The sequence below is a fragment of the Aliirhizobium wenxiniae genome (assembly GCF_019511445.1).
Lineage (GTDB): Bacteria > Pseudomonadota > Alphaproteobacteria > Rhizobiales > Rhizobiaceae > Neorhizobium > Neorhizobium wenxiniae_A.
This window is the reverse complement of the sequence record NZ_JAEUAN010000007.1, coordinates 169,394-225,004: the sequence shown is the minus strand read 5'-3', so window position 1 is coordinate 225,004 and position 55,611 is coordinate 169,394. Positions and strand designations below refer to the sequence as shown.

General features: G+C 60.7%; 56 protein-coding genes and 1 tRNA gene (2 of these 57 only partly in view). 31 read left to right on the top strand and 26 right to left on the bottom strand.

The window, feature by feature from the left end:
- The 6 genes from JNB91_RS11495 to JNB91_RS11470 all read right to left on the bottom strand — a co-directional run.
- Nucleotides 1–227, bottom strand: the start of a protein-coding gene (locus tag JNB91_RS11495) for a methyl-accepting chemotaxis protein (protein ID WP_220325636.1). Its footprint begins 1,579 nt before the window's first position; 227 of the gene's 1,806 nt are visible here — the first part of the coding sequence; its start codon is at nt 225–227; its stop codon lies off the left edge, out of view.
- A 185-nt stretch (nt 228–412) separates the two neighbouring features.
- A complete protein-coding gene (locus tag JNB91_RS11490) occupies nt 413–2,095 on the bottom strand; it encodes a methyl-accepting chemotaxis protein (protein WP_220325635.1) in 1,683 nt (560 codons plus the stop codon).
- A gap of 24 nt (nt 2,096–2,119) precedes the next feature.
- Entirely contained in the window at nt 2,120–2,635 is a 516-nt protein-coding gene (locus JNB91_RS11485; protein WP_220325634.1) for a chemotaxis protein CheW, read from the bottom strand.
- The gene (locus JNB91_RS11480; protein WP_220325633.1) at nt 2,632–4,623 is read right to left on the bottom strand and encodes a chemotaxis protein CheA; all 1,992 of its coding nucleotides are present in this window, start codon (nt 4,621–4,623) and stop codon (nt 2,632–2,634) included. Before JNB91_RS11480 ends, JNB91_RS11485 begins: the two co-directional genes overlap by 4 nt.
- Nucleotides 4,620–4,988 (bottom strand): response regulator, encoded by a 369-nt coding sequence (locus JNB91_RS11475; RefSeq protein WP_220325632.1) that lies wholly within the window; start codon nt 4,986–4,988, stop codon nt 4,620–4,622. The genes JNB91_RS11480 and JNB91_RS11475 overlap by 4 nt, the downstream gene beginning before the upstream one ends.
- Entirely contained in the window at nt 4,985–5,425 is a 441-nt protein-coding gene (locus tag JNB91_RS11470; protein WP_220325631.1) for an STAS domain-containing protein, read from the bottom strand. The genes JNB91_RS11475 and JNB91_RS11470 overlap by 4 nt, the downstream gene beginning before the upstream one ends.
- A 223-nt stretch (nt 5,426–5,648) precedes the next feature.
- Here JNB91_RS11470 and JNB91_RS11465 point away from each other — a divergent pair, with 223 nt between their 5' ends.
- The 7 genes from JNB91_RS11465 (at nt 5,649) to JNB91_RS11435 (ending at nt 13,856) form a co-directional block, all read left to right on the top strand.
- Nucleotides 5,649–7,379 carry a chemotaxis protein gene (locus JNB91_RS11465; protein ID WP_220325630.1) on the top strand — a complete coding sequence of 577 codons (1,731 nt, stop codon included), beginning with the start codon at nt 5,649–5,651 and terminating at the stop codon, nt 7,377–7,379.
- Between the two features lie 188 nt (nt 7,380–7,567).
- Entirely contained in the window at nt 7,568–7,975 is a 408-nt protein-coding gene (gene rbfA / locus JNB91_RS11460) for a 30S ribosome-binding factor RbfA (RefSeq protein WP_220325629.1), read from the top strand.
- A gap of 22 nt (nt 7,976–7,997) precedes the next feature.
- A complete protein-coding gene (truB, locus tag JNB91_RS11455; RefSeq protein ID WP_220325628.1) occupies nt 7,998–8,927 on the top strand; it encodes a tRNA pseudouridine(55) synthase TruB in 930 nt (309 codons plus the stop codon).
- Nucleotides 8,928–9,314: 387 nt separating this feature from the next.
- The gene (gene rpsO / locus JNB91_RS11450) at nt 9,315–9,584 is read left to right on the top strand and encodes a 30S ribosomal protein S15 (protein WP_112459048.1); all 270 of its coding nucleotides are present in this window, start codon (nt 9,315–9,317) and stop codon (nt 9,582–9,584) included.
- Between the two features lie 291 nt (nt 9,585–9,875).
- Entirely contained in the window at nt 9,876–12,011 is a 2,136-nt protein-coding gene (pnp, locus tag JNB91_RS11445) for a polyribonucleotide nucleotidyltransferase (RefSeq protein ID WP_220325627.1), read from the top strand.
- A gap of 97 nt (nt 12,012–12,108) precedes the next feature.
- Complete coding sequence (locus JNB91_RS11440; protein WP_220325626.1) at nt 12,109–13,116, top strand: class I SAM-dependent methyltransferase; 1,008 nt, start codon at nt 12,109–12,111, stop codon at nt 13,114–13,116.
- A 95-nt stretch (nt 13,117–13,211) separates the two neighbouring features.
- Nucleotides 13,212–13,856, top strand: coding sequence for a tetratricopeptide repeat protein (locus JNB91_RS11435; protein ID WP_220325625.1), 645 nt, complete (start codon nt 13,212–13,214; stop codon nt 13,854–13,856).
- Between the two features lie 112 nt (nt 13,857–13,968).
- On the opposite strand, the gene fabB is transcribed toward JNB91_RS11435, so the two are convergent.
- Complete coding sequence (fabB, locus tag JNB91_RS11430; protein ID WP_220325624.1) at nt 13,969–15,192, bottom strand: beta-ketoacyl-ACP synthase I; 1,224 nt, start codon at nt 15,190–15,192, stop codon at nt 13,969–13,971.
- A 45-nt stretch (nt 15,193–15,237) separates the two neighbouring features.
- Entirely contained in the window at nt 15,238–15,753 is a 516-nt protein-coding gene (fabA, locus tag JNB91_RS11425) for a 3-hydroxyacyl-[acyl-carrier-protein] dehydratase FabA (RefSeq protein ID WP_220325623.1), read from the bottom strand.
- 292 nt (nt 15,754–16,045) lie between these two features.
- On the opposite strand from fabA, the gene irrA reads away from it, so the two are divergent.
- Nucleotides 16,046–16,462: an iron response transcriptional regulator IrrA gene (irrA, locus tag JNB91_RS11420; protein WP_112506937.1), complete on the top strand. Its 417-nt coding sequence runs from the start codon at nt 16,046–16,048 to the stop codon at nt 16,460–16,462.
- Here irrA and JNB91_RS11415 read toward each other — a convergent pair.
- A complete protein-coding gene (locus tag JNB91_RS11415) occupies nt 16,459–17,118 on the bottom strand; it encodes a trimeric intracellular cation channel family protein (RefSeq protein ID WP_220325622.1) in 660 nt (219 codons plus the stop codon). The genes irrA and JNB91_RS11415 overlap by 4 nt on opposite strands.
- A 168-nt stretch (nt 17,119–17,286) precedes the next feature.
- Here JNB91_RS11415 and JNB91_RS11410 point away from each other — a divergent pair, with 168 nt between their 5' ends.
- The gene (locus JNB91_RS11410) at nt 17,287–17,715 is read left to right on the top strand and encodes a hypothetical protein (RefSeq protein WP_206825103.1); all 429 of its coding nucleotides are present in this window, start codon (nt 17,287–17,289) and stop codon (nt 17,713–17,715) included.
- Here the strand turns inward: JNB91_RS11410 and JNB91_RS11405 are convergent, their stop codons facing one another.
- The 4 genes from JNB91_RS11405 to JNB91_RS11390 all read right to left on the bottom strand — a co-directional run bounded on the left by JNB91_RS11405 (nt 17,716) and on the right by JNB91_RS11390 (nt 21,439).
- Nucleotides 17,716–18,504 carry a YdcF family protein gene (locus tag JNB91_RS11405; protein ID WP_220325621.1) on the bottom strand — a complete coding sequence of 263 codons (789 nt, stop codon included), beginning with the start codon at nt 18,502–18,504 and terminating at the stop codon, nt 17,716–17,718.
- A 30-nt stretch (nt 18,505–18,534) separates the two neighbouring features.
- Nucleotides 18,535–19,251: a YoaK family protein gene (locus JNB91_RS11400; RefSeq protein WP_220325620.1), complete on the bottom strand. Its 717-nt coding sequence runs from the start codon at nt 19,249–19,251 to the stop codon at nt 18,535–18,537.
- Nucleotides 19,252–19,356: 105 nt separating this feature from the next.
- The gene (locus JNB91_RS11395; RefSeq protein ID WP_220325619.1) at nt 19,357–20,565 is read right to left on the bottom strand and encodes a TIGR03862 family flavoprotein; all 1,209 of its coding nucleotides are present in this window, start codon (nt 20,563–20,565) and stop codon (nt 19,357–19,359) included.
- Nucleotides 20,566–20,614: 49 nt separating this feature from the next.
- On the bottom strand, nt 20,615–21,439 hold the full coding sequence (locus tag JNB91_RS11390; protein ID WP_220325618.1) for an alpha/beta hydrolase: 825 nt from the start codon (nt 21,437–21,439) through the stop codon (nt 20,615–20,617).
- A 207-nt stretch (nt 21,440–21,646) separates the two neighbouring features.
- On the opposite strand from JNB91_RS11390, the gene JNB91_RS11385 reads away from it, so the two are divergent.
- The 8 genes from JNB91_RS11385 to JNB91_RS11350 all read left to right on the top strand — a co-directional run bounded on the left by JNB91_RS11385 (nt 21,647) and on the right by JNB91_RS11350 (nt 29,395).
- A complete protein-coding gene (locus tag JNB91_RS11385; RefSeq protein WP_220325617.1) occupies nt 21,647–23,272 on the top strand; it encodes an AMP-binding protein in 1,626 nt (541 codons plus the stop codon).
- A 140-nt stretch (nt 23,273–23,412) separates the two neighbouring features.
- Nucleotides 23,413–24,549 carry an ABC transporter substrate-binding protein gene (locus JNB91_RS11380; RefSeq protein WP_220325616.1) on the top strand — a complete coding sequence of 379 codons (1,137 nt, stop codon included), beginning with the start codon at nt 23,413–23,415 and terminating at the stop codon, nt 24,547–24,549.
- 9 nt (nt 24,550–24,558) lie between these two features.
- A complete protein-coding gene (locus tag JNB91_RS11375; RefSeq protein ID WP_220325615.1) occupies nt 24,559–25,482 on the top strand; it encodes a branched-chain amino acid ABC transporter permease in 924 nt (307 codons plus the stop codon).
- A gap of 9 nt (nt 25,483–25,491) precedes the next feature.
- Nucleotides 25,492–26,466 (top strand): branched-chain amino acid ABC transporter permease, encoded by a 975-nt coding sequence (locus JNB91_RS11370; RefSeq protein ID WP_220325614.1) that lies wholly within the window; start codon nt 25,492–25,494, stop codon nt 26,464–26,466.
- Nucleotides 26,459–27,208, top strand: a complete 750-nt coding sequence (locus tag JNB91_RS11365; protein ID WP_220325613.1) for an ABC transporter ATP-binding protein — start codon at nt 26,459–26,461, stop codon at nt 27,206–27,208. Before JNB91_RS11370 ends, JNB91_RS11365 begins: the two co-directional genes overlap by 8 nt.
- On the top strand, nt 27,205–27,891 hold the full coding sequence (locus tag JNB91_RS11360) for an ABC transporter ATP-binding protein (RefSeq protein WP_220325676.1): 687 nt from the start codon (nt 27,205–27,207) through the stop codon (nt 27,889–27,891). Before JNB91_RS11365 ends, JNB91_RS11360 begins: the two co-directional genes overlap by 4 nt.
- Nucleotides 27,888–28,400: a MarR family winged helix-turn-helix transcriptional regulator gene (locus tag JNB91_RS11355; RefSeq protein WP_220325612.1), complete on the top strand. Its 513-nt coding sequence runs from the start codon at nt 27,888–27,890 to the stop codon at nt 28,398–28,400. The genes JNB91_RS11360 and JNB91_RS11355 overlap by 4 nt, the downstream gene beginning before the upstream one ends.
- A gap of 62 nt (nt 28,401–28,462) precedes the next feature.
- Entirely contained in the window at nt 28,463–29,395 is a 933-nt protein-coding gene (locus JNB91_RS11350; RefSeq protein ID WP_220325611.1) for a glutaminase, read from the top strand.
- A 173-nt stretch (nt 29,396–29,568) separates the two neighbouring features.
- Here the strand turns inward: JNB91_RS11350 and JNB91_RS11345 are convergent, their stop codons facing one another.
- From JNB91_RS11345 to JNB91_RS11330, 4 genes are all read right to left on the bottom strand, one after another.
- A complete protein-coding gene (locus tag JNB91_RS11345) occupies nt 29,569–31,086 on the bottom strand; it encodes a tripartite tricarboxylate transporter permease (RefSeq protein WP_220325610.1) in 1,518 nt (505 codons plus the stop codon).
- 21 nt (nt 31,087–31,107) lie between these two features.
- Nucleotides 31,108–31,602, bottom strand: a complete 495-nt coding sequence (locus JNB91_RS11340; protein WP_220325609.1) for a tripartite tricarboxylate transporter TctB family protein — start codon at nt 31,600–31,602, stop codon at nt 31,108–31,110.
- On the bottom strand, nt 31,599–32,543 hold the full coding sequence (locus tag JNB91_RS11335) for a Bug family tripartite tricarboxylate transporter substrate binding protein (protein WP_220325608.1): 945 nt from the start codon (nt 32,541–32,543) through the stop codon (nt 31,599–31,601). Before JNB91_RS11335 ends, JNB91_RS11340 begins: the two co-directional genes overlap by 4 nt.
- 225 nt (nt 32,544–32,768) lie before the next feature.
- Complete coding sequence (locus JNB91_RS11330) at nt 32,769–33,854, bottom strand: ABC transporter substrate-binding protein (RefSeq protein ID WP_220325607.1); 1,086 nt, start codon at nt 33,852–33,854, stop codon at nt 32,769–32,771.
- Nucleotides 33,855–34,007: 153 nt separating this feature from the next.
- Here JNB91_RS11330 and JNB91_RS11325 point away from each other — a divergent pair, with 153 nt between their 5' ends.
- The 3 genes from JNB91_RS11325 to JNB91_RS11315 all read left to right on the top strand — a co-directional run bounded on the left by JNB91_RS11325 (nt 34,008) and on the right by JNB91_RS11315 (nt 36,661).
- Complete coding sequence (locus JNB91_RS11325; protein ID WP_220325606.1) at nt 34,008–34,514, top strand: DUF1993 domain-containing protein; 507 nt, start codon at nt 34,008–34,010, stop codon at nt 34,512–34,514.
- 72 nt (nt 34,515–34,586) lie between these two features.
- On the top strand, nt 34,587–35,264 hold the full coding sequence (locus JNB91_RS11320) for a response regulator (protein WP_220325605.1): 678 nt from the start codon (nt 34,587–34,589) through the stop codon (nt 35,262–35,264).
- Nucleotides 35,261–36,661: a sensor histidine kinase gene (locus JNB91_RS11315; protein WP_220325604.1), complete on the top strand. Its 1,401-nt coding sequence runs from the start codon at nt 35,261–35,263 to the stop codon at nt 36,659–36,661. The genes JNB91_RS11320 and JNB91_RS11315 overlap by 4 nt, the downstream gene beginning before the upstream one ends.
- Before the next feature lie 84 nt (nt 36,662–36,745).
- Here JNB91_RS11315 and nagA read toward each other — a convergent pair whose 3' ends face one another.
- From nagA to JNB91_RS11295, 4 genes are read right to left on the bottom strand one after another with little or no spacing between them, the layout of a single operon-like run.
- Nucleotides 36,746–37,903: an N-acetylglucosamine-6-phosphate deacetylase gene (nagA, locus tag JNB91_RS11310; protein WP_220325603.1), complete on the bottom strand. Its 1,158-nt coding sequence runs from the start codon at nt 37,901–37,903 to the stop codon at nt 36,746–36,748.
- Nucleotides 37,900–38,922 carry an SIS domain-containing protein gene (locus tag JNB91_RS11305; RefSeq protein ID WP_220325602.1) on the bottom strand — a complete coding sequence of 341 codons (1,023 nt, stop codon included), beginning with the start codon at nt 38,920–38,922 and terminating at the stop codon, nt 37,900–37,902. The genes nagA and JNB91_RS11305 overlap by 4 nt, the downstream gene beginning before the upstream one ends.
- Nucleotides 38,923–38,938: 16 nt before the next feature.
- Entirely contained in the window at nt 38,939–39,703 is a 765-nt protein-coding gene (locus JNB91_RS11300; RefSeq protein ID WP_220325601.1) for a GntR family transcriptional regulator, read from the bottom strand.
- Nucleotides 39,700–40,584 carry a glucosamine kinase nucleotide-binding domain-containing protein gene (locus tag JNB91_RS11295; protein ID WP_220325600.1) on the bottom strand — a complete coding sequence of 295 codons (885 nt, stop codon included), beginning with the start codon at nt 40,582–40,584 and terminating at the stop codon, nt 39,700–39,702. Before JNB91_RS11295 ends, JNB91_RS11300 begins: the two co-directional genes overlap by 4 nt.
- Before the next feature lie 205 nt (nt 40,585–40,789).
- Between JNB91_RS11295 and JNB91_RS11290 the strand changes: the two genes are divergently transcribed.
- From JNB91_RS11290 to JNB91_RS11260, 7 genes are all read left to right on the top strand, one after another.
- Nucleotides 40,790–41,713 carry an N-acetylmuramic acid 6-phosphate etherase gene (locus JNB91_RS11290; protein ID WP_220325599.1) on the top strand — a complete coding sequence of 308 codons (924 nt, stop codon included), beginning with the start codon at nt 40,790–40,792 and terminating at the stop codon, nt 41,711–41,713.
- Nucleotides 41,714–41,731: 18 nt separating this feature from the next.
- The gene (locus tag JNB91_RS11285; RefSeq protein WP_220325598.1) at nt 41,732–42,988 is read left to right on the top strand and encodes an ABC transporter substrate-binding protein; all 1,257 of its coding nucleotides are present in this window, start codon (nt 41,732–41,734) and stop codon (nt 42,986–42,988) included.
- Between the two features lie 235 nt (nt 42,989–43,223).
- Nucleotides 43,224–44,171 carry a carbohydrate ABC transporter permease gene (locus JNB91_RS11280; protein ID WP_220325597.1) on the top strand — a complete coding sequence of 316 codons (948 nt, stop codon included), beginning with the start codon at nt 43,224–43,226 and terminating at the stop codon, nt 44,169–44,171.
- Between the two features lie 11 nt (nt 44,172–44,182).
- Nucleotides 44,183–45,022 carry a carbohydrate ABC transporter permease gene (locus JNB91_RS11275; RefSeq protein WP_220325596.1) on the top strand — a complete coding sequence of 280 codons (840 nt, stop codon included), beginning with the start codon at nt 44,183–44,185 and terminating at the stop codon, nt 45,020–45,022.
- Nucleotides 45,019–46,080: a Gfo/Idh/MocA family protein gene (locus tag JNB91_RS11270; RefSeq protein WP_220325595.1), complete on the top strand. Its 1,062-nt coding sequence runs from the start codon at nt 45,019–45,021 to the stop codon at nt 46,078–46,080. Before JNB91_RS11275 ends, JNB91_RS11270 begins: the two co-directional genes overlap by 4 nt.
- A 33-nt stretch (nt 46,081–46,113) precedes the next feature.
- On the top strand, nt 46,114–47,115 hold the full coding sequence (locus JNB91_RS11265; RefSeq protein WP_220325594.1) for an ABC transporter ATP-binding protein: 1,002 nt from the start codon (nt 46,114–46,116) through the stop codon (nt 47,113–47,115).
- 121 nt (nt 47,116–47,236) lie between these two features.
- Entirely contained in the window at nt 47,237–47,488 is a 252-nt protein-coding gene (locus JNB91_RS11260) for a hypothetical protein (protein ID WP_220325593.1), read from the top strand.
- Nucleotides 47,489–47,508: 20 nt separating this feature from the next.
- Here the strand turns inward: JNB91_RS11260 and JNB91_RS11255 are convergent.
- Together JNB91_RS11255 and JNB91_RS11250 are read right to left on the bottom strand one after the other, a co-directional pair.
- A tRNA-Ala gene (locus JNB91_RS11255) sits at nt 47,509–47,584 on the bottom strand.
- A gap of 151 nt (nt 47,585–47,735) precedes the next feature.
- Nucleotides 47,736–48,128: a TIGR02300 family protein gene (locus JNB91_RS11250; protein ID WP_220325592.1), complete on the bottom strand. Its 393-nt coding sequence runs from the start codon at nt 48,126–48,128 to the stop codon at nt 47,736–47,738.
- Between the two features lie 59 nt (nt 48,129–48,187).
- On the opposite strand from JNB91_RS11250, the gene JNB91_RS11245 reads away from it, so the two are divergent.
- The 4 genes from JNB91_RS11245 (at nt 48,188) to rpsA (ending at nt 52,239) form a co-directional block, all read left to right on the top strand.
- On the top strand, nt 48,188–48,340 hold the full coding sequence (locus tag JNB91_RS11245; protein ID WP_220325591.1) for a hypothetical protein: 153 nt from the start codon (nt 48,188–48,190) through the stop codon (nt 48,338–48,340).
- 16 nt (nt 48,341–48,356) lie between these two features.
- Nucleotides 48,357–49,721, top strand: coding sequence for a 3-phosphoshikimate 1-carboxyvinyltransferase (gene aroA / locus JNB91_RS11240; RefSeq protein ID WP_220325590.1), 1,365 nt, complete (start codon nt 48,357–48,359; stop codon nt 49,719–49,721).
- The gene (gene cmk, locus JNB91_RS11235) at nt 49,721–50,356 is read left to right on the top strand and encodes a (d)CMP kinase (RefSeq protein ID WP_220325589.1); all 636 of its coding nucleotides are present in this window, start codon (nt 49,721–49,723) and stop codon (nt 50,354–50,356) included. The genes aroA and cmk overlap by 1 nt, the downstream gene beginning before the upstream one ends.
- A 176-nt stretch (nt 50,357–50,532) precedes the next feature.
- Nucleotides 50,533–52,239, top strand: a complete 1,707-nt coding sequence (rpsA, locus tag JNB91_RS11230; protein ID WP_220325588.1) for a 30S ribosomal protein S1 — start codon at nt 50,533–50,535, stop codon at nt 52,237–52,239.
- 100 nt (nt 52,240–52,339) lie between these two features.
- Here rpsA and JNB91_RS11225 read toward each other — a convergent pair whose 3' ends face one another.
- The 3 genes from JNB91_RS11225 to JNB91_RS11215 form a co-directional block, all read right to left on the bottom strand.
- On the bottom strand, nt 52,340–54,079 hold the full coding sequence (locus JNB91_RS11225; protein ID WP_220325587.1) for a hypothetical protein: 1,740 nt from the start codon (nt 54,077–54,079) through the stop codon (nt 52,340–52,342).
- Nucleotides 54,080–54,319: 240 nt separating this feature from the next.
- Nucleotides 54,320–54,943 (bottom strand): ribonuclease D, encoded by a 624-nt coding sequence (locus JNB91_RS11220; protein ID WP_220325586.1) that lies wholly within the window; start codon nt 54,941–54,943, stop codon nt 54,320–54,322.
- Nucleotides 54,944–55,402: 459 nt separating this feature from the next.
- Nucleotides 55,403–55,611 carry the end of an Ldh family oxidoreductase gene (locus tag JNB91_RS11215; protein ID WP_220325585.1) on the bottom strand. It continues 784 nt past the right edge of the window, so only the last 209 of its 993 coding nucleotides appear in the window; the start codon falls outside the window, past its right edge; its stop codon occupies nt 55,403–55,405.

Sequence of the window (55,611 nt, the reverse complement as noted above, 5' to 3'; positions counted from 1 at the left end):
GAAGGGCTCGTCGCCGTTGCCATGTTCATCTGCGAGCGCACTATGCGCAACTGGATGGCGCTTATATTCTGGGAGTGCTCAAGCCGCTTCGCCGGACCGGAAATCAGGTCGGAAATGGCCGTGTTGAGATTGGACAGGCTGTAGATGCCGTAACCGGCGGTCAGCATCAAAAGAATGATCATCAGCCCGAAAGCAATGCCGAGCTTAAGTTTAATCGTAAGGCGCAAGATCGTATCCCCGATATGCATGAATTGCGACGCGGGCTTTCATCGAAATATGGGAAAGCCGGATGGACAGGTATTCGGGCAAGACATTCGCCCCCGGAACCTCAAGGAAAACCGGTCTTACGTCGTCGCATACACACGGCGGCGGTGGCCCGGGCCACCAAGGCAGCCCGGGCCAGCTATTTGTATCAAGCGCTTTCGCGGAAATGCTGGTCGTCCGCGTCCGGGCCGCCCATCGACATGTCGAGGGCGAAACCCTTGGCCTTGGCCTGCTGCGCATGAACCGAATGGCCAGACTGGACCGGGGCTCTGTAGGCAGGCTTTGCCGCAGCGCGCGGAGCAGGGGCGGCAGACCGCTTGGCTGCAACTTTCTGACCGGCCTGATCGACCCGGAAGAAGGCGATCGATGCCTGCAGCTCTTCCGCCTGGGAAGCCAGTTCCTCGGAAGTTGCCGACATCTCTTCCGATGCGCCGGCATTCTGCTGGGTCACCTTGTCGAGCTGCTGGATGGCTTCGTTGATCTGGGACGCGCCGATATCCTGTTCGCGGCAGGCGGCCGAAATTTCAGAGACCAGTTCGGCGGTCTTCTGAATATCCGGCACGAGGCGGTTCAGCATTTCGCCGGCTTCGGTTGCGACCTGAACGGTATCACCCGAAAGCGCGCTGATTTCCGCAGCCGCTGCCTGGGAGCGCTCGGCGAGCTTGCGTACTTCCGAAGCGACGACGGCAAAGCCCTTGCCGTGCTCGCCGGCACGAGCGGCTTCGACGGCGGCGTTGAGGGCCAGAAGGTCTGTCTGGCGGGCGATCTCCTGCACGATCGAGATCTTTTCGGCAATCGTGCGCATCGCACCGACGGCGCGGTTGACGGCCTGGCCGGACAGCTCCGCATCCTTGGAGGATTGGCGGGCGATCTTTTCCGTCTGGGCGGCGTTATCGGCATTCTGCTTGATATTGGCGGCCATCTCTTCCATCGAGGCGGATGCCTCTTCGGCAGACGACGCCTGTTCGGTTGCGCCCTGGGAGAGCTGTTCGGAGCTTGCCGACAGTTCCTGGCTGCCGGAAGATACGTTGTCGGAAGCCGACAGCGCATCGCCGACCACGCCGCGCAGGCGCTCGATCATCGTGTTGACGTAGGTCAGCAGGTCGCCGATCTCGTCCTTGCTGGAAATCGTCGCGAAACGGGTGAGGTCACCTTCGGCCACATTCTGCACGGCGCTGACCGCGTTGCGCAGGCCCTTGTTGATGCTCATTGCGATCCAGAGGGCTGCGAGAGTAGCGATCAGCAAGGCGGCGCTGGCGACCGAGATCATGATCATCCGGGTCTGCGCGTAATCGACGTCGGCCTGTTCATCGGCGGCCTGAAGACGGCTCTCTTCGAGCTTGATGACTTCGTTCAGCAGCGGGTCGATCTGGTTGATGACGGCGCGTGCCTCGTTGCTGGAAACCTGGTTGGCGCCAACCGTATCGCCGGCAAGCATGAGTGCGCGGATGCGGTCGTCCTGTCTGCGGAACTCGGTGGTCAGGTCTGCGAGCTTGTTCCAATAGACCTTGCCCTGCTCGGTTGCGCGCGCCTGCACCAACTGGAAACTCTCGTCATAGGCTTTGCGCGCTGCATCATTGCTTTCGATATAGCGACGCATATCGGCCTGACTGGATGCCAGAAGCAGGTTCTTCTGCTGGCGCAGCTGCTGCAGCTGTTCGGCATTGAGCGTCTGGGTCAGCTTGAGGCGCGTCGCCGGGCCCTGGATGACCTGCTCCAGACTGTTGTTGAGATTGCCGAGGCTGAAGATGCCGTAACCGGCGGTGACCATCAGCATCAGAATGATGAAGCCGAAGGCCGAAGCAAGCTTGAGCTTGATCGAGGCACGCATGTGTTTATCTCCGTCGCAATGGGATCAGCCGTGGGGTGTCGCGGCTGAGGCATGCTCATGTTTGGCTGAAAAGATGACCTGCAGGTTGGGAAGGATGATGAACTCACTTCCGCGTTTGACCAGGCAGTTGATGAAATCGGGACGCCAGCGCATGCCGACACTTGGCGGCGGTTCGCTGGCGGATTGCAGCAGCGTCGTGACTTCATTCACCTTGTCGGTGCGGATCCCGGCAAGCACCGGCTCCCCGTCGATTTCGATCTCGATGACGATGATCCGGCTGTCGATAGTCGGCTTCGTCGCTTCCATGCCGAAGGCGAGCCTGATATCTGCAAGCGGAATGACCTTGCCGCGGAAATTGATGACCGCGCCGACAAAGGCCTTGGCGCCCGGAACACTGGTTTCCGGCAGAAGATCGAGGATTTCCTGAACGATGAAGGCTTCGAGCGCGAAGGTTTCACCGGCGATCTCGAAGGTCAGGACCTCCAGTTCGTCGCGGCCTTGCCACTGGTCTTCAGAAAGTTTCTTGAGCGTCTGGTTCATCCGGCTGCGCGCAGATGCGCCTCCTGCTGCTGGCCCTCGGCGACGAGGTGGCCGACATCGAGAATAAGGGCGACATCGCCGTCGCCTAGAATGGTGGCGCCGGAGAAGGTAGCCACGTCATGGTGAAGCTTCGACATGCCCTTGATGACCGTCTGGTGGTCGCCGATGATCTGGTCGACGACGAGGCCGACGCGCTCCGAGCCGGTCGAGATGACGACCACTTTCTGGAACTGGTCGGGTTTGGTGCCGGTGCGGAAGAGATCCCGCAGGCGAAGGAAAGGAACGAGGCTGTCGCGCAGCGAAATGAAGCTGCGACCGCGCGAACGCATGTCCTCCTCGACCGAAAGCTCGAGGCATTCCTCGACCGCCGAAAGCGGGATGACGTAGCGGCCGTTGCCGACCCGCACGAGCAGGCCATCGATGATGGCAAGTGTCAGCGGGATGGCGAGCGAGATTTCAGACCCTTCGCCCGGACGGCTCACGACGTTGATCGTGCCGCGTAGCGCATCGATGGTGCGCTTGACCACATCCATGCCGACGCCGCGGCCGGACAGATTGGTGACTTCGCTTGCGGTGGAAAAGCCCGGCTGGAAGATCAGCTGGTAGAGTTCCTGGTCGGTGAGGCTGGCATTTGCCGCGATGAGGCCGGAAGCCTCGGCCTTGGCGCGCACGCGATCCTTGTTGATGCCGCGGCCGTCATCCTTGATCGTGATGATCACCTCGCCGGCCTGCTGGCGGGCGGACAGGTGGATATGGCCGGCTTCCGTCTTGCCGGAAGCCAAGCGTTCATCGGCGGTTTCCAGACCGTGATCGCAGGAATTGCGCACCAGATGCACGAGCGGATCGGCAAGGCGTTCGATGACGCTCTTGTCGACTTCCGTCGTTTCGCCCTCGGTGACGAGTTCGATCCTCTTGCCGGTCTCGTTCGCGAGATCATGGACGAGGCGGCGGAAGCGGCTGAAGAGATGCGTGACCGGCACCATGCGCAGCACCATCATCGTGTCGCGCAGCTCGCCGGAAAGGCGTTCGACATCTTCGGACACGGCGCGCAGCGTGAGATCGCCGCTGCCGCCGGCAAGCTGCGAGAGCCGGGACTGGGCAATGACGAGTTCGCCGACCCGGTCCATCAACTCGTCGAGACGTTCGGCGGGAACGCGGACATTTTCATTCGCCTTGGCGGATTTGCCGTCGCCGGAAGCCGGTGCGGCGGCGGCCGTCACTGGCGCAGAAGCTATTGTTTCGACCGCGACGGCTGGTGTGGCCGGGCGTGCCGGTGCCGCAACGACGGGTGCCTGCGCTGCAACCGCGATTTCTTCGACAGACAATTCCATATCGTCCATCACGAAGATGAACACGTCGTCGATCGCCGAGCGCGGTTCGCTCGTCAGAAGCTCGACATCCCAGGCGATGTGGAGGTCGGTTGGAACCAGCTCGTCGAGTGCGGGAATGCTTGAGCGATCGGCGACGATGCGGCAGGTGCCGAGATCGCGCAATTCATCGAGCAGCGGCAGCGGGTTCGTGCCGTTGGCCATGGCATTTTGCGGCAGGCTGAAGCGGAGCTTGAACAGTGTCTGGGACGGACCCGCAAAAGCAGGTGCGGCGGCCGGATCGCCGCTGCCGTCGACGGCGCGGCGCAGATTGGCGAGCAGTGCCTCGCTCATCGCCTCATGGTCGCCGGCAGGTGTTTCCACCAGCGCGCGCATATGATCCTTGGCTTCGAGAACGGCGGTAACCAGGGCATGGGTCGCCGGAACCTCGCCCTTTCGCACCCGGTCGAAGGCCGTTTCGCAATGATGGGTAAAGGCCGCAAGCGCCTCGAAGCCGAACATGGCGCCGGAGCCCTTGAGCGTATGGAGGCCGCGGAAGACCGCGTCGACCTGATCCTTGTCGCCGAGATTCACATTGAGATCGAGAAGCCCTGCTTCGATCTGTTCCAGAAGTTCGGCCGCTTCTGTCCTGAAAACCGCGATAGGATCAGGGAAGCTCATTTGCCGAGAACCTTCTTGGCGATCTTGACCAGGCTTTCCGGATCGAAGGGTTTTGTCAGCCAGCCGGTAGCACCGGCGGCCTTGGCCTGCTGCTTGATCTCACCGTCGGATTCGGTGGTGAGGAAGATCACCGGAACGCCCATATGCGCGGGCAGCTTGCGCAGCTCGCGGATCATTGTCAGGCCGTCCATATTGGGCATGTTGAGATCGGTGATGACCAGATCGAACTGGCCTGTATTGAGCTTGGCGAGACCATCGACGCCATCGACGGCTTCGGTGACCTGGTAGCCTGCATTGGTGAGCGCGACCCGCGTCGTCAGGCGAATGCTCGCCGAGTCGTCGACGGTCAGGATATTGGCAGTCATTGAATTTTCCCTTGGTGAAGCCAGAATTTCGCGTCGTCGTCCGACATGCCTTCCAGAAAACCGCTTCTGCGAAGCGTTTCGAGCAGCGCGCCGCTTGCCGGTTGCGCAAGCGTGATGTGTTTGCCGGCCGTTCCGGCGTAAGCGCGGGCGGCCTCGATGATCTGGATGAAGCTGATGTCGACCTGCACATCATCCGAAAGCTCGATCGTGGCGGCCTCGTGTGCGTCGATGAATTTCAGCATGTCCTCGCGTACGGGGACGATTGCCCGGACCGTCAGATTTTCGGGCAAGCGAAGGCATGCTTCGTTTTGTTGATTTGCAATATTCATACCTTCTCCAAAAGTCTTAGAATATGCTGAAATGGTCTGCCAAATTTGGGCCATCATGCTTAATGAGGCGTTAATTGGCGCCAGTGAGTTTTCATCTGAAATAGTCACAATTCGCGTTTAGCTAATGTTCATATCTGCCGAAAATTAACCACGCGCCGCGAAAGCAACGCGCCGTTTCGACCCGGTTAACTGTCGTCGGGACAGATTGTCCGCATGTGAGGACGACCCGTGCCCGGCATGCGCTGCCGGCGGAGAGTTGTCCCAGAATGAACAGGGCAAATCGTTGCCGAAAAGGGTGAGAAACCCCGGCAGAGCATGAAGGGTGGCCGACGTGGCAGTTACGGCAGTATTGGTGAGCGGGACCGAGCTTTTTGCAGCCGCGGCCCCGGTCTCGGGCCTCGTGGAGCGCATGGAGACGGCGCGGTCCCGTATCGAGGAGCGTTTCCTTGAGGGTGGTGCGGCCCTTCTTTCGGTTCTCGACGTTCTCAACAAGCTGATCGGCTCGCTCGATCAGATCACCGGCTCGCTGGATGAGGAAACCGCGGCCAGCACCATGGCCGAATTGCAGCAGACTGTCGGCCGGCTTTCCGAGCTCAGCAGGATCGAAACGGCGCGTCAGGCCGGTTTCATCGATATTTCCGGGGCAGAACGCAACCTCCGGCCGCATGTAGCCGATATGCAGGAAACCATGCGTTACCTGCGCACCTTTGCGGTGACCGCCAAGATCACCGGCGCGGGAATTGACGACTTTGCCGGCTTTGCCGAAGAGATCCTCGAACGCATCCAGGCCGGGACCCGGCAGGTGAACGAGTTCGGCGACAAGCTGAAATCTCTCGGTTCGGGCCTGGGTTCGGTCATGCAGCGCGGCACCGCCACGATCGAGCGTTATGAAGCGACCATCCCGGGCGTCGTGACAGGCCTTTCGACAGGTGGCGCCGAGATCAGCAGCCAGCAGAAGGTTCTGGTCGAGCGCGCGGCGCGGGTTCGCCAGATCGCGGCCGGCATCCAGGGCAAGCTCGCTTCCGTCCTGTCCGCCATGCAGATCGGCGACATTACCCGCCAGCGTATCGAACATTGCCAGAGCACGCTGACGCTTCTCGAAACCTATGTGGAAACCGAGGCTGGGATGCTGACGACAGATGACCGGGCGAACCTGTCGTCGATCATCACCAATCTCGTTGCCCTGCAGCTCAGCCAGTCGATCGACGATTTCGATCGCGATACGGCAAAGATCGTGGAAACCGTCGCAAGCTTCCGTTCGGACCTCGCCGAGATCGACGGCCTGCGCCGGATGATGACCGAAGGCGGCGGCGACAACGCCATGCGCCGGCTCGAAGGCAATGTCGGCGTGGCGCGCGAGGCCGTCCAGGAAATCGAGGCCGTGGCGCTGGAAGCAGGAGAGCTGAGCCGTGCGACCGGCACGACCGTCCGCGAACTCATCGACGGTGTCGGCCTGCTGCAGCTGGTGCGCACCGACATTCATTACATGGCGCTGAATACCAACCTGCGCTGCGGCAAGATCGGCGAGCATGGCAAGGCGCTCAACGTCGTCACCGCGGAATTGCGGAACTTCGCAGCACGGCTGGATGAAACGGCGGAGAAGGTTCTGGTCGAACTGAAGACGCTGGAAACCGCGTCCGACAAACTCGATACCGGTCATGATGACAAAAGCGAGGAATTGCTGGACGATCGTTTGGCCAGAGCAATGCAGAGCATCCGAGACGTCGGCGACCGGATGGATCGCGAAATGGATGCCCTGAGCGAACAGAGCGGCGTCGCCATCGGCCAGATGGAGCACTCCCTGTCGCGGCTCGATTTCAAGGCGGAACTCGGCGAAGTCCTGCGCAACTGCGCTGACGAGATCGCCATGGTCGAGGCGCCGCAACCATCCGCCGGTATGGAGCCGGCTCTGGCCGATCTAGGTGCCCGGATCGGAAAGCTTTACACCATGGTCTCGGAGCGCGAGCTGCATGCCGCGGTTCTCGGCACCACAGCGCCGGTCGAAACGGCCGTCGTTGCAACTGTCGTGAGCGATGACGACATTGACGACGCGCTGTTCTGATCAGGCGTAACGCGGTCATGTCTTGAGCTCAAAGCCTGCGTCCTGCGGTGGCAGGACGCGATTTATCGGTGCTCGCGCCTTGACCTTTGGCCGGCTCTTTGTCATTTGACGCCCCTTGAATGAAAAGGCGCCCAAGGGTTTCACCCTGGCGGGACGAACCCCGGCGGCGTTAGCAAAGAGAACAAGACATGGCAAAGGCTACATCTTCGGCGCCGTCCCAGCGCATGCTTCGCGTTGGCGAACAGGTTCGCGCCGCCATCACCCAGGTTCTGCAGCGCGGCGAAGTGCGCGACGACCTGATCGAAAAGACCGTCATCTCCGTGTCGGAAGTGCGCATGTCGCCCGACCTGAAGATCGCGACCGCCTATGTGACGCCGCTGGGCGTGCCCGATCATGAAGCGGTGATCGAAGCGCTCAACCGTCATGCGAAATACATTCGTGGCCGTCTCGGCGGTCAGCTTCGGCAGATGAAATACATGCCGGAGGTTCGCTTCCGCGACGACACGAGCTTCGACAATTACAAGAAGATCGACGAACTGCTCCGTTCGCCCGAGGTCCAGCGGGATCTCAGCGAGACGAAGAGCGGCGACGAATAACACACAGTCTTAAAGAGAACGCATGTCCAAACCACGCAAACCCAAGGGCCGGGCTGTTTCCGGCTGGCTGATCCTCGACAAGCCGGTGGATTTCGGCTCGACCGAAGCCGTGTCCAAGATCAAGTGGCTGCTCAACGCCCAGAAGGCCGGCCATGCCGGCACGCTCGATCCGCTGGCATCCGGCATGCTGCCGATCGCGCTGGGTGATGCGACGAAGACCGTCCCTTACGTCATGGACGGCCGCAAGATCTACGAATTCACCGTGAGCTGGGGCGAGGAACGCTCGACCGACGACCTCGAGGGCGAGGTCACTGCGTCATCCGAGACACGCCCTGCCGAGCAGGCGATCCGCGATCTCCTGCCGAACTATACCGGCACCATCCAGCAGATTCCGCCGCAGTTTTCCGCAATCAAGATCGCTGGTGAACGCGCCTATGATCTGGCCCGCGACGGCGAGACGGTCGAAATCCCCTCGCGCGAAGTTGAGATCTTTCGCCTGACGCTGCTCGGTGTCGGCGAAAACGAGGCGCATTTCGAGGTCGAATGCGGCAAGGGCACCTATGTCCGTTCGCTCGCCCGTGATTTCGGCCGCGATCTCGGCTGCTACGGCCACATCTCCAATCTGCGCCGCACCTTCGTCGCCCCCTTCGGCGAAGACAAGATGGTGCCGCTTGCCGATCTCGTAGCGCTGGAAGAGATCGAGGACCGCGACGAACGCCTCGCAGCGCTCGATGCCTATCTGATCGATACGGCCGAAGCCTTGTCCTCGCTGCCGCATCTGCCGGTGACGGAAGAGCAGGCGCATCGCATCAAGATGGGCAATCCGATCATCCTGCGCGGCAACTCGGCCCCGGTCGAAGAACCGGAAGCCTATGCCACCGTGCGCGGCAAGCTGGTCGCCATCGGCGAGATCGGCCAGGGCGAGTTCCGCCCGAAGCGGGTGTTTGGGTAAAATCAACGCCAAAGACAAATCCCCTCACTTGCGATTTCTAACACTTAGCTGCGCTAAGATGTTGAAATCGCTTTCTCTCCCACAAGGGGAGAGATACTGGTGCTGCGCTCTCGGCGTTTTTACCTCTCCCCTTGTGGGAGAGGTTACAAAATCAAGATCTTAGCGAAGCTAAGTCTTAGATTTTGTTGGTGAGGGGATCCTTCACGTCGGATTACTCCTTCGCAGGAGGCTTCCAAGCTCGCCACCCGCGTCCACCTCTTTCCTTTTCTCCAAAATTCGTCTATAGGCCCCGCAAGCTCTCGGTCTCCGAGGCTTTTCATGGCCAAGGCTGGACGACATCCCGGCCTTTGGCGACCCTATTTCCTCTCCATTATAAAGGATCAGACGATGTCGATCACTGCAGAACGTAAGGCCGAACTCATCAAGGAATACGCAACCGTCGAAGGCGACACCGGTTCGCCGGAAGTCCAGGTTGCTATCCTCACCGAGCGGATCAACAATCTGACCGAACACTTCAAGGGCCACAAGAAGGACAACCACTCCCGTCGTGGCCTTCTGACCATGGTTTCGAGCCGTCGTTCGCTTCTTGACTACCTCAAGAAGAAGGACGAAGCCCGTTACACCAAGCTGATCACCAGCCTGGGCGTGCGCCGCTAACAAGGTCTCGGCGGGCTCTTCCTCGGAAGGGGCCGCCGGATCTCCATTTCGGCATCTTCGGGTGCCAGACTGAAGCGGACCCGGGTGGGCCGGTTTCGCTACCAAAACCAGACCTGTCATGGGGCAGGATTGCCGGACGCTTTTGGCCGGAGCCGTTAGGCGGCTTCGGTCAGTTTGAAAAGCTTCTCGTTGTCTTGCCCGTGATGTGTCGCAATGACTGCGGTGAAGCGTGTTGCCGCCTTAGCTTAAAGGCTGGGGCGAGACGCCGTTTCCCGCGTTGAAGGACAATAGATGTTCAATACCCACTCCGTCGAAATCGAATGGGCCGGCCGTACACTGAAGCTGGAAACGGGCAAGATCGCTCGCCAGGCTGACGGCGCCGTTCTCGCCACCTACGGCGAAACCGTCGTTCTCGCCACCGTCGTTTCGGCCAAGGCGCCGAAGCCGGGCCAGGACTTCTTCCCGCTGACCGTCAACTACCAGGAAAAGACCTATGCCGCCGGCAAGATCCCGGGTGGCTATTTCAAGCGCGAAGGTCGCCCGTCGGAAAACGAAACGCTCGTTTCGCGCCTGATCGACCGCCCGATCCGCCCGCTCTTCCCGGAAGGCTACAAGAACGACACCCAGGTCGTCGTTACCGTCGTCCAGCATGACCTTGAGAACAACCCGGACATCCTGTCCATGGTTGCCACGTCTGCAGCTCTGACGCTCTCGGGCGTTCCCTTCATGGGCCCGGTCGGCGGCGCACGCGTCGGCTACATCAACGGCGAATACGTTCTGAACCCGCATCTCGACGAGATGGACGAGTCGGTTCTGGATCTGGTCGTTGCCGGCACCCAGGACGCCGTCCTGATGGTTGAATCGGAAGCCAAGGAACTGAACGAAGACGTCATGCTCGGCGCCGTCATGTTCGGTCACAAGGGCTTCCAGCCGGTCATCGACGCGATCATCAAGCTTGCCGAAGTGGCTGCCAAGGAACCGCGCGATTTCCAGCCGGAAGACCATTCCGAACTCGAAGCCGACATGCTGAAGCATTTCGAAGCCGAGCTGCGTGAAGGCTACAAGATCACCCAGAAGGCTGATCGTTACGCCGCCATCGACGCCGTCAAGGCCAAGGTCAAGGCGCATTACTTCCCTGAAGGCGAAGAGCCGAAATACTCCGCCGAAGTCATCGGCGCGATCTTCAAGCACCTGCAGGCCAAGATCGTTCGCTGGAACATTCTCGACACCAAGAGCCGTATCGATGGCCGCGACCTCGAGACCGTTCGTGCGATCGTTTCTGAAGTCGGCCTCCTGCCGCGTACCCACGGTTCGGCTCTCTTCACCCGCGGTGAAACGCAGGCTGTTGTCGTCGCCACGCTCGGCACCGGCGAAGACGAACAGTATGTCGATAGCCTCACGGGCATGTACAAGGAGCGCTTCCTGCTCCATTACAACTTCCCGCCCTACTCCGTTGGCGAAACCGGTCGCATGGGTTCGCCGGGCCGTCGCGAAATCGGTCACGGCAAGCTCGCATGGCGCGCTATTCGTCCGATGCTGCCGTCGGCTGAACAGTTCCCCTACACGCTGCGCGTTGTCTCCGAGATCACCGAGTCCAACGGCTCGTCCTCGATGGCAACCGTTTGCGGCACCTCGCTTGCCCTGATGGACGCAGGCGTTCCGCTGGCAAAGCCGGTTGCCGGTATCGCCATGGGCCTGATCCTCGAAGGTGACCGTTATGCGGTTCTCTCCGACATCCTCGGCGACGAAGACCACCTCGGCGACATGGACTTCAAGGTTGCGGGTACTGCCGACGGCATCACCTCGCTGCAGATGGACATCAAGATCGCCGGTATCACCGAAGAGATCATGAAGGTCGCGCTTGCCCAGGCACAGGGCGGTCGCAAGCACATCCTCGGCGAAATGGCCAACGCCATCTCCGAAGGCCGTTCGCAGCTCGGCGAATTCGCTCCGCGCATCGAAGTGATGAACATCCCGGTCGACAAGATCCGTGAAGTCATCGGTTCGGGTGGCAAGGTCATCCGCGAAATCGTTGAAAAGACCGGCGCCAAGATCAACATCGAAGACGACGGCACCGTCAAGATCGCCTCGTCCTCCGGCAAGGAAATCGAAGCCGCCCGCAAGTGGATCCACTCGATCGTTGCCGAGCCGGAAGTCGGCGTGATCTACGAAGGTACCGTTGTGAAGACCGCCGATTTCGGCGCCTTCGTCAACTTCTTCGGTGCCCGCGACGGTCTGGTCCACATCTCGCAGCTCGCTTCCGAGCGCGTTGCCAAGACCTCTGACGTCGTCAAGGAAGGCGACAAGGTCTGGGTCAAGCTGATGGGCTTCGACGAGCGCGGCAAGGTTCGCCTGTCGATGAAGGTCGTTGACCAGGCCACCGGCCAGGAAATCAAGAAGGCCGACGGCGACGCAGCTGCCGAATAAGCTTTCGACCGATTGAAATGAAGGGCGCGGAAGTTTCTTCTTCCGCGCCTTTTCTTTATTCATAGACAAGAAACACGATCCGCTAAGGTCCGAACCCATGAGCCGCGACGCGCTGAAAACCCTCTTCCATCCTTTTGTCACCGACGCCGTGCCCATGCCCGGTGAAGGCGAGCGGGTGATCTTTCTCGGCGCCGAGGCCGGCAATGCGCGGCCGGAAGGTTTCGACGCGGATATTACCTCTGTGCAGCCGTTCCGCCCGCTTTTCCGCGCCCTGCGCAACAATGCCTTTCCCGAAGCCGAGGGCGAGGATTACGACGGCGCGCTGGTTCTGTGCGGCAAGCATCGCGGTGACAACGAGAACCGCATCGCGGAAGCTCTGGCGCGCGTAAAGGTCGGCGGCCTGATCGTCGTCGCCGGCGGCAAGGAAGACGGCATCCAGCCAATCCGCACCATGCTCCTGAAGCTCGGCATCATCCTCGACTACGCGCCGAAATATCATGGCGTCGCCATCTGGTTCGCACGGCCGGAAGATGCCGGTGACGCGATCAAGGCATTGAAGAAGACCGCTGTAACGGTCGAGGGCCGCTTCCAGGCGGCTCCGGGCATGTTCAGCCATGATCGCATCGATGCGGGCTCAGAGCTTCTCGCAGGCCGCTTCCCGACCGATTTCGACGGCAATGTCGCCGATTTCGGCGCAGGCTGGGGTTATCTCTCGGTGATGCTTGCGGAAAAGTCGCCGCGGGTGAACCGCATCGACCTGTTCGAGGCCGATTACCGGGCGTTGGAATTCGCCAAGCAGAACCTTGCGCATAATTGCCCGGATCTGCAGGCACGTTTCTTCTGGCAGGATCTTGGAGCCGAGCCGCCGAAGGAAAAATACGATCTCGTCATCATGAACCCGCCCTTCCATGAGGCGCAGGCCGCCGATCCGGAACTGGGCAAGACGATGATCCGCACCGCGGCCGCAGCGCTGAAGCAGGGCGGCCGGCTGATGATGGTCGCCAACCGCGGCCTTCCCTACGAGCCGGTTCTGGCCGAAGCCTTCCGCGAATACGGCGAGACCTGCCGCAACTCGAAGTTCAAGGTCATGTGGGGCAAGAAGTAACGCTTCGCAGCGATTAGCCGCCCGGTTCATATTCAACACTTGCCTAGTTCACCGAATGCAAATTAAGGTTGCATTCGGTGGTTTGGGGCGCGTGAATGAAACGGTTGATCGCGGTTCTTGTTACATGGTTTGCCGCCACGAGCGCGGCCTTCTCCGATTCCGCCCGTATCACATGGGAATGGTATAACGCCGCCGAGGTCCATCAGGGACGCAAGGCGGCAGGCCCGGCCGACCAGAGGCTTGCGGCCCATTATTTCCGGCTTGCCGCCGATAAGGGCAATATCGCTGCCGCCTACAAGCTTGGTGAGATCTACGAAAACGGCCAGGGCCTTGCTCAGGATCCGGTCCAGGCATTTCGCTGGTACATGAAGGCTGCGGCCAGGAACGACAAGCATGGCCAGCTCAAGGTCGGCTGGTGTTACCAGAAGGGGATCGCCGTAACAGCCGATGCCGCAATCGCCGCCATCTGGTATCGCACGGCGGCCGAAAACGACAATATCTGGGGCTATCACATGCTGGCTTTCATGCTTGCCGATGGCGAAGGCATGAAACAGGATGTCGCATTGGCGCGACGCTATCTCGAGCTCAGCCTGCCGAAGACAAAGGATCACTGGGCGAAATGGAAGCTCGCCCATCTGATTGAGGCGGAAGATCCGAAGAGGGCAAAAACGTTGCTGAAGGAAGCAGCTGCGGCCGGAAATCTTCAAGCGGCTGAAGACCTTAAACGGAAGCGAGACTAGGCGGCGTCGGTCTTCCAGGTGGCGCTAGATGGCATCCCCTGAAACGCAAGACGGGTGCGCATCATGATGCGCACCCGTCTTGGATCAGCCGGTAGAGGCAAGCCGTTTGGGCTTATCCGTTGTAGCGCTGGAATACGAGCGTGGCGTTGGTGCCGCCGAAACCGAAGGAGTTCGACAGAACTGTATCGATCTTGGCATTGTCGATGCGCTTGCGCACGATCGGCACGCCGTAGAATTCCGGGTCGAGGTTCTGGATATGCGCGCTTTCGCCGATGAAGCCGGCCTGCATCATCAGAAGGCCGTAGATCGATTCCTGCACGCCGGCAGCGCCCAGCGAGTGGCCGGTCAGCGACTTGGTCGACTGGATATGCGGGATTTTGTCCTTGAAGACTTCGCGGATCGCGCCGATTTCCTTCGAATCGCCCACCGGCGTCGAGGTGCCATGGGTGTTGATGTAATCGACTTCGCCCTTCACGGTGGAAAGTGCCTGGCGCATGCAGCGGATCGCGCCTTCGCCCGACGGGGCAACCATGTCGTAACCGTCGGAAGTTGCGCCGTAACCGGTGATTTCAGCGTAGATCTTGGCGCCGCGAGCCTTGGCGTGTTCCAGTTCCTCGAGAACCAGAACGCCTGCACCGCCGGCGATGACGAAACCGTCGCGATCGGCGTCATAGGCGCGCGAGGCGGAAGCGGCATTGGCGTTATATTTCGACGACATGGCGCCCATGGCGTCGAACAGGTTCGACATGGTCCAGTCGAGATCCTCGTGGCCGCCGGCGAACATGATGTCCTGCTTGCCCCACTGGATCATCTCGGCGGCATTGCCGATGCAATGCGCAGAGGTCGAGCAGGCCGACGAGATCGAGTAGTTGACGCCGTGGATCTTGAACCAGGTGGCGAGTGTGGCCGATGCGGTCGAGGACATCGCCTTCGGCACGGCGAACGGGCCGATGCGCTTCGGGCTGTTGTTCTTGATCGTGATATCGGCGGCTTCGATCAGCGTGCGGGTGGAAGGACCGCCCGAACCCATGATGATGCCGACACGCTCGTTTTCGGCGTAGTCCTTCTCTTCCAGACCGCTGTCGGCAAGAGCCTGCTTCATCGCCACATGGTTCCAGGCGCCGCCTTGGCTTAGGAAGCGCATGGCGCGGCGATCGACGAGGTCCGTCGTGTCGATATTCGGCTTACCCCAGACCTGGCACTTGAAGCCGTGCTCTGCGAAATCGTCAGAGAAGGAGATGCCGGATTTCGCAGCCCGCAAGGAATCGGTGACTTCGCCTGCGTCGTTACCGATCGAGGACACGATACCGAGGCCCGTGACAACTACCCGTCTCATTTGCTGTAACCCTTGTTGTTTCCGTCAGTTGGCCTTGAGTTCAACTCAGGCCGTCTTGTCCTTGGACAGGCCGACGCGAAGGTCGGTTGCCTGATAGATAGTTTCTCCGTCGGCCTTCAGCCAGCCGTCTGCGGTGCCGAGCACGAGCCGGCCCTTCATGACGCGCTTAAAGTCGATGCCGAATTCGAGAAGCTTGGTGGTCGGGCGGATCATGCCCTTGAACTTAACTTCGCCGGTCGAAAGCGCCATGCCGCGGCCTTCTTCACCCAGCCAGCCGAGAAAGAAGCCGGTCAGCTGCCACATGCCGTCAAGGCCGAGGCAGCCCGGCATGATCGGGTTGCCTTCGAAATGGCAGGGAAAATACCAGTCATCCGGCTTCACGTCGTATTCGGCACGGATATAGCCCTTGTCGAAAGCGCCGCCGGTTTCGGAAATGTCGGTAATGCGGTGGACCATCAGCATCGGCGGCAACGGCAATTGCGCGTTACCCGGTCCGAAGAGTTCACCATGTGCGCAGGCGATAATTTCTTCGTAGCTGAAGCTGGACTGTCTGGTGGTCATCGAATTCCGCGTCCCCCTATGATCGCTAGGTCAGGCGGGCAGAGCCTGAATTCAGGCACGGCCAAAATTGAAGTCTTGAACATTCCGGCTCCTCGCTAAGGGGCCTTGGAACGTCGTTTTGTCACGTCCGCATATAGGAACCGAAGCGTGCAAACCAGAGGGACGGGCATAAAATCCGAATATTTGAGGCGTCGCGCGCGCATCCGACGCGGGAAACTGTTGAAACTCAAGCCGCCAAAAGTTATATCCGGGACTTGAGAAGTATCGCGAGTTGCAGGAGCTCCAGGATAGAATGGCAGAAGCCATGCCCGAAATCGAAGTGAAGTTGCGCCATTATGGCTTGCGGCCGACACGCCAGCGTGTTGCGCTGGGCGATCTTCTTTTTGCCAAGGGTGACCGCCACCTGACGGTCGAGGAGCTGCACGAGGAAGCGATCATTGCCGGCGTGCCGGTCTCGCTCGCCACCGTCTACAATACGCTTCATCAGTTTACCGAAGCCGGCCTGATCCGCGTTCTCGCCGTCGAAGGCGCCAAGACCTATTTCGACACCAACACCTCGGATCATCATCACTTCTTCGTCGAAGGCCGCAATGAAGTCCTGGACGTTCCTGTCGGCAATCTGGAGATCGGCAATCTGCCGGAACCTCCCGAAGGCATGGAAATCGCCCATGTCGACGTCGTCATCCGCCTGCGCGAAAAACGCTCCTAACGCTTTTTCTTTCGTTTACTCGCTTTCAGAGCTTCTTCGGGAGGCCGGCCCGGCCGCGACATGTAGCGCGGCAGGGTCCAGCCGTAATGAATTGCGCCGCCGCGCAGGGCAAATGAGATGATCACGCCGAAGCCGGCGCTGACGATCAGCGGCTGTCCCATCATATGGGCGGCGGTAAAGGCTGCAGCGCCCGCCAATGCCGAGGTGATGTAGATCTCCGGCCGCAGCAGAACCGAAGGTTCGCTTGCCAACACATCGCGCAATACGCCCCCGAGTGTGGCGGTCATCACGCCCGTGACGATCGCGATCGTTGGCGAACCTGTTGCAGCCATGCCCTTGGCGGCACCGAGCACGCAATAGGCGGCAAGACCGATCGCATCGAGCCACAAAAGCAGCTTGTAGCGGGATTCCACGTAATAGGCGGTGAAATAGACGAAGGCACCGGTCACGACGCAGATCAGGATATAGGTCGGATCCATGACCCAGAAGACCGGGCGGCCGAGAATGAGGTCGCGAACCGTGCCGCCGCCCGATCCGGTCACGGCTGCGAAGAACAGGAAGCCGATCAGGTCGAGCTCCTTGCGCGAGGCGGCCAGCGCGCCGGTTGCGGCAAACACCGCAACGCCCGCATAATCGAGTATCATGAGCAGGGACATGTGGTTCTCCAGCGTCGCGCAAGTGCCTGAGGCTAAGGGGTGAGGATATAGTCCGCGCCGTATCTACACGTCATCCGTGCCACGGCATCATGAACAGATCAATTTTTCCGTGGTGAAGCCGTGAAAAAGCATTTTGTCGCGATAATCCAAGCCATTGCCCTTCTGGTGATGATGCCCGTCATGGCATCGGCCCAGCAGCAACTGCTGCAAGATCCGGAAATGTTCGAAAAGGGCTTCTTCAGGAAAAGCTGCAAGACCGTCGATTTCGGGCCGAATTTCGTCAAGCGCTTCGATATCAACAACGACAATATCACCGATGTCGTCATCGATCACAGCGACCTGACCTGTGACGGCGTTCGCGGACCAAGATGCAACCAGGATGGCTGCCCGCAGAATTTCTACGTTCAGGCGAAGGAAGGCGGTTACATCATGATCGCCACAGCGCAGGTCTACGGCTACGATTTCGTCCAGTATTTCGGCAACATGGTCTTCATGTTCCAGATGCATCCGCGCTTCTGCGAACGAACCGATGCGGTGCCGTGCGAAATGCGCGTCCGCGTTCGCGGAACGAAATTCGTGACCATCTCGAAGAAATAGCTATTTCGGGAAGAATGAGCCGATCCGGCCCGTCAGATAATAGGCGGCAAGGCTCATCCACTCTCGCACGGCGGTCGTGGTGATCTGGGCGTTGAGCGCCGGCTGGGTAAAATCCAGGCCAGGCTTCACCACGCCGCTGGTGCGATAATCGACCGGCCAGGGCGTGACGGTGATACCGGCCTTGGCGAACAGGCCGACCGAGCGCGGCATGTGAAACGCCGAGGTGATCAGCAGGCAGTTTTCCAGCCCTTGCGCCTTCAGAAGTTCGGCCGTGTTGAGGCTGTTCTCGTAGGTCGTGCGCGAGGTGTTTTCCTTGATCAGCCGGTCGGAGGAGATGCCGAAGGCCGAAAAGAAACGCTCCGCCGTCTGCGCCTCGCCCTCGAAAGTGCCGCTGATCGACCCGTCACCGCCCGAAACCAGGATGCGCGCTTGGCTGTAGTTACGGGCAAGCCGCAAGGCTTCGACAAAGCGGTCGGCCGACTGGTTGAGCTCCATGCCACCCCGCGCCGTATTGATCTCGTTGTCGAAGGCACCGCCGAGGATGATCATGCACGAGACGTCGGCAGGATCGGCTGCCGGTCTTTCAAACCGGGCTTCGAGAACCTGCAAAGCCACCGTGCCCGTCGTCGTGAACAGCGTGACGAACAGCGTCAGCGCCGCAAGACATGCCGAAAGGCCGGAAAGCCGTCGCCAGCCGACGAAGGCGAGCACTGCCGCAAGCGTGGCAAGCAGGAAGGCGATGGAGAGCGGCTGGGCGAAAACCCAGAACAACTTGGAGAGAAGAAACATGGACGCTCGCGAATTCGATTCGCGGGCAGTTTACAGCGCGTCGCGGCGGCGGTGAACGATCGGCTGCTGGAAATGCAGGTGGAGCGGACGCGGCAGCGCACGGGTGGCCAGCGCGACGATGATCGTCAGCATGGCGACGACGGACAGTGCATCCTTGCCCATGGAATGGGTGATGAAGGCTCCCGTCACGGCACCTGCCGCCATGCCGGTCCATGGCACGGTCTGGATCAGCCAGCCGCGCGGATTGCGATCACCGATCATCCATCGCCCGATGCCGCGGCCGAAGCGAGAGAGCGCCCCGGTAATATAGGTGAGCCCGATCGGCAGGCCTTCGATCTGTTCGACAGTCGCGTTGATAAGCCCCATCGACAGCACAACCAGATAGAATTGCACCCGCAGATAATCCGCCGGCAGCACGGAGGCGCCTGCAAGCAGGATTGCCACGGTCGATAGCACGACGAAGGCGCGCCGCGCCGAGACACGGTGAGCAAGCACGATGCCGAGTGCATTGCCGAGAATGAACACCCATATCGCGCCGAACAGGGTCAGCGCATGGCTATAATCACCATCGGCGACGGATATCGCTGCACGTGTCGTGTTGCCGCTCATGAAGGAGACGAAATCGCCGGAAAGAATGAGGCCGATCGCATCCGTCATGCCGGCAATGAAGGAGACCGCGGCGACAAGCGCCAAACCGGTTGTGGTCCGCCGTTTGCGGATGATGTGTCGACGTCTCTGGCGTGTCATTGGACGAGCGTGGTTGGGGTGTATTCCCGTGCAATCTGCCGCAAAACCGCTTCACGGCATTGATCCATGACAATAGCGGCAGAAAGGGCCGCAGTCCTGTCCAAACTAACTGTCAGAGAGCCAGTTCCGAATGCCGCGTGCGGCCGCGCGCCCGGTCGCAAAGCATGCGGTCAGAAGATATCCGCCGGTCGGCGCTTCCCAGTCGATCATTTCTCCGGCCGCGAACAATCCGGGACGGGATTTCAGCATGTAGCGCTCGTCGATATCGCTCCACGCGATGCCGCCGGAAGATGAAATTGCCTCGGCAATCGGGCGAGGGCGCAGAACCGGGATCGGTAGTGCTTTGATCAACTCGGCGAGTTGCTCCGGCATCAGGCGATTGGCATCCGCGGATAGTTCGCGCAGCAATGCGGCCTTGACGCCATCGAGCCCCGCTCCCTTGCGCAGCCGGTTGGAAAAGCTTGCCTTGGCATCCTGCCTTGCGAGATCGCGGGCGAGGCGATCCTGCGTGCGGCCCGGCATCAGATCGACGTTAAGCGCGGCCTTCCCGTCACGTAAAAGACGGTCGCGCAGCGCGGCGGAATGGGCGTAGACGAGACTCCCCTCGATCCCATGTTTCGAGATGACGAATTCGCCCGGATATGTTCCGGCATCGGATGTTGTCGTGACGGATTTCAGCGGGGCACCGGCAAAGCGTTCGACGAAGATCCCGCTCCAGTCGACATCGAAACCGCAATTGGCCGGCTGCAGGTCGTGAACCTTTATGCCCTGATCCTTCAGCCATGGCACCCACGCAGCGTCAGAGCCAAGCCGTGGCCAGCTTGCGCCGCCGAGCGCAAGAAGTGCTGCGTCGGGCTGGATGGTGATTTCACCATCGGGCGTCGTGAAGCGGTAGCCATTACCGTCAAAGCCCGTCCAGCGATGCCGGGTCTTGAGCGTGACCCCCTGCGCTTCCAGTCGCTTCAGCCATGCGCGCAGCAGCGGAGAGGCTTTCATCACCGTCGGGAAAACCCGGCCGGATGTGCCGATGAATGTTTCGGTGCCGAGTTCCGCCGCCCATCGGCGCACATCATCCGGTGTAAACGCATCGAGCGCCGGGCGCAGGTGAGGGGTGGCTTGACCGAAACGCTCGGCAAAACGGGCGAAATCCTCCGAATGGGTGATGTTCAGCCCCGACTTGCCGGCCAGCAGGAATTTGCGCGCGAAAGTCGGCATTGCATCATAGACGGTGACGGAGAGGCCGGCTGCGGAAAGCACCTCCGCTGCCATCAGTCCTGCCGGCCCGCCGCCGATGATTGCTACCTGTTTCGTCATGGTCTCCGGTTACGGCAGTTCGTGCCGCTTTTAAAGAGGCCTCACGCCATCACGTCAGCAGCGCTTCCGTCAGCGGGTGATGCGGATCGGCAAGCCCGTCGAGAATGTTGAAATGGTGCCGGTCCGGCTCCTCGACGCAATCCGTCTCTGTCCCCAGCCCCTTCCAGATATTGGCGAGAAGCGCGTTCTGGCGCAGAAACTCCGAGCGCTCTGCGCCGCCGACCCAGCAGGTGAGACGGGTACGGGGCAGCGGTTCGAGCAGAGCGGGGCTTTCGAGATAGGCTTCCTCGATATCGATCTGCTGCATCCTGTTCATCTGTGTGCCGATCAGCGGCCGCAGGTCATGGACGCCCGAGATCGATACGACATTGACGATCCGCTTGCGGATATCTTCCGGCAGCGGCGAGGACGCGCTGACCATGCGGGTGACGAGATGCCCGCCGGCGGAATGCCCGGTGAGCCTGATCGGGCCGGAGACGATTTCCGCAGCGGCCTCGATGGCCTTGCCGATCTCCTTGGTGATGCCCGAAATCCGGTTTTCGGGCGCCAGCGTGTAGCTCGGCATCGCCACGGCATAGCCGGTTTCCACCGCGCCATGGGCCAGATGCGAGAAATAGCTGTTGTCGAGCCGGAGCCAGAAGCCGCCATGGACGAAGACGACAAGGCCGATCGGATCGCCGGCCGGCAGGAACAGGTCGAAACGGTTTCGCGGCTTGTCGCCGTAGCTCAGGGAAAGCTTCGCCTGTCCGGTCTCGGCCATCCGCTCGCGATAGGTCTTCGCCGGTTCCGCCCATGCATCCGGCCAGCGATCGCCCTGCGGAATGTTGATACCGTTGGCATAGGCGTCGTCCCAGTCGGTGATCTTGTGGCGCATGCGGCTCTCCTGACCTGCTTCTTTCTCTCAAGACATACCGCATCGACGGCCTCTGACCAGCCCTTTCATCGGAAAGAATGACGCGAAAACAGGCGCTTCCGAAAAATATTACAAACTTAAAATTTCTCTCTTGCCAGTGTCGGAACTCGGTGCAATTCTGAACAAAAGGCAAAAAGCCACATCGATAAGAATAATGGGAACGTGATTATGCTGGGACCGTCAGGCCATCAGGATACCTATGCCCGCGATAACCTTCCGCCCTTCGAAGAATGGCCGGAAATAAGGCTCGATGGCTTCGAATACCCCGAATGGATGAATGCCGGCGTCGAGCTGACCGACCGTATGGTCGAGCGCGGTTTCGGCGACCATACGGCGCTGATCGGCAACGGCCGACAGCGCACCTACAAGGAACTGACCGACTGGACGAACCGCATCGCCCGGGCTTTGACCGAGGATTACGGGGTCAGGCCGGGTAACCGCATTTTGATCCGCTCGGCCAACAATCCGGCCATGGTCGCCTGCTGGCTGGCCGCGACCAAGGCCGGTGCCGTCGTCGTCAACACGATGCCGATGCTGCGCGCAGGCGAACTCGCAAAAATCATCGACAAGGCTGAAGTGACGCTGGCGCTATGCGACACGCGACTGATGGACGAACTGGTTGCCGCCGCCAAGGAAAGCGATTTCCTGACCCAGGTCATCGGTTTCGACGGCACCGCCAATCACGATGCCGAACTGGATCGTGCGGCGCTTAACAAGCCGGTGAAGTTCGAGGCGGTGAAAACCGGTCGCGACGACGTGGCGCTGCTCGGCTTTACCTCCGGCTCGACCGGCGTGCCCAAGGCGACGATGCATTTCCATCGCGATATCCTGATCATCGCCGATGCCTATGCGCGTGAAGTCTTGAACGTTCGTCCGGACGATATTTTCGTCGGCTCGCCGCCGCTTGCCTTCACCTTCGGGCTTGGCGGCCTGGCCGTTTTCCCACTGCGTTTTGGCGCGAGTGCTGCGCTTCTCGAAAATGCCTCCCCGCCGAAGCTGATCGAAATCATCGAGACGCATAAGGCGACCATCTGTTTCACCGCGCCGACTGCCTATCGCGCCATGCTTTCGGCAATGGATGGCGGTGCGGATTTGTCTTCGCTCCGGATCGCGGTCTCTGCCGGCGAAACGCTGCCCGGACCGGTTTTCGACGAGTGGATGCGAAAGACCGGAACGCCGATCCTCGACGGTATCGGCGGCACCGAAATGCTGCATATCTTCATCTCCAACCGGCTGAACGACTTTCGGGCATCCAGCACCGGCAAGCCGCTGATGGGCTATCAGGCGATGGTGGTGGATGACGAGTTGAACGAAGTGCCGCGCGGCACGCCCGGTCATCTCGTTGTTCGCGGCCCGATCGGCTGCCGTTATCTCGCCGACGACCGGCAGAAAAACTTTGTCCGCGGCGGCTGGAATGTCACCGGCGACACGTTCGTGGAGGATGCGGACGGCTATTTCCACTTCGCCGCTCGCTCCGACGACATGATTGTTTCCGGCGGCTACAACATTGCCGGCCCGGAAGTGGAAGCGGCGCTGTTGAAGCATGAGGCGGTGCAGGAATGCGCGGTGATCGGCGTGCCGGACGAGGATCGCGGCATGATCGTCGAGGCGCATGTGGTTCTTGTGCCCGGTTCAGACCCTTGCGACGCCATGGCGAAGCTTCTGCAGGAACATGTGAAGGCGGTGATCGCGCCCTACAAATATCCGCGCTCGGTCATCTTCACCGACACGCTGCCGAAGACCGAATCCGGCAAGATCCAGCGTTTTCGACTGAAGCAGGCGCTTTCGGCGTAAATTGCGCTGCCACCGGCGAAATCACCGTGCCGGAGGTGGACGTTTTTTTGGGAATGTGGAAGGTAACGGTTCCGTCGTGACGACAGGCAAAGATGCAGGTCACGCGGGACAGGGGAACGACAAAAAAGGGGAGTACCGCAATGAAGAAAATGCTGGCAGCCGCCACGATGGCGCTCAGCCTCGGTGCATCGGGTCTGGCAATGGCCGAGCCGCTCAAGATCGGCATGATCACCACGCTTTCGGGCGGCGGTGCAGGCCTCGGCGTCGATACCCGCGACGGCTTCATGCTGGCGATCAAGGAAGCAGGCAACAAGGACATCACCGTCGTCACCGAAGACGACGCGCAGAAGCCGGAACTTGCCGTGCAGATCGCCGACAAGATGATCCAGAGCGATCAGGTGGACGTGCTGACCGGCATCGTCTGGTCGAACCTGCTGATGGCGGTCGTTCCGGGCGCGGTGGCGCAGGGCAAGTTCTACGTGTCCACCAATGCAGCGCCTGCAGCGCTCGCCGGCCAGGGCTGCAACAAGCTCTATTTCAACGCCGCCTACCAGAATGACAATCTTCATGAAGCAATGGGCGAATACGCCAACAAGACCTACAAGAAGATGTTCATCCTCGCGCCGAACTATCCGGCCGGCAAGGATTCGCTGACCGGCTTCAAGCGTTACTACAAGGGCGAGCTTGCCGGCGAAGTCTATACCAAGGTCGGCCAGACGGATTACGCCGCCGAAATCGCCCAGATGCGCGCATCCGGTGCCGATGGCATCTTCGTCTTCCTGCCCGGCGGTATGGGTATCGCCTTCATGAAGCAATTCGCCCAGTCGGGCGTAAAGATCCCGGTCATGGGCCCGGGCTTCTCCTTCAGCCAGGACGTTCTGCCGGCCATAGGTGATGCGGCGCTCGGCGCCAAGGCCTCCGGCCAGTGGGCGCCCGATTTCGACACCGATGTCAGCAAGAAGTTCACGGCCGATTTCCAGAAGGAATATAACCGCCTTCCGTCGATCTACGCCGTTCAGGCCTATGATGCGGCACAGCTGATCCTGTCGGCTGCGGCCAAGGCCAGCGTCAAGGATGCCGATGCATTCCGCAACGAACTGTTGAAGGCCGACATCAAGTCGCCGCGCGGAAACTTCAAGTTCAACACCAACCAGCATCCGATCCAGGACATCTACCTGACGGAAGTGGTGAAGAAGGACGGCGTTCTGACTAACAAGACGGTCGAAAAGATCTTCACCGATCACGGTGATGCCTATGCCAAAGACTGCAAGATCTAAGGATCTGTTGTGACACTTGCACTTGCTCTCGAGCAGTTGCTGAACGGCATCCAGCTCGGCGTCATGTTGTTTCTCATGGCAGCCGGGCTGACGCTGATTTTTGGCGTCATGGGCCTCATCAACCTTGCTCACGGTTCGCTCTACATGGTCGGCGCTTTCGCCTGCGCCGCTGTCGCTGCCTGGACCGGTTCGTTCTGGCTCGGCCTGATCGCCAGCCTTGCCTGTGCGGCCGCTGCCGGCGCCATCGTCGAGCTTGCCGTCATCCGCAGGCTTTATGACCGCGATCATCTCGATCAGGTTCTGGCCACCTTTGCGCTGATCCTGATCTTTTCCGAAGGCACCCGCTGGCTCTTCGGTGATTTCCCGCTCTATCTCGATATTCCGGCCCTGCTGCAGGGCGTCGTCACCCTGCCGGGAGACGCGACTTATCCGGTTTACCGCCTGGCGATCATCGCTGTCGGCGCGCTGATCGCGCTCGGCCTCTATCTGCTGATCGGCAAGACCCGTCTCGGCATGCGCATCCGCGCCGGGGAAAGCGATCGTGAGATGATCGGCGCGCTCGGTGTCGACATCCGCACGCTCTACACGCTGGTTTTCGCGCTGGGTTCGGCGCTCGCGGGTCTTGCCGGCGCACTTGTCGGCGCGCTGCAATCGGTGCAGGTCGGCATGGGCGAACCGGTGCTGATTTTAGCCTTCGTCGTCATCGTCATCGGCGGCATCGGCTCGATCAAGGGAGCGCTCTATGGCGCGCTATTGGTCGGCGTGACGGATACGCTCGGGCGTTTTCTTCTGCCGCAGCTTCTGGCGCTATTCGTCGATCCGTCCCAGGCGGGCATGATCGGCGGGGCCATGGCCTCGATGCTGATCTATGTCGTCATGGCCGTCATTCTGGCCGTCAAGCCGCGCGGGCTTTTCCCGCCGGCGCATGCGTGAGGGCAAGACATGCTGACACGCGAAAATACCGTCAATCTTGTGCTTGCCCTTCTGCTGCTGGCCGCTCCGCTGGCGGCCAATGCGCTCGGCCAGCCTTTCTATGTCACGCTCGCCACTCGCATCGCCATTCTGGCGCTGGCGGCACTTGGCCTCAATCTGGCACTCGGTCTCGGCGGCCTCGTCTCTTTCGGCCACGCGGCCTTCTTCGGCATCGGCGGTTATGCGGCGGGCATCCTGTCCAGCCATGCGCTATCTTATGAACCGATGATATTCGGTCTGCCCGGCACGGTGCAGATGCCGGTCATCTGGATTGTCGCGGTGATCGCTGCCGGTCTCGTGGCACTGGCGATCGGGGCGATCAGCCTTCGCACCTCGGGCGTCTACTTCATCATGATCACGCTCGCCTTTGCCCAGATGGTCTATTATTTCGCCATCTCCTGGCCGGCCTATGGCGGCGAGGACGGGCTGTCGATCCTGGTGCGCAACCAGTTTCCTGGGCTCAATACGATGAAGCCGCTGAGCTTCTTCCTTGTCTGTTATGTCGTGCTCTTGGCCGGTATCGGGCTTTTCGCCCTCATCCGCGCCTCGCGTTTCGGTGCGGCGCTGCAGGCGGCAAGGCAGAACGAGACACGCGTCGCGACCGTCGGCATCCATCCCTATCGCATCCGGCTGACCGGCTTCGTCATCTCGGCGATGATCACCGCTCTTGCCGGTGCGCTCTATGCCGATCTCAACCGCTTCGTCAGCCCGTCCATGCTCTCCTGGCACATGTCGGGCGAACTGATTGTGCTGATCATTCTCGGCGGTACCGGACGGCTGTTCGGGCCTTTGGCGGGGGCAGCGCTTTATGTTGCCTTCGAGTTTGCGCTCGGCGGACTGACGGAACGCTGGCAGTTCTTCCTCGGCCTCATCCTTCTCGGCGTCGTGCTGTTTGCCCGCGGTGGATTGCTTGGTCTTCTGGCTGGAAAGGCGAAACATGGTTGAGCCGGTTCTCCAGATAGACAATCTCGTCAAGGCATTCGGCGCCTTGCGCGCGACGGACGGTGTTTCGCTCGACCTCCGACCGGGCGAAATCCACGCGCTGATCGGCCCGAATGGGGCCGGCAAATCGACGCTGATCCACCAGATCTGCGGTACGGTGAGGCAGGACAGCGGCACGATCCGGTTTGCCGGCGAAGATATCGGCGCGCTGAGCACGGCTGAGCGGGCGCAGAAAGGCCTCGGTCGGACCTTTCAGGTCTCGTCGCTGGCGCCGGAATTTTCGGCGCTGAGAAACGTCATGCTGGCTGTGCAGGCAAAGCAGGGTTCGAGCTTCGGTTTCTTCAAACCGGTGATGCAGGATAGTTCACTGGTCGACCCGGCAATGGCGATCCTTGAACGGGTGGGGCTTGCCGACCGCGCACGCTTGCCGGCAGCCGAGCTTTCCCATGGTGAACGCCGCCAGCTGGAAATCGCCATGGCGCTTGCGCTGCAATCCAAGGCCTTTCTGCTGGATGAGCCGATGGCCGGCATGGGGCCGGAAGGATCGAAGAAGCTGACCGGGTTTCTCGATGCGCTGCGCCGCGAGGCGCCGATCCTGCTGGTCGAACACGATATGGACGCGGTCTTTGCACTCGCCGACCGGATTTCGGTTCTCGTCTACGGCAAGGTGATTGCCACGGGCACGGTGGACGAAATCCGCAGCAATCCGACGGTGCGCACCGCCTATCTGGGGGATCACGCCTGATGCTTTTGGATGTTCAGGACATCACCACCTATTACGGCGCAAGCCAGGCGCTTTTTGGCGTCGAGTTCCGCGTGGATGAAGGCGAGGTCGTGGCACTGATGGGCCGCAACGGCATGGGTAAGTCAACGACGATCAAGTCGATCTGCAATCTGATGCCGCCGAAGACCGGTCGTATCTTTTTCGGCGGCAAGGGCACCGAGCGGCTGGCGCCCTATAAGGTGGCGCGGCTCGGCGTCGGCCTTGTGCCGGAAGGGCGGCGCTGCTTTCCCAATCTTTCCGTCCATGAAAACCTCGTGGCGGCCGCGAGACCGGGCGAGTGGACGCTCGAAAAGGTCAATGCGCTTTTCCCGCGGCTGGAAGAACGGCACGCGCAGATGTCGAAATCGCTCTCGGGCGGCGAGCAGCAGATGCTGGCGATCGGCCGTGCACTGATGACCAATCCGCGCCTGCTGATACTCGATGAGGCGACGGAAGGTCTCGCCCCGGTCATCCGGCAGGATATCTGGCGGGCGATCCGGCAGCTGAAGTCGGAGGGGCTCTCCATTCTCGTGGTGGACAAGACGCTTTCCGAGCTTTTGCCGGTTGCGGACCGTTGCGTCATCCTCGAAAACGGGCGAAGCGTCTGGCAGGGATCAAGCGGCGACGTGTCCGCCGAGGTCCAGGATCGCTATCTCGGAGTATGACAATGGAAGCGGCAAGCGCGGATCTCGAGCTTATCGTTCACGATGCCCACGGCAACAACAAGCCGGAGACGCGGCTGTGGCTGCGCATGCTCTCGACCACTAAGCTGATCACCAACGAAATCCGCCGCCGCCTGCGTGCCGAATTCGGCGCGACGCTGCCGCAGTTCGACCTTCTGGCGCAGCTCTATCGCGAGCGTGAAGGCCTGCGGCTCGGCGAGCTGTCGAAGCGCACCATGGTGACCAACGGCAATGTCACGGGTCTGGTCGAGCGGCTGGAGGCGGATGGGTATGTGGAGCGTGTCACGCCCCATGCCGATCGCCGTGTTACCGTCGCAAGGCTGACGCCATCGGGTATCGAGTTTTTCACCGGCATGGCCGCAGCGCATGAACGCTGGCTGAAAGACATCATGGCGGATGTCGATCCTGACATGGTCGCTTCGCTCTGGAGCGAGATCGGCGCGGTCAAGGCATCCGCCAGCAATCACCTTTCCGGCAGCGGCGACGAATAGGGGCTTTTCATCGGCCCCGAAAACACTCTAGGTGTTTCAAAAACATTGTTCCCGGAGCCGCAATGAAAGACGACCTGCAGGCGATCGTTGAAGACATCCATTCGAGCCTGCAGAAGCGGCTCGGCGAAGGCAAGGTGGCCGATTATATCCCCCAGCTTGCCCATGTCGACCCGAAGAAATTCGGCATCGCGGTCGTCACCGTCGATGGCAAGGTGCATAGCGCGGGCGATTGCAACGAGGCCTTCTCGATCCAGAGCGTGTCGAAGGTTTTTACGCTGACGCTGGCGCTCGGCAAGCATGGCGAGACGACCTGGAACCGCGTCGGCCGCGAACCGTCGGGCTCCGCCTTCAATTCCATCGTCCAACTGGAGCAGGAGGAAGGCAAGCCACGCAACCCCTTCATCAATGCCGGTGCGATTGCCGTCAGCGATCTCGTGCTTGCCGGCCACACGCCGCGCGAAGCGATCGGCGAGATCCTGCGATTTGTCCGCTATCTGGCGGATGACGAGGAGATCGCGATCGATCCGGCAGTGGCGAAGTCGGAAGAGGCGACCGGCTACCGCAATTTTGCGCTCGCCAATTTCATGCGCTCCTTCGGCAAGCTCACCCATCCGGTGGAACATGTGCTCGGCGTCTATTTCCACCATTGCGCCATCGCCATGACCTGCACCCAGCTTGCGCGCGCCGGACTGTTTCTGGCGGCAAATGGCAGGAACCCGATGACCGGCCATACGGTCGTCTCACGGCAAAGGGCGCGGCGCATCAATGCGCTGATGCTGACCTGCGGCCATTATGACGGCTCGGGCGAATTCGCCTATCGCGTCGGCCTGCCGGGCAAGAGCGGCGTCGGTGGCGGCATCATGGCGGTCGCACCGGGCCGCGCCTCGATCGCCGTCTGGTCGCCGGGGCTCAATCACAACGGCAATTCGCTGATTGGGTCTCTGGCGCTGGAAATGCTGGCCGATCGGACAGGGTGGTCGGTGTTCGGGCATTGAAAGGCGCGAGGTCGTCATCCTCGGGCCTGTCCCGAGGATCTGCTGACCTATCGATTTGAGAAACGTGGTTAGATCCTTGGCACAAGGCCAAGGATGACGGCGTTCTATAAACATAAAAAAGCCCGGCACCTCATTCTCGAAGTGCCGGGCTTTTCCGTCCTGGGAGGACTCGATCAGTCTTCGCTGGCGGCCATCTGGGTGAGCACGTCGCCACGGCCGCGCATGCGCAGCACCAGCGGCAGGATCAGCGCGGTTGCAGCAAGCAGCAGCAGCACGGCGGCGATCGGCGAGGTGAACAGCACGGTGAAATCACCCTGGCTGATCGACAGCGCACGGCGCAGTTGCTGTTCCGCCAGCGGGCCGAGGATCAGGCCGACGATGACGGGCGCGATCGGGTAATCGAAGACGCGCATGACGTAAGCGATCAGGCCGAAGAGCAGAAGCATGCCGAGTTCGAACACCGAAGGGTTGGCGCCGATCGTGCCGAGCGTCGCAAACACCAGAATGCCGGCGTAAAGCCACGGCTTCGGGATCGTCAGCAGGCGAACCCAGAGGCCGACCAGCGGCAGGTTCAGGACCAGCAGCATCAGGTTGGCGATCAGAAGCGAGGCGATCAGGCCCCAGACGAGCTGCGGATTGGTCGCAAACAGAAGCGGGCCGGGCTGCAGGCCGTATTGCTGGAAACCGGCCAGCATGATCGCAGCCGTTGCAGACGTCGGCAGGCCGAGCGTCAGAAGCGGCACGAGCGTGCCGGCGGCAGAGGCGTTGTTTGCGGCTTCCGGTCCGGCGACGCCTTCGATGGCGCCATTGCCGAATTCTTCCGGATGCTTGGAGAGCTTCTTTTCCGTAGCATAGGAGAGGAACGTGCCGATTTCAGCACCACCGGCCGGCATGGCGCCGATCGGGAAGCCGATCACGGTGCCGCGCAGCCAGGCTTTCCATGAGCGTGCCCAATCCTTCGCCGTCATCCAGACCGAACCCTTGATCGCTTCCACCTTGTCGGGTGCCTGCGCGCCCTGAGCGGCAATGAACAGGGTCTCGCCGATCGCGAACATCGCAACCGCCATGGTCGTGACTTCGATCCCGTCAAGCAGGTCCGGCACGCCGAAGGACAGGCGGTTCTGGCCGGTCAGCTGGTCGATGCCGACGAGCGACAGCGCCAGGCCGATGAACAGCGAGGTCAGCCCGCGCAGCGTCGAATTGCCGAAGGCGGACGACACGGTGACGAAGGCGAGCACCATCAGCGCGAAATATTCGCGTGGGCCGAAGACCAGTGCCAGCTTGACGATGTAAGGGGCGATGAAGGCGAGCGCCAGCGTCGCGATCAGGCCGGCAACGAAGGAGCCGATCGCGGCTGTTGCGAGCGCCGGTCCGCCGCGGCCTGCACGGGCCATCTTGTTACCCTCGAGCGCGGTAACGATCGAGGCGCTTTCGCCGGGCGTGTTCAGAAGGATCGAGGTCGTCGAGCCGCCATACATGCCGCCGTAATAGATGCCGGCGAACATGATCAGTGAGCCGGTGGCGTCGAGCTGGTAGGTGACCGGCAGAAGCAGCGCCACGGTGGTGGCAGGCCCGATGCCCGGCAAGACGCCGACCATGGTGCCGAGCGTGACGCCGATCAGCGCATAGAGCAGGTTCATCGGCTCTGCGGCGGATGCCAGGCCCTGGAGGAGGAATTCGAATGTGCTCATGGGATGTCTCTCCGGCTCCGGTTACTGGAGGAGCAGGTTTTCAAGCGGGCCGGCGGGAAGCGAGAGCTGCAATACGCCCGCAAACAGCCACCAGATGGCAAGACAGATGACGATGCCGACCGGAATGCTGATATGCAGCTTGCGCGCACCAAAACCGCGGGCAGCAAGACCGAACAGCAGGCCGGTGGCGATGGAGAAACCGGCAAAGCGGATCAGGATCATCTGGGCAAGAAGACCACCGACGACCCAAAGAACCGGGCTGACTTCCTGGCGTTCACGCTCGGGAAAATCGTGGCGGAAAGCGGCAAAGACCGTCCAGACGGCAAGGCCGATCAATCCGAAGCCGATCCAGTAGGGAACCGAAGCCGGGCCGATGGGCGAATAGCCGGTCGTGGCTGTCAGGCGCGATACGTCGACAAAGATGACGGCGGCAACGATGGCGAGAACCGCTGCGATGACAAGCGCCGCCCAGTCAGGGCGGCGCTCGCTCGAGCTCTTGGGAGCTTCTGAACTCATTTAACCAGTCCGATTTCTTTCAGGATCGTCTCGGTGGAGGCGATATCCTTGGCAAGCTGTTCGTCGAAGGCAGCGCCCGACAGATAGGTGTCCATCCAGCCCTTGGTCTTCAGGTTTTCCTGCCAGCCTTCCGACTTGGCGAGCTTCTCGATGTCGGTGGCGATTGCCTTCTTCTGCTCTTCGGTAATGCCCGGAGCCGCGGCAACCATGCGCCAGTTCTGCAGCACGACGTCGAGACCCGATTCCTTCAGCGTCGGAGCGTCGATGCCCTCGATCTTTTCAGCGGAAGATATGCCGAGAAGGCGCAGCGAACCGGCCTTGATCTGGCTTTCGAATTCGCCGTAGGACGAGATGCCGGCCGTCACCTGGCTTCCGAGGATTGCGGCCAGTGCCTCGCCGCCGCCGGAAAATGCGATGTAGTTGATCTTGGTCGGATCGACGCCGGCCGCCTTTGCGATCAGGCCTGCGCCGATATGGTCGGTACCGCCGGCCGAACCGCCGCCCCAGGAAACCGAACCCGGATCAGCCTTCAGCTTGGCGACGAGATCCGCCATCGTCTTGATGTCGGACGAGGCCGGAACGACGATGACTTCGTATTCGCCGGTGAGCCGCGCGATCGGGGTGACGTCCTTCAGCGTGACGGGCGACTTGTTGGTGAGGATCGCGCCGACCATGACGTAACCGCCGACCATGAGCGCATTCGGGTTGCCCTTCTGCTGGCTGGCGAACTGGGCAATCCCGATCGTGCCGCCGGCGCCCGGAACGTTCATGACCTGAACGCGGTTGGAGATCTTTTCCTTCTGCAGCACGGTCTGCATCGTGCGCGCGGTCTGGTCCCAGCCGCCGCCCGGTGCTGCCGGTGCCATGATCGAATAATCGGCGGCAGCCGCCGGAAGGGCGATTGCACCCGCGAGGAAGGAAGCGAGCAAGAAATGTTTCAAGGGTATGTCCTCCGTTGACGTCCCGCGGGACGGATTGTTTTTCGCAACGGAAGGATGATGACGCGCAGGCGCTTTTCGCCTGTCTTCCCCTCCCGTTATCGCCGGCCCCACCTCCATGGGGTCCGAATGCCTTAAGCGATCACAGGAACCTGACATTTACCTGACATCGCTTGACGACAGTCATTCTTGCAGGAAACGAAGTAAAGGCGACAGCTTTTTCAAGTCCTATTGATGTCGCAGTTCTTCATTCCATTTCGAGATCAGCCGCGCCCGTTTGACCTGATCGAGATAGACCATCAACCCGAGGCTGACGGGCACCGGTTTCAACTGCCCGCCAAGCATTTCCCGCATGGTCGTTGCCGTATTGTTGCCGGCGACTTCCGGGCTGACGGCGGGAATCTGCAACTCGCGCGCCATGATCGTCTGGCCTTCTTTCGACATGAAGAATTCCAGATAGCGTTTGCCGAGATCGGCATTGGCCGCCGCCTGCGGCACCAGCCCGATACGCGACATCACGACGGTATAATCCTTCGGCAGCACGATACCGACATTCGGATCGCGCGAAGCCCAGTCGGCGGCATAGGAGCCGACGATATTGTAGCCGAGCAAGAATCGGCCATCGGCAACACGTTCGAGGATCGCGCCGCTGGTGGAATAGAGCTTTACGCCGGCCGCTCCCATGGCGCGGACCACAGACCAGATATCGCCGAACTGTTCCTGGTCACGCGACATGAACAGGAAGCCGACGCCGGAGCGCTCTATGTCGTAGGTGCCGATCCGGCCGTGCACCGAATCACCATGTTTCTGCAGGAATTCGATGAATTCGGCCCGGCTGGCGGGTGGCGCTTCGTTTTTGAAGCTCGGCTTGTGATAAACGAAGACGGCCGGTTCGAAGGTGAGCGCATAGACGGTATTGCGCCAGTTCGCCCATTGCGGCCAGCGCCCGCTCATCGGCAGATCGCTCGCCTGCGCATAACCGTCATTGGCAAGTTTCACCTGCAGGTCCATCGCTGAAGAGAAGGCAAAGTCGGCGGTCTTTTTCCCCGCATCGGTCTCGTGCACGATCCGGTCGTAGATCTCGCCTGTCAGCATGTCCTCATAGGCGACGGCCACATCCGGATTGGCTGCCTGAAAACCTGCGATCATCGGCTTTGCCAGCGCCTCGTCCAGCGACGAATAGACGGTCAGCACCGCCGCATCCTGTTTTCCGGAGAGAGCCGGAAACATCAGCACATTGGCAGCACTCGTTCCCGCCAGAAAGGCAGGACAGAGCCCGATGAGACAGAGACAGAGGAATGAAAGGCGCGTCATGCATGGACAATGCCTGAGGCCGGAGCCTGCGGCAAGCTGCCACGGCGTGTCCGCCAGGCCACAAGCGCAACGCATTGTTGGAGCGTCCTTGTCCGGCCGCTGCGACTGCCTACCTGGTGCCGGTAATTCTCTCTGCCCCCAACGAGGTTCCCAATGTCTCTCTCGCTCTATGACGTCTCCGTACCGGCTTTCCTGCGCGGCTTTGCCAATCTCACCGAAATCCTCAAGAAGGGCGAAGCCTTTGCCGACGAGAAGGGGATCGCGCACAAGGACCTGCTCGAAGCCCGGCTGATCGAGGATATGCTGCCGCTGACCGGCCAGATCCAGCGTGCGAGCGACAGCGCCAAATTCGTGCCGGTTCGTGTCGGCGGTGTCGAGAATGTGCCTTTCACCGATGACGAAGTGAGCTTTGCCGATCTTCATGCCCGTATCGCAAAGACAGTTGCGTTCCTCAACGACGTCGTGCCGGTCTCGATGGCCGAGCGCGAGGATATCGAGGTCGTGCTGAAGAACCGCTCCGGCGAAATCACCTTCAGCGGCAAGAGCTATGTGCTCGGTTTTGCACTGCCGAACTTCTATTTCCACGTTACCACCGCTTACGCGATCCTGCGCCACAAGGGCGTGCCGGTCGGCAAGATGGATTATCTCGGCCGTCCCTGATTATCGGCGTGCCGACCTCGTGACATCTCTCCGCTTCACCGGATATAGTCGGCGATGAAGCGGGGGGATTTCGTGCGTATATTGCTGGTCGAGGATAATCTGGCTCTGGCCGAAGGGCTGCAGGCCATTCTTCGCAGTAGCGGTTATGTGGTCGATTTCGTCGTCGATGGCACTTCTGCCGAGGCCGCTGCTGCGGCACAGGCCTATGATCTCGTCATCCTTGACCTGAACCTGCCGGAAATGGACGGTCTCGACGTGCTGCGCGCCATGCGCGCGCGCCAGAACCGTGCGGCGGTAATGATTCTCACCGCACGCGGCCTGCCGGAAGAGCGCGTCCGCGGTCTCGATCTCGGTGCCGACGACTATATGATCAAGCCTTTCGACGTGCCGGAATTCGAGGCGCGTATTCGTGTGCTGTTGCGTCGGCAGGCGGGGCTGCGCACATCCGCGGTGACTCACGGTGGCGTCACCTTCGACCTGATTTCGCGGACATTCTCCTGCAATGGCACGCCGCTCGATATCCCCGCGCGTGAAATCGCGCTTCTGGAACTGCTTTTCCTGCGCATGGGCAAGGTCGTCTCCAAGGAGGCGATCGTTGCGTCATTGACGGGCTTCGATGATGACCTTTCCGCCAATGCGATCGAGCAATATGTGAGCCGGCTCAGAAAGCGCCTCGTGCAGCACGGACTGACGGTGAAGACCGCGCGCGGCATCGGCTATTATCTCGAAGCCGCGAGTGTCGCATCATGACGGTGGCGCAGCCCAGCGCCTATTCGCTGCGCCGCCGGCTGCTTGCATGGCTGCTGGTATCGACGGCCGTGATCGGTGCCATCGCCATGGTCGATACCTGGGACGAGGCTGTCGATACCGCGAATGAGGTGTCTGACCGTGTGCTGGCGGGTTCGGCGCTCGCGATTGCCGAGCGGGTGATCGTCTCGGAAGACGGCTCGCTGGAAGTCGATATTCCCTATGTCGCGCTGGAAATGCTGACATCGGCAGCACAGGACCGTGTGTTCTACCGGGTCGACGGACCGCCCGGCACCTTCGTCACCGGCTACCAGAACCTGCCATCTATTGCCCGCAGGGAAGGGCAGGCGGCAGCCTTTGCCGATGCGAGTTTTCGCGGGGAGCCGATCCGGGTGGCTGCTTTGGCCCGTTCTGCATCGACGGGCATTAACTCGGTGCCGTTCACCGTCACCGTTGCCGAAACCACAATCGCGCGCCAGCAGCTCACCCAGGCGATCCTGTTGCGGTCGGCCTTGCGTATCCTGTTCATGATCCTGGGCGCTGCGGCGATCGTCTGGGTGGCCGTCACGCTGTCGCTTCGGCCGCTCTACCGATTCAGCGAAGCGCTTGCCGAACGCAGCCCCGATGATCTGCATCCGATCATCGAGCGTGTTCCGAACGAGGTTCAGGGCCTTGTCGATACGGTCAATTCCTTCATGGTGCGGCTCGAAGGTGCACTCGATGCGCTCCGCCATTTCACCGGCAATGCCGGGCATCAGTTGCGCACTCCGCTCGCCATCGTCCGCACCCAGCTGACGCTTGCAAGGCGGTCCGGCAACCTCGGCGAGGTTCAGCAGGCGGCGGAAAAGGCCGATGAAGCGGTTGGCGATGCCGAGCGCATCCTTGCCCAGCTTCTGCTCATGGCACGCATCGATGCCGCCAGCCGTTCAACGGCAATGCGCGACGTCGATCTTGTCGATCTTGCCCGGACTGTGACCGCCGAGCATGTGCCACGAGCGGCCGAGGCGGGGATAGACCTGGGCTTCGAGGGAGAGGGCGAGGTGATGGTCGTCGCCGAACCGATCCTGATCGGCGAACTGGTGAAGAACCTCGTTTCGAACGCGCTGCTTTATGCAGGGGCAGGTGCCGAAGTCACGGTGCGCGTTAGGAGCGATCAGCGCAGGGCAGTTCTTGAGGTCGAGGATAATGGTCCTGGCATCCCGCCCGAGCGCCGCGACGCCGTGCTGAAACGCTTCGAGCGCGGTGAGACAAGTGCTCACGGGCAGGGGCGGCCTGGCACCGGGTTAGGGCTTCCGATCGTCGATGAAATTGCGCGCTTGCATGGCGCAAGCCTTACTCTCGGAGATGGCGCTGGAGGCAAGGGCCTGAAGGTGCGCGTTGCTTTTTCGGTGATGGCGTAGGTGGCATCTACCCCTCATCCGCCTGCCGGCACCTTCTCCCCGTAATGACGGAGAGAAGGTTAGGGTGAGGGGCTAACGCCAAACCTACGGCTGATAAACGCAACTCCCACCAATCCACGTGCCCTGAACATGCAGGCTGGCATCAAGCACCACGAAATCCGCATCGAAGCCCGGCTTGAGCAATCCCTTACTGCCCGAAATCTGCACGGCTTCCGCGGGATAGGCCGAGGCCATTCTGAGCGCTTCTTCCAGCGGCAGGCCGAGCGTTTCGTGAACCAGCCGAACACAGGCAGCCATGTCGATATCGGCGCCGGCAAGCGTCCCGTCTTCAAGCGTCAGGCGGCCGTCGCGGCGCAGGATCTCACGGCCGTTGAGCGTGAACGACGTTATGTCGGTGCCGATCGGCGACATGGCGTCGGTCACAAGGAATATCTTCCCCGGCCCCGTCTTGGCGCGAAGTGCAGCGCCCATGGCGGCGGGATGGACGTGGATGCCGTCGGCGATCAGCCCGGCATAGAGGCTGCCCGTATCGAGTGCTGCGCCCACCATGCCCGGTTCCCGATGGCCGAGCGGGCTCATGGCGTTGAACAGATGCGTGACGGTGCGCACGCCTGCATGAACGTAGAGCCGGGCGATATCGTAGCTCGCTTCGGTATGACCGAGGCTGACGGTTATACCGGCGCTGGCAAGCCGGATCACCTGTTCCGGCGTGACGCTTTCCGGCGCGATCGTCACCATCAATGCGTCGAGAGCCAGGCCGCAGGACAGGATGAGGTCAAGATCCTCGTCCTCCATCGGGCGGATCAGTTTCGGGTCATGCGCGCCCTTGCGGGCGAGCGACAGGTGCGGGCCTTCCAGATGCAGGCCGAGGAAACCGGGAACGGCCTGCTGCTTCGCTTCAATGCCGGCAGCGACTGTGCGGCTGGTGATCTCGAACGTGTCGGTGATCAGCGTCGGCAAAAGCGAGGTCGTGCCGAATTTCGCATGGGCAGCGCAGATCGTCGCGATGCCGTCGACGGTCGGCTCCTCATTGAGCAGCACGCTGCCGCCGCCATTCACCTGCAGGTCGATGAAGCCGGGTGCGATGATCTCGCCGCCGTCGATCTTTTCCATCTCGGAAGAGATCTGTTCGACCGGAAGAATGCCAAGGATCTTGCCGCTGTCGAAAACGACCGCGGCATTGTCATGCCAGTCCGAGCCATCGAAGATACGGGAGCCGATGAGAGCCTTTTTCTGGGTCATAGGGTTTCGGTGACCTTCTTCAGAGCCGCGGGCTGGTCTGGATCGAACCCCTTGGAGCGCGACCATGCCTCGACGAAACCGTAGAACGGCACGATCAGCGAAAGCGCATCGGTCAGCGGATGGCCGGTCGCGATGAAGGGAAGCCTGTGGGCGGCCTTGACCTCGCCGGATGTGGCGAAAGCGAGCGCCCGTTTGCCCGCAAGGCTGTCGACGATCTCGACGATCGAGGCCTCGGCCGCATCGCGGGCGGCAAAGGCGAGCAGCGGAAACCCATCTTCCACCAGCGCCACCGGGCCATGCAGAACCTCGGCCGCCGAATAGGCCTCGGCATGCATGTTGGACGTTTCCTTGAACTTCAGCGCCGCCTCGCTGGCAATAGCGAGCGCCGGGCCGCGGCCGAGCATATAGAGCGATTCCGCATCGCCGAGCTGGCTGGCGAACTCGCTCCAGTCGAGCGTTATGGCCTTTGCCAGATGACCGGGAAGGTCGCGAACCGCTGACCGCAGAGCCTCGTCACCCGTCCATTCCGACAGAAGCGCGAGACCGGCAACGATCGAATTGACGAAGGATTTTGTTGCCGCGACCGCAAGCTCGGGCCCGGCATTGATATCGACCGCATGCAGCGAGGCCTGAGTGATCGGCGACGGCAGCGTGTTGGTCAGCGCGATGGTCACCGCACCGCTCCTGGTCGCCGCATCGGCCATGGCAACGATATCCGGGCTTTTGCCGGATTGGGAAATGGCGATGGCAGCGCCACCGCGAAGTTTCAGGTCGGCGCCGTAGATCGAGGCAAGCGACGGGCCCAGCGAGGCAACCGGTCGTCCGGCGGTCAATTCGATCGCATATTTGATGAAGGTTGCGGCATGGTCGGAGGAACCGCGGGCGATCGTCACCAGAAAGTCCGGATCCTTGTCGCGCAGGGCGCGACCGGCCCTTTCCAGTTCGGCAGCCGAGCGGTCGAGCAGGCGGGCCGCCGCTTCCGGTATCTCGTTGATCTCCTGGCGCATATGGGTCTGCATCGCTGGTCCTCGTTTGTCAGATATCGCCGAGCGAAAGTTCGGCGACGAAATCATAGGCATCGCCGCGATAAAGCGAGCGGGTCAGTTCCACGACACGACCGGATGCCAGATAGGACACCCGTTCGATGGAAAGCCCTGCCGCCTCGATCGGCACTTCCAGAAGTGCTGCATCGGCCTTTTTCATGTTGGTGGCGGAAATCCGCTGGATGGCGCGCACCGGGCGCGCATCCTTCTTTTCCAGCTCGGCATAAAGCGAGCCGGTCACGGAAGTCGGATCGGGCAGAAATTCGGCCGAAATGCTGGCCCGCTCTATGGCAAGCGGCATGTCGTTGCCGAAACGCAGGCGGCCGATCCGCGCGACCATCGTGCCGGGTGCAAGACCAAGCATCATCATCTCTTCCGGAGACGGATGGAACAGCCCGCGTTCCAGCCATTCGGAGCGGGAAACGAGGCCGCGCCGCGCCATGTCTTCGGTAAACGATGTCAGTTTCGTCAGCGGCTGCTCGACACGCGACAGCGGCTTGACCACGAATGTGCCGGATCCGTGCCGGCGGGTCAAAAGCCCGTCGCGCACAAGGTCATCGACGGCCTTGCGTACCGTGACACGGCTGACATTGGCATAATCGGCAAGATCCCGTTCGGCCGGAAGCGCGTCGCCGTGCCCGAGCCTGCCGGTGCGGATCGCATCCTCCAGGCTTTGTCGCAGTTTCAGGTAAAGCGGTCCCGAACCTAACGATTGCAGCCCGTCGAGGGGCAGGATGGTCGTGAGCGCCTCGCTCATGCACGCACCTCCGCATGGCCATAGGCCTTGACCGCCAGCTGCACGGCGCCGGTCAGGGCATCGGCGCGCGGCGCCGAAAGCCGTGTCCGGTGCCGTTCTGCAAGATGGGGCGGATAGAGCGTGGCAAGTCCGCCGAGCAGGCAGAGCATTCCTTGGCCACCGGTCACGGCCTCGACGGCATCCAGTGCCTCGTCGATCCCGGCGGCACCGGTGCGAAGGATACGCAGCGCTGTCTCGTCGCCTCTGTCTGCGAACTCGAAAACCTTGGGTGTGTAGCGGCCGAATTCGCCGGGTTTGGCCAATCTGGCAAAATCGACGATCAGCTCGGGATTGTTGTCGAACCCTGAAAGGATGGCCTCGCAGAGAGGCGTCATCGGTCGGATCCTGTCGAAGGCAAGTAGGGTTTCCTGCAATGCCAGCTGGCCGAGCCTTGCGCCGCTGCCGAGATCGCTGACCTGGAAACCCCAGCCGGCGATGGATTTGAACAGGCCGTTCTGGCGGATGATGTAGACCGTGCCGGTGCCGACAATGCCGATTGCGCCATCCTCGTCACCGATCGCGCCCTGCAGGGCGATCACGCCATCGGAAACGATCTCGGACCTTTTGAACGGCAGCCGGGCCGTCACATAGCCGACCACATCACCGACATTGTTGCCGGCAAGTCCGAGAATGGCGGAGGTGGACGCGAGATCAGGTTCGATCCCCGCATCGGCAAAGGCGTGCTCGGCGGCCTCTCCTATATGTTTGAGGGCCGTATCGGGATCGGTCAGGATATTGGACGCACCGCTCTTGCCGCGGCCGAGCAATCTGCCCCGGCCGTCTGCCAGTGCTGCCCGGCAGCTTGTTCCGCCGCCATCTATCCCGAGAATAAAACCTGTCATCGATACCTCCGAAGAAATGATACCAAAAAAATACCATTTACCAAGGCGGAAATGACGAAAATCTGATTTTCGCACTTATTGTGCTGATTTCATGTGGTTTTTCGCCGGCCATGATAATCCTGCAATCGATCCGGGTAACAAATATTAATTTCTCGCTGGACAATTGGTATTTTTTTGGCATCATTTTGCTCTGAGGGAGAAACGGATGAGCCAAAAAGCCACCGAAGCCAGACATGAAAAAGCGGAGGGGCTGGATCAGCGTGATCCGGCAGAGATCCTTGCGCTCCTGGCATCGGGCCAGCAGGCGGCGGCGAGTGCGGTCGATGCAGCCATTCCAGCGCTTGCAGATGCGGCCGAACTTGTCGCGCAGGCGCTTCGTTCCGGAAAAAAGTTGATCTATGCGGCCGCCGGCAGTTCGGGTCTGATGGCGATGGCTGATGCGCTGGAGCTTCCCGGCACCTATGGCATTCCCCGCGACCAGATCAGGCTTCTTCTGGCCGGCGGGCTTTCGAGCCTTGGCGACATGCCGGGTACGCCGGAAGACGATACGAAGCTTGCCGAAAGCGATGCCGATGTCATCGCTGCGGGCGACTGTGTTCTCGCCGTGTCCGCCAGCGGCTCGACCCCTTATGTTCTGAAGATCGCCGAAATCGCCAGAGACCGCGGCGCGAGGATTGTCGCGATCGCCAACAATTCCGGTGCGCGCCTGTTCGATGGCGCGGATGTCTGCGTCCTGTTGGAAACGCCGCCGGAAATCGTCGCCGGCTCGACCCGCATGGGCGCCGGCACGGCCCAAAAACTCGCCTTCAACATGATCTCCACGCTTGCTGCGATAAGGCTTGGCCATGTGCATGACGGCCACATGGTTGATCTGCGGGCCGACAATGAAAAACTGCGGATTCGTGCGGCCGGAATGGTCGCGGAGATCGCGGAGATCGGTTTTGACGATGCGCGCGGGTGGCTGGAGGCTGCCGGTGGTTCGGTCAAACTCGCCGTATTGCTCGCCAAGGGTGTGCCGGATGCCGATGCCGCACAAGAACTTCTTATCCGTTCCGACCACGTGTTGAGGAAAGCACTGGCGGAGCTGAAGATGACGGAAAATACCGTGAAATGCGCCGCGAGGCGTTAACAAAAGAGGGAGACCATCATGACCCGTCTACTGAAAGGCATGCTTTTCGCCACGACCATGTTTGCTCCGGCAGGCGCGGTTCTGGCGCAGGATGCATCGCTGACCATCGAAAGCTGGCGCAATGACGACCTGTCGATCTGGCAGGAAAAGCTGATCCCCGCCTTCGAAGCGAAGAACCCCGGCATCAAGGTGACTTTTGCACCGATGGCGCCGACAGAATATAATTCCGCCGTCAACGCCAAGCTGGAAGCGGGCACCGCCGGTGATCTCATCACCTGCCGCCCGTTCGACCTGTCGCTTGCCATGTTCCAGAAGGGCCAGTTGTCACCGCTCAACGATCTCGACGGCATCGGCAATTTCTCCGACACGGCCAAGTCCGCATGGACGACCGACGACGGCAAGACCACGTTCTGCGTGCCTATGGCATCCGTCATCCACGGCTTCATCTACAACAAGAAGGCGTTCGAGGAGCTGAAGGCCGAAGTGCCGAAGACCGAGGACGAGTTTTTCGCGCTGCTCGACAAGATCAAGGCGGACGGCAACTATATCCCGATGGCCATGGGTACCAAGGACCAGTGGGAAGCCGCCACCATGGGCTATTACAATATCGGCCCGAACGACTGGAAGGGCGAGGAAGGCCGCAAGGCGCTGATCGCGGGCACACAGAAGCTCACCGATGCAGACTGGGTCGAGCCCTACAAGACGCTCGCCAAGTGGAAGCCCTATCTCGGCGATGGTTTCGAAGCCCAGACCTATCCGGACAGCCAGAACCTCTTCACGCTCGGTCGCGCCGCCATCTATCCGGCAGGCTCATGGGAAATCGCACCGTTCAAGGCGCAGGCCGATTTCGAAATGGGCGCCTTCCCGCCGCCGGTGAAGAAGGCTGGAGATACCTGCTACATTTCCGACCATAACGACATCGGTATTGGCCTGAACGCCAAGGGCAAGAACCCTGAAGCGGCGAAGAAATTCCTCGCTTGGGTCGCATCGCCGGAATTTGCCACGCTCTACGCCAACTCGCTGCCGGGCTTCTTCAGCCTGAATTCGACGGCGGTGAAGATGGAAGATCCGCTGGCACAGGAATTCGTCTCCTGGCGTCAGAACTGCAAGCCGACCATCCGCCCGAGCGCGGCAATCGTCGGCCGCGGCCAGCCGAACCTCGACCTGGAAATGTGGCGCGTCTCGGCCAATGTCATCAACGGTACGCAGACACCGGAACAGGCAGCCGAAGAGACCCAGAAGGGTTTGGACAGCTGGTACAAGCCGGTGAAGTGAAGTGCCGCTCCCATTGATTGGGAGCGCCACACAGACGAAAAGTCCCCCTCTGGCCTGCCGGCCATCTCCCCCACAAGGGGGGGAGAAAGCAAGTGGCAGCCGCCAGTATTACTTCGACCTCGGCGGAAAGACCGGGTTGAGCCCTCCCCCTTGTGGGGAGGGTTGGGAGGGGCTTTATTTCCTCAAGGTTCAGCGCGGTATGAGCTGGCTAGCCTCAAGAGCAAGATGAGAACCGATGACCGAGGCTGACAATCCATTCGAAGCTGCCCCCATCAAGCGGCCCGCCCGCTGGCACATTCTCGTGTTTCTGGCGCCGGCCTTCCTCGTCTACACGGCGATCATGATCCTGCCGCTGATCGAGACGCTGCGGCTGTCGCTTTATAATCTGGCTGATGGCCAGACGGTGTTTGTCGGCCTTGCCAATTTCATCACGCTGTTTTCCGATCCGCGTCTTTCGGCGAGCTTCTGGAATGCGCTTTCAAACAACCTGATCTTCTTCGTCATCCACATGCTGGTGCAGAATCCGGTCGGCATCGCGTTGGCCGCCATGCTGTCCGTGTCTAAACTGCGCTTCGCCACCTTCTACCGCACCGCCATCTTCGTGCCGACGCTGCTGTCCTTCGTCATCGTCGGCTTCATCTGGAAACTGATCCTTTCGCCGATCTGGGGCATTGCGCCGGGTATGATGGATTGGGTCGGTCTGAAATGGGCCTTTGCGCCCTGGCTCGGCAGAGCGGATAGCGCGCTGATCACCGTGTCGCTGATTTCCGTCTGGCAATATGTCGGCATCCCGATGATGCTGATCTATGCGGCGCTCCTAAACATTCCAGACGAGGTGCTGGAGGCTGCCGAATGTGACGGCATTACCGGCTGGAGCCAGTTCTGGAAGATCAAGCTGCCGCTGATCCTGCCCTCGATCGGCATAATCTCGATCCTTACCTTCGTCGGCAATTTCAACGCCTTCGACCTGATCTACACCGTGCAGGGCGCGCTGGCCGGTCCCGACGGATCGACGGATATTCTCGGCACGCTGCTTTACCGCACCTTCTTCGGTTTCCAGAACCAGATGGGCGACCGCTCCATGGGCGCGACGATCGCCACCGTGATGTTCCTGATCATCCTCGCCGGCGTTTCGCTCTATCTCTTCGTCATCCAGCGGCGCATGCGTCGCTACCAGTTCTGAGGAGCATGGTCATGGCAACAGCCCGCACCTCTTACCTTCGCACCGGACTGATCCATCTGGCCCTGATCAGCTACACGCTGATCGCGCTCTTCCCGGTCTTCCTCACGCTGGTCAACTCGTTCAAGACCCGCAACGCCATCTTCCGCGAGCCGATGGCGATCCCGACGCCCTCGACCTTCAGCCTTGTCGGTTATGAGACCGTGCTGAAACAGGGTGATTTCATCGGCTATTTCCAGAACAGCCTGATCGTCACGGTCGTTTCGATCGCGCTCGTACTGCTGTTCGGCGCCATGGCCGCCTTTGCGCTCTCCGAATACCGCTTTCGCGGCAATCTGCTGATGGGCCTTTATCTGGCGCTCGGCATCATGATCCCGATCCGGCTTGGCACCGTCGCCATCCTGCAGGGCATGGTCGCGGCCGGTCTGGTCAATACGCTGACGGCGCTGGTTCTGGTCTATACGGCGCAAGGCCTGCCGCTGGCGATCTTCATCCTGTCGGAATTCATGCGTACCGTGTCTGATGACCTGAAGAATGCCGGGCGGATCGACGGCCTGTCCGAATACGCGATCTTCTTCCGTCTCGTTCTGCCGCTGGTGCGGCCGGCCATGGCTACGGTCGCCGTCTTCACCATGATCCCGATCTGGAACGATCTCTGGTTCCCGCTGATCCTCGTACCGGGTGAAGCGACCAAGACCGTAACGCTCGGCGCGCAGATGTTCATCGGCCAGTTCGTCACCAACTGGAATGCGGTTCTCTCGGCCCTGTCGCTCGCCATCCTGCCGGTCCTGGTCCTCTATGTCATCTTCTCGCGGCAGTTGATCCGCGGCATTACCTCGGGAGCCGTCAAATGAAGTCAGAAAAGCCCATCCGCGTCCTCGTCGCAGGCCTTGGCAATATGGGCCGCAGCCATGCGCTCGCCTATCACAACGATCCGGGTTTCGAGATCGTCGGCCTGGTCAATCGCTCGGAGCCGAAGCTCGATCCGGCGCTGTCGGATTACAGGATCCATCCGGATTTCCTGACGGCGCTTGCCGAGCTGAAGCCCGATCTCTGCTCGATCTGCACCTATTCCGACAGCCATGCCGATTATGCCGTCGCCGCCTTCGAGGCCGGCTGCCACGTCTTCGTCGAAAAGCCTCTGGCGACCACGGTTGCCGATGCCGAATGCGTCGTCGCAGCCGCGAAGGCTGCGGGCAAAAAGCTGGTCATCGGCTATATTCTGCGCCACCACCCATCCTGGATCCGGCTGATCGAGGAAGCGCGCAAGCTCGGGCCGCCTTACGTCTTCCGCATGAACCTCAATCAGCAGTCCTCCGGCCCGACCTGGGACGTGCACAAGGCGCTGATGAACACGACCGCGCCGATCGTCGATTGCGGCGTGCATTATGTCGATGTCATGTGTCAGATCACCGATGCAAAACCGGTCGAGGTGCGCGGCATGGGCCTCAGGCTTTCCGACGAGATCGCGCCAGACATGTATAATTACGGCCATCTGCAGGTGATCTTCGACGACAGGTCGGTCGGCTGGTACGAGGCCGGCTGGGGCCCGATGATTTCCGAAACCGCCTTCTTTGTGAAGGACGTCATGTCGCCCAAGGGATCGGTCTCGATCGTCATGGACCCGAATGCCAAGTCGGACGATATCGACACGCACACGAAAACCTCGGTCATCCGGCTGCACAGTGCCGAAACAGGCCCGGATGGGAAATTCCTGTCGCCCGACAAGGATATGAAGATGGCCGGAGAGCCGGGTCATCAGGAACTCTGCGATCTGGAACAGGCCTATATGCTGAAGGTGATCCGTGAGGATATCGACCTCACACGGCACATGGACGATGCGGTGCAATCACTGCGCATCTGCCTCGCGGCGGACGAAAGCGCGCGCACCGGCAAACCGGTCTATCTCTGACGGCCGGCCACGACATCAATAAGGAAGACGCTCTTGGGTTCGCTGCAACTGACATCCATTCGAAAGGCCTTTGGCGATCATGAAGTGCTGAAAGGCATTGATCTCGACGTCAAGGACGGCGAATTCGTCATCTTCGTCGGCCCGTCCGGCTGCGGCAAATCCACACTGCTGCGTGTCATTGCCGGGCTTGAGGATGCATCTTCCGGCTCGATTCGCATCGACGGCAAGGAAGTGGCGACCGTGCCGCCCGCCAAGCGCGGCATCGCCATGGTGTTTCAGTCCTATGCGCTCTACCCGCACCTGACGGTCAAGGACAATATGGGGCTTGGTCTCAAGCAGGCCGGCACGCCCAAGGCCGAGATCGAGGAGCGTGTGACGAAGGCCTCGTCGATGCTGTCGCTCGAACCCTATCTCGCCCGCCGCCCGGCCGAGCTTTCCGGCGGCCAGCGACAGCGGGTCGCGATCGGCCGCGCCATCGTGCGCGAACCGAGCCTGTTTCTCTTCGACGAGCCTTTGTCGAACCTCGATGCGGCCCTGCGCGTCCAGACACGGCTCGAAATCGCCCGCCTGCATCGCCGCCTGAAGGCAACGATGATCTACGTCACCCATGACCAGGTCGAGGCGATGACGCTGGCCGACAAGATCGTCGTTCTCAGTGCCGGCAAGGTCGAACAGATCGGCTCGCCGATGGAGCTATATAACCGACCGGCCAATACCTTCGTTGCCGGCTTTATCGGCTCACCGCAGATGAATTTCATTCCGGCCGAGCGCCTGGGGGAGGGCGGGATCAAGACGATCGGTATCCGGCCCGAACATATCGCCCTGTCGCGCGAGGCGGGCGAATGGAAGGGCAAGGTCGTGCATGCCGAACATCTCGGCGCCGACACGATCCTTTATCTCGAAACGGAGACGGCAGGCCTTATCACAGTGCGCCTTTTCGGTGAGCATCGCTACGGCGCCGACGATATCGTCTATGCAACGCCGGACAAGGCCCTCATGCATCGTTTCGATGCCAATGATCAGGCCGTTCGCTGACACGGGCCTTGGTCTGCCGGGGTGGTTGGAACCGTTTCTCTCCGCCCCCTTTCCCGCGTTTCATTTTAATGATGTGAGAACCTTATCGCGTCCTCTGCGTTTTATCCGCAGAGGAAACGCCATGATCACAGCAATCATAATCCTGTCGGCGGTCGCATTCGTTTCAGCGCTTATCGCCACCATCATCCACCAGAAGGCTCAGGCCTACAAAGACTGTTATCGAGAGGAAGCCGCATTGAGCGCGCTTTCTCCACGCAGCACGGGCCGTGCCGAAAGGCCGCAACAGGCGCAGTCCACGAGGCTCAGGAATGCGACCACCGTACGACGCAAGGCAGGCCACGCATATGCGCATCATGTCTGTCTTGAGCGGTAGTCTGTTTGGGAAGAAAAGGTTGGTGGAGCTAAGCGGGATCGAACCGCTGACCTCTTGCATGCCATGCAAGCGCTCTCCCAGCTGAGCTATAGCCCCATCAGGGTGGTCCGGTGTTTTCCGGTCCTGGGAACTTCGAAGCGGTCGTTTGCTTCGGAAGTGGCGGCTTATTACTTCGTGAATTTTGGAAGCGCAAGCCGAAAAATCAAAGCCCGGCAATTTTTCTGAAATTGCCGGGCTTTAGCGTTAATTACTGTTCGTCGTCGTCGCCGCCGACGCCGATGATGCCCGACATGTCGTCGTCATCTTCATCTTCCTGCTCAAGGAAGGTATCGTCTTCGTCGTCACCGATATCAACGTCGTCGTCATCGCCCATATCCGGGATGTCGTCGCCGTTGTTGTCGCCGTCAGCGTCTTCCAGCGAAACAACTTCGGCTTCCTGGCTCTCGCTGTCGACTTCCTTGATATCGTCCTCGTCTTCGGCTGCCTCTTCCATTTTAATGGCGGCGCTGTTTTCGGCGAAGAAAGACATCGGCCAGGACTTGCCGGTATAGGGGGAAACGACCGGGTCACGGTTCAGGTCGTAGAACTTCTTTCCGGTATCCGGGTCGGTACGTTTGGTTCCGAGTTCCGCTTTTGCCACTGTTAAGCCTCATAAGCCGGCCGATCAGATCGGCGCGCCGCATGTGCGGCGATGGATGAATGGGTGAAAAATCTAAGCCGGTCCCCATAAGGCCAACGGCTCTTGATGTCAAAGCCAAACTTTCCGGGCTTTCTTGGCATCCTTTAGCCAACAAGCGGATGACCGCCAAAACGCTTTATGATAACGACGGCGCAAAATTCAGAAACGCTTGAGGAATAGGGACACTCAATGTCGCATGGTACCGCGTTGAAGCCGGCGAAATCGGCACGGTCGGAAGCTCTTACAGGGACGATCCGGATTCCCGGCGACAAATCGATCTCGCACCGCTCCTTCATGTTCGGCGGGCTTGCCTCGGGCGAGACCCGGATTACTGGCCTGCTGGAAGGCGAGGACGTCATCAATACCGGCAAGGCGATGCGCGCCATGGGCGCGAAGATCGAAAAGATCGGCGACGAATGGATCATCCAGGGCACCGGCAACGGCGCGCTTCTGGCACCCGAAGCACCGCTCGACTTCGGCAATGCCGGCACAGGCTGCCGCCTGACCATGGGCCTCGTCGGCGTCTACGACTTCGCCTCCACCTTCATCGGCGATGCATCGCTTTCCAAGCGCCCGATGGGTCGCGTCTTGAACCCGCTGCGCGAGATGGGCGTGCAGGTGACCTCCGTCGAAGGCGATCGCCTGCCGGTGACGCTGCATGGCCCGAAAGTGCCGAACCCGATCACGTATCGCGTACCGATGGCCTCGGCGCAGGTGAAGTCGGCCGTTCTGCTTGCCGGTCTCAATACGCCGGGTATCACCACCGTCATCGAACCGGTCATGACCCGTGACCATACGGAAAAGATGCTGCAGGGCTTTGGTGCTGATCTGACGGTCGAAACCGACGCCGAGGGCGTGCGCATCATCCGTCTCGTCGGCCGTGGCCAGTTGAAGGGCCAGGTCATCGACGTGCCCGGCGATCCGTCCTCGACAGCCTTCCCGCTGGTGGCGGCGCTGCTGACGCCCGGTTCCGATGTCACCATCCTCAACGTGCTGATGAACCCGACCCGCACCGGCCTGATCCTGACGCTGCAGGAAATGGGTGCCGATATCGAAGTGCTCAATGCTCGCCTCGCCGGCGGCGAAGATGTTGCCGATCTGCGTGTGAAATATTCCGAATTGAAGGGCGTCACCGTCCCCGCCGACCGCGCGCCTTCGATGATCGACGAATATCCGGTTCTGGCGGCCGCGGCCGCCTATGCGACCGGCACGACGACCATGCTTGGTCTGGAAGAGCTGCGGGTCAAGGAATCGGATCGCCTTTCCGCCGTCGCTGAGGGCCTGAAGCTCAACGGCGTCGATTGCGACGAAGGCAAGGAAACGCTCGTCGTTCGCGGCCGTCCGGGCGGCAAGGGATATGGCAATGCTGCCGGCAAGGCTGTCGTCACCCATCTCGACCACCGCATCGCCATGAGCTTCCTCGTACTCGGCCTGGCTTCCGAACATCCGGTCACCGTCGATGATGCCTCGATTATCGCCACCAGTTTTCCGGAATTCATGGATCTGATGACCGGGCTTGGCGCGAAGATCGAGTTGGTGGAAGGCGAAGCCTGATGGGCGTCGTCATCGCCATCGATGGGCCGGCGGCAGCGGGCAAGGGCACGTTGTCGCGCCAGATTGCCGAGACCTACGGTTTCCACCACCTCGACACCGGCCTGACCTATCGCGCCACGGCAAAAGCGCTTCTCGATGCCGGCCTGCCGCTGAATGACGAGGCGGTCGCGGAAAAGATGGCGCGTGAGGTCGAGCTTGCCGGCCTCGATCGCGATATTCTTTCGGCTCACGCGATAGGCGAAGCGGCATCGAAGATCGCCGTTATGCCGAAAGTGCGCCGCGCGTTGGTCGAAGCCCAACGGGCTTTTTCGACAAGAGCGCCGGGAACCGTGCTGGATGGCCGCGATATCGGCACCGTCGTCTGCCCCGATGCGACCGTGAAGCTTTATGTCACGGCATCCGCCGATGTGCGTGCAAGGCGCCGTTATGAGGAGATCATCGCCAAGGGCGGCGAGGCGGAGTATGATGATATCTTCGCCGACGTGAAGAAGCGCGACGAGCGCGACATGGGCCGCGCCGACAGCCCGCTGAAGCCTGCTGACGACGCGCACTTGCTTGATACGTCCAAAATGGGTATAGAGGCCGCGTTTCAGGCCGCGAAGTCGTTGATCGATGCCGCACTGACAAAGAATTGACGGATTGCCGGGAAGCCGGCTTTTCGTTCGCGAAGATCCCGCAGTTCAGTCCCAGCGCCGGATAGCCTCCCACGGTATGACCGATTGAGAGAGGCGGGCCTGGACTTCGGGCGTGTTTAACACGAACCACCGGCGCATGCGTGTCCTAAAACACCAGGACACGATCAGGAGATTTCATGGCAGTAACTAACCCCACGCGCGAAGACTTTGCAGCTCTTCTCGAGGAATCCTTCGCATCCAACGATCTGGCCGAAGGCTACGTTACCAAAGGTCTGGTAACGGCAATCGAAAAGGACATGGCAGTTGTCGACGTCGGCCTGAAGGTCGAAGGTCGCATCGCGCTTAAGGAATTCGGTGCCAAGGGCAAAGACGGTTCGCTGAAGGTCGGCGACGAAGTCGAAGTCTATGTCGAGCGCATTGAAAACGCTCTCGGCGAAGCCGTTCTGTCGCGCGAAAAGGCTCGTCGCGAAGAAAGCTGGGTCAAGCTCGAAGCCAAGTTCGAAGCTGGCGAGCGCGTTGAAGGCGTTATCTTCAACCAGGTCAAGGGCGGCTTCACCGTCGATCTCGACGGCGCTGTTGCCTTCCTGCCGCGTTCGCAGGTCGACATCCGTCCGATCCGCGACGTCACCCCGCTCATGCACAACCCGCAGCCCTTCGAAATCCTCAAGATGGACAAGCGTCGCGGCAACATCGTTGTTTCGCGTCGTACGGTTCTCGAAGAGTCGCGTGCCGAGCAGCGTTCTGAAATCGTTCAGAACCTCGAAGAAGGCCAGGTTGTTGACGGCGTCGTCAAGAACATCACCGATTACGGTGCGTTCGTTGACCTCGGCGGCATCGACGGCCTGCTGCACGTCACCGACATGGCATGGCGCCGTGTGAACCATCCGTCGGAAATCCTGTCCATTGGCCAGTCGGTCAAGGTTCAGATCATCCGCATCAACCAGGAAACCCACCGCATCTCGCTCGGCATGAAGCAGCTCGAGTCGGATCCGTGGGATGGCATCGCGGCCAAGTACCCGATCGGCAAGAAGATCTCCGGTACCGTCACGAACATCACCGACTACGGTGCATTCGTAGAGCTGGAGCCGGGCATCGAAGGCCTGATCCACATCTCCGAAATGTCCTGGACGAAGAAGAACGTTCATCCCGGCAAGATCCTTTCGACCACGCAGGACGTCGACGTCGTCGTTCTCGAAGTCGATCCGTCGAAGCGCCGTATCTCGCTTGGCCTCAAGCAGACGCTGGAAAACCCGTGGCAGGCATTCGCCTTCTCGCATCCGGCCGGCACTGAAGTCGAAGGCGAAGTCAAGAACAAGACCGAATTCGGCCTGTTCATCGGCCTCGAAGGCGACGTTGACGGCATGGTTCACCTGTCGGATCTCGACTGGAACCGTCCGGGCGAACAGGTCATCGAAGAGTTCAACAAGGGTGACGTCGTCAAGGCTGTCGTTCTCGATGTTGACGTCGAGAAGGAGCGTATCTCGCTCGGCATCAAGCAGCTCGGCAAGGACGCTGTTGGTGACGCGGCCGCTTCCGGCGACCTGCGCAAGAACGCTGTCGTTTCGGCTGAAGTCATCGCCGTCAACGACGGTGGCATCGAAGTGAAGCTCGTTGCCCACGAAGACCTCGTAGCCTTCATCCGCCGCGCTGACCTCGCTCGCGACCGCGACGACCAGCGTCCGGAGCGTTTCTCGGTTGGCCAGGTTGTCGACGCCCGCGTCGTCAACTTCTCCAAGAAGGACCGCAAGGTCATGCTTTCGATCAAGGCGCTGGAAATCGCCGAAGAGAAGGAAGCAGTTGCACAGTTCGGTTCGTCCGACTCGGGCGCTTCGCTCGGCGACATTCTGGGCGCAGCCCTGAAGAACCGCGGCAGCAACGAGTAATCGTCGTTTCCTGAATAAAAAGAAGCCGCCGGATCGAAAGGTCCGGCGGCTTTTTTCTGTCTGATTTTGGGGCCGTTCGCCCCCTTGGATGGTGTGATCTTCAGGCCCAGCCGGCCATCCGCCAATAGAGATCGCTTGGACGTGCTTCCGGGGCATCCGCCTCTATTCTGGCTTCACCAGCCCGGTATCCCGCCGCTCTTTCTGCTTTTGTCATGGTCTCAGTGGCGTTTTCTTCGTTCTGGGCATCTTCCTGCGGCTGCTCGCTTTCCTGCTGTGGCTCGTCGCCGAAGGCGTGCTGCTGCGATGACCCGTCCTGTTCCTCGTCCTCGATCGCTTCGATCGGCTCAGGCCTTCTTTGTTCGCGCCGGGGCTCCTCGTCGTCTGCAGGGGGATAGGCGGCCACATAGGGCCACGGCAAAGCTTCGCGTGCCTGTGTTGGCAATGCACTTGCAGCACTCGCCATGGCGGCCATGTACTGTTCCGTTGTGTCCGCTCTGGGCAATGTTGCAGCGAGACGGGCCGTATCCGCAGCACTCCCATTTGCGGTCTGTGAAGGTGCTGCCGCCTGGCCGCTTTGTTGTGAGGCTGGCTGTTGCTGGCTGTTGGCCGGGCGCTGCTGATCGACAGGCTTGCCCTCCGCCGCCGTTTGCATGGCAGCCGGCGAAGCCGGAAGATGCGGGGTTTCCGGCAAGTCGAGTTCGGAAAGGGTCATGGCCAGCCAGTTCGCCAGTTTCAACAGCGTCTGGTCGGAAAGCGCCGACCAAAGCCGCGCAGGAACCGGCATGTCCCGCTTAAACATCTCCATCGCCGTACGCGCCAAAGCCTGCATTTCATCCGGTTCTGGCGTCGTAGCAGGCTGCGCGACTTGGGCGGCTGCGGTCAGGGCCTGATTACCGGGGATGGCTGTCGCCATACCGGGTTTGCCGAAATCGCTTTCCGCACGCACTAAATTTGGCTGGGGGGTAGGCGGTAGAGCAGGTTGGGATATCACCTGCCTGGTCGCTCCCGTTATCTCATTTGTGGTGGTGCCTATCCGATTTGGTGTTGCCGGTGGCACTGTATTGGATTGATCACGCGCAGATTTCGCGATGTGCTCAAGTTGATCCGGCTTGATCGTTATCGGCATCGATGTGGTGGCATTGGGAGATCCAGAAGGGCGCTGATTCTGCCCTTCTGCAAGTTTCGGCACGCCATCGTTCGTCGTCGGTTGGCGAGGAGAGGCAATCTCGTTGACGGTGGGGGCTGCAGGCACCTTTCCAGCCTGGCTTACCGGCGTGGCAGCTGCCGGGGCGCCAGTTTGCGGCAGGCGTGGACTATTGCCATTAGGAGAAGCATCCGTGCTGCCATTTTGCCGATAGAAGCTGACCACTGTTTTTGCGGCAAGATCGCGCTGGGCGATGTTGGCCACCTCCATATGGGCAGCAAGCCGGGCGGCTATCGGGCCAACCGGCTCCTTCAGAATTTCTGCCATCAGCCTTAAGGAAATGCCTTTGACGATCTGGTTCAGGAGCCGTTCCACATTGGCGATCTCCTGCGGCTTCAAGCGCTGCACGACTTCGAAGAGACGAGCCGTATAGTCGAGCAGCGACTCGTTTTCCCCGCGCGGTGTCTTCAGCAGTTTGCCGATCGTCTCGGCAAGAATTGACGACCCCTGCGCCAGCTTGAGCTGGGCAGAAAGCGAGGCGGCATCGAGGCGTGCACCTGAAAGGACCGTGTCGTTTGCCGTCTGCGATTGCGAGGCTTTTGGCGACACGATTACACGCTCAGACGTAACCGCTGCCTGTGCCTGGCTCTGGTAGTCTGCAGTCGAACTCAACGCGGCACGAACGGGTGGCAGCATCGCATGCTCCATCTGTTATCTGCGACGGTGGGACAGGTTCGGCCAATGTCTGGGAATTGTGCGGCTGCGGCCGCAACGCCTCATGGCGGGATGATGCCGATTGATAGACGTTAAATGAAAATGGTTAACGGTCGGCTAACTTGCCGCCTGCGTGTTGGCGCGATACGTCGCGTGGTGCTGCAGATTGCCGGATCCCGATCAATAGGCATGCCGAAGACGCTTTGAGCGATCTTCGAACACTCAGCTATGCGCGAAAATATCCGTCTCTTCCCATCCGAGCAGATCAAGTCTTGCGCGGGTCGGCAGGAACTCGAAGCAGGCTGCGGCAAGATCCGTGCGGTTGTCGCGGATCAACCGCATCGTCAGCTTGTCGCGCAAGGCATGCAGATAAAGCACGTCGGAAGCCGCATATTCGAGCTGCGCTTGTGACAGCGTTTCGGCGGCCCAGTCTGTCTGCTGCTGGGCCTTGGAAATATCGACCTCGACCAGTTCGCGCAGATTGTCCTTCAATCCGTGACGATCCGTATAGGTCCTGGTCAGGCGTGACGCGATCTTGGTGCAGAAGACCGGTGTGGCCAATACCCCGAACGTATGGAAAAGCACGGCGATATCGAAGCGTCCGTAGTGGAAGATTTTCTGGCGAGACGAATCAGCCAGTAGCGCGACGAGGTTAGGCGCCTGATTCTGTCCGGCTTCAATGCGGATGACGTCGGCGGTGCCATCGCCCGGCGATAATTGCACAACACATAGGCGATCACGGCGAGGGATCAGGCCGAGCGTTTCGGTATCGATCGCGATCGCACCCGTGTAACGAGCCGCTACTGCTGCCGGAAGATCTCCCTCATGGTAGCGAATTTCAGCCATAACCACGCCTTTCCAAGCATTTGAATCGATATTGCCTATAATCCAGCTTTGCTCATAGCGATATAGTGATGATGGCAGACATGATGTTGCCGTTATGGGCAAATGCTCAGCATTGCACCTATTGCATTGCTGCAATGCGCCCAACCGGCTTGGCGAGCATACCAGTGTTAGCCTATATATTGCTCATCGAACGACGCACTCCTCCTCCCAGTGTCGTTCGATACGGATCGGCAACATCCTCCTCCTCCCAGTTGTCGATCAAGTTTAAAGCCTGGCGCATCCTCCTCCCGCGCCAGGCTTTTCGCTTTTCTGGAGGTTTTTTTCCCAAAGACGATTGAACCGCGGATGCAAGATTGTTTTGCGATCCGGCATTGTCTCTTGCCGATTTGGTGGAGCTTTCAGCGCCCGAAGCCTTCTCATGAAGAATTCGCGATGGGTGCTGAACGTTTCTGATCGCGATCAGCGTAAAGCGTCGATCGCGCTGAGCACGTCGTCTTCGACCTCTATCCCATTCGCCAGAGCTTCGGCCCGCAGGCCTTTCCCCTTGCGGCCGGGAAGCCGCACGCCTTCCTGGTTGGTCATTTCTTCGGCAAGTGCAGCCATACGCATGGCGGTGCCGCCGCCATTGGCTGCGTCCGGATCGATCGCGATGATCGTGTGGCCAAGTT

Excerpts from the sequence above, each read along its gene's own strand:
- aroA (WP_220325590.1), top strand. The coding sequence starts at position 48,357 with ATGTCGCATGGTACCGCGTTGAAGCCGGCGAAATCGGCACGGTCGGAA.
- JNB91_RS11400 (WP_220325620.1), bottom strand. The coding sequence starts at position 19,251 with ATGACACGCCAGAGACGTCGACACATCATCCGCAAACGGCGGACCACA.
- JNB91_RS11385 (WP_220325617.1), top strand. The coding sequence starts at position 21,647 with ATGCTGGGACCGTCAGGCCATCAGGATACCTATGCCCGCGATAACCTT.
- JNB91_RS11270 (WP_220325595.1), top strand. The coding sequence starts at position 45,019 with ATGAAGTCAGAAAAGCCCATCCGCGTCCTCGTCGCAGGCCTTGGCAAT.
- JNB91_RS11480 (WP_220325633.1), bottom strand. The coding sequence starts at position 4,623 with ATGAGCTTCCCTGATCCTATCGCGGTTTTCAGGACAGAAGCGGCCGAA.
- nagA (WP_220325603.1), bottom strand. The coding sequence starts at position 37,903 with ATGACCCAGAAAAAGGCTCTCATCGGCTCCCGTATCTTCGATGGCTCG.
- JNB91_RS11415 (WP_220325622.1), bottom strand. The coding sequence starts at position 17,118 with ATGTCCCTGCTCATGATACTCGATTATGCGGGCGTTGCGGTGTTTGCC.
- JNB91_RS11260 (WP_220325593.1), top strand. The coding sequence starts at position 47,237 with ATGATCACAGCAATCATAATCCTGTCGGCGGTCGCATTCGTTTCAGCG.
- JNB91_RS11340 (WP_220325609.1), bottom strand. The coding sequence starts at position 31,602 with ATGAGTTCAGAAGCTCCCAAGAGCTCGAGCGAGCGCCGCCCTGACTGG.
- rpsA (WP_220325588.1), top strand. The coding sequence starts at position 50,533 with ATGGCAGTAACTAACCCCACGCGCGAAGACTTTGCAGCTCTTCTCGAG.
- rpsO (WP_112459048.1), top strand. The coding sequence starts at position 9,315 with ATGTCGATCACTGCAGAACGTAAGGCCGAACTCATCAAGGAATACGCA.
- fabB (WP_220325624.1), bottom strand. The coding sequence starts at position 15,192 with ATGAGACGGGTAGTTGTCACGGGCCTCGGTATCGTGTCCTCGATCGGT.
- pnp (WP_220325627.1), top strand. The coding sequence starts at position 9,876 with ATGTTCAATACCCACTCCGTCGAAATCGAATGGGCCGGCCGTACACTG.
- JNB91_RS11365 (WP_220325613.1), top strand. The coding sequence starts at position 26,459 with ATGGTTGAGCCGGTTCTCCAGATAGACAATCTCGTCAAGGCATTCGGC.
- JNB91_RS11405 (WP_220325621.1), bottom strand. The coding sequence starts at position 18,504 with ATGTTTCTTCTCTCCAAGTTGTTCTGGGTTTTCGCCCAGCCGCTCTCC.
- JNB91_RS11275 (WP_220325596.1), top strand. The coding sequence starts at position 44,183 with ATGGCAACAGCCCGCACCTCTTACCTTCGCACCGGACTGATCCATCTG.
- irrA (WP_112506937.1), top strand. The coding sequence starts at position 16,046 with ATGGCAGAAGCCATGCCCGAAATCGAAGTGAAGTTGCGCCATTATGGC.
- JNB91_RS11300 (WP_220325601.1), bottom strand. The coding sequence starts at position 39,703 with ATGAGCGAGGCGCTCACGACCATCCTGCCCCTCGACGGGCTGCAATCG.
- JNB91_RS11245 (WP_220325591.1), top strand. The coding sequence starts at position 48,188 with ATGGGTGAAAAATCTAAGCCGGTCCCCATAAGGCCAACGGCTCTTGAT.
- JNB91_RS11475 (WP_220325632.1), bottom strand. The coding sequence starts at position 4,988 with ATGACTGCCAATATCCTGACCGTCGACGACTCGGCGAGCATTCGCCTG.
- JNB91_RS11315 (WP_220325604.1), top strand. The coding sequence starts at position 35,261 with ATGACGGTGGCGCAGCCCAGCGCCTATTCGCTGCGCCGCCGGCTGCTT.
- JNB91_RS11380 (WP_220325616.1), top strand. The coding sequence starts at position 23,413 with ATGAAGAAAATGCTGGCAGCCGCCACGATGGCGCTCAGCCTCGGTGCA.
- cmk (WP_220325589.1), top strand. The coding sequence starts at position 49,721 with ATGGGCGTCGTCATCGCCATCGATGGGCCGGCGGCAGCGGGCAAGGGC.
- JNB91_RS11220 (WP_220325586.1), bottom strand. The coding sequence starts at position 54,943 with ATGGCTGAAATTCGCTACCATGAGGGAGATCTTCCGGCAGCAGTAGCG.
- JNB91_RS11295 (WP_220325600.1), bottom strand. The coding sequence starts at position 40,584 with ATGACAGGTTTTATTCTCGGGATAGATGGCGGCGGAACAAGCTGCCGG.
- JNB91_RS11390 (WP_220325618.1), bottom strand. The coding sequence starts at position 21,439 with ATGCGCCACAAGATCACCGACTGGGACGACGCCTATGCCAACGGTATC.
- JNB91_RS11285 (WP_220325598.1), top strand. The coding sequence starts at position 41,732 with ATGACCCGTCTACTGAAAGGCATGCTTTTCGCCACGACCATGTTTGCT.
- JNB91_RS11225 (WP_220325587.1), bottom strand. The coding sequence starts at position 54,079 with ATGCTGCCACCCGTTCGTGCCGCGTTGAGTTCGACTGCAGACTACCAG.
- JNB91_RS11395 (WP_220325619.1), bottom strand. The coding sequence starts at position 20,565 with ATGACGAAACAGGTAGCAATCATCGGCGGCGGGCCGGCAGGACTGATG.
- JNB91_RS11290 (WP_220325599.1), top strand. The coding sequence starts at position 40,790 with ATGAGCCAAAAAGCCACCGAAGCCAGACATGAAAAAGCGGAGGGGCTG.
- JNB91_RS11350 (WP_220325611.1), top strand. The coding sequence starts at position 28,463 with ATGAAAGACGACCTGCAGGCGATCGTTGAAGACATCCATTCGAGCCTG.
- JNB91_RS11330 (WP_220325607.1), bottom strand. The coding sequence starts at position 33,854 with ATGACGCGCCTTTCATTCCTCTGTCTCTGTCTCATCGGGCTCTGTCCT.
- JNB91_RS11280 (WP_220325597.1), top strand. The coding sequence starts at position 43,224 with ATGACCGAGGCTGACAATCCATTCGAAGCTGCCCCCATCAAGCGGCCC.
- rbfA (WP_220325629.1), top strand. The coding sequence starts at position 7,568 with ATGGCAAAGGCTACATCTTCGGCGCCGTCCCAGCGCATGCTTCGCGTT.
- JNB91_RS11435 (WP_220325625.1), top strand. The coding sequence starts at position 13,212 with ATGAAACGGTTGATCGCGGTTCTTGTTACATGGTTTGCCGCCACGAGC.
- JNB91_RS11485 (WP_220325634.1), bottom strand. The coding sequence starts at position 2,635 with ATGAACCAGACGCTCAAGAAACTTTCTGAAGACCAGTGGCAAGGCCGC.
- JNB91_RS11410 (WP_206825103.1), top strand. The coding sequence starts at position 17,287 with ATGATGCCCGTCATGGCATCGGCCCAGCAGCAACTGCTGCAAGATCCG.
- truB (WP_220325628.1), top strand. The coding sequence starts at position 7,998 with ATGTCCAAACCACGCAAACCCAAGGGCCGGGCTGTTTCCGGCTGGCTG.
- fabA (WP_220325623.1), bottom strand. The coding sequence starts at position 15,753 with ATGACCACCAGACAGTCCAGCTTCAGCTACGAAGAAATTATCGCCTGC.
- JNB91_RS11440 (WP_220325626.1), top strand. The coding sequence starts at position 12,109 with ATGAGCCGCGACGCGCTGAAAACCCTCTTCCATCCTTTTGTCACCGAC.
- JNB91_RS11355 (WP_220325612.1), top strand. The coding sequence starts at position 27,888 with ATGACAATGGAAGCGGCAAGCGCGGATCTCGAGCTTATCGTTCACGAT.
- JNB91_RS11370 (WP_220325614.1), top strand. The coding sequence starts at position 25,492 with ATGCTGACACGCGAAAATACCGTCAATCTTGTGCTTGCCCTTCTGCTG.
- JNB91_RS11305 (WP_220325602.1), bottom strand. The coding sequence starts at position 38,922 with ATGCAGACCCATATGCGCCAGGAGATCAACGAGATACCGGAAGCGGCG.
- JNB91_RS11345 (WP_220325610.1), bottom strand. The coding sequence starts at position 31,086 with ATGAGCACATTCGAATTCCTCCTCCAGGGCCTGGCATCCGCCGCAGAG.
- JNB91_RS11490 (WP_220325635.1), bottom strand. The coding sequence starts at position 2,095 with ATGCGTGCCTCGATCAAGCTCAAGCTTGCTTCGGCCTTCGGCTTCATC.
- JNB91_RS11325 (WP_220325606.1), top strand. The coding sequence starts at position 34,008 with ATGTCTCTCTCGCTCTATGACGTCTCCGTACCGGCTTTCCTGCGCGGC.